This is a genomic window from Streptococcus sp. A22, from assembly GCF_043674215.1.
Lineage (GTDB): Bacteria > Bacillota > Bacilli > Lactobacillales > Streptococcaceae > Streptococcus > Streptococcus suis_V.
In genome coordinates, this window is sequence record NZ_JBIMJQ010000012.1 from 1 (window position 1) to 57671 (window position 57671).

The 57671-nt window shown below is 44.3% G+C and carries 56 protein-coding genes; 11 read left to right on the plus strand and 45 right to left on the minus strand.

The window, feature by feature from the left end; translation table 11 throughout:
• Positions 1-423: 423 nt before the first annotated feature.
• The 10 genes from ACHBHN_RS06235 to parE form a co-directional block, all read right to left on the minus strand.
• Positions 424-1302 carry a glycosyltransferase gene (locus ACHBHN_RS06235; protein ID WP_172062609.1) on the minus strand — a complete coding sequence of 293 codons (879 nt, stop codon included), beginning with the start codon at positions 1300-1302 and terminating at the stop codon, positions 424-426.
• Positions 1303-1309: 7 nt separating this feature from the next.
• A complete protein-coding gene (locus tag ACHBHN_RS06240; RefSeq protein ID WP_394733805.1) occupies positions 1310-3061 on the minus strand; it encodes an SP_1767 family glycosyltransferase in 1752 nt (583 codons plus the stop codon).
• Positions 3058-4062 (minus strand): sugar transferase, encoded by a 1005-nt coding sequence (locus ACHBHN_RS06245; protein WP_193438463.1) that lies wholly within the window; start codon positions 4060-4062, stop codon positions 3058-3060. The genes ACHBHN_RS06240 and ACHBHN_RS06245 overlap by 4 nt, the downstream gene beginning before the upstream one ends.
• A complete protein-coding gene (locus tag ACHBHN_RS06250; protein WP_238140733.1) occupies positions 4063-4932 on the minus strand; it encodes a glycosyltransferase family 2 protein in 870 nt (289 codons plus the stop codon).
• Positions 4933-5052: 120 nt separating this feature from the next.
• Entirely contained in the window at positions 5053-6012 is a 960-nt protein-coding gene (locus ACHBHN_RS06255) for a polysaccharide pyruvyl transferase family protein (protein WP_105122847.1), read from the minus strand.
• 66 nt (positions 6013-6078) lie between these two features.
• A complete protein-coding gene (locus ACHBHN_RS06260) occupies positions 6079-6528 on the minus strand; it encodes a pyridoxamine 5'-phosphate oxidase family protein (protein ID WP_105122846.1) in 450 nt (149 codons plus the stop codon).
• A gap of 147 nt (positions 6529-6675) precedes the next feature.
• Complete coding sequence (locus ACHBHN_RS06265; protein ID WP_105122845.1) at positions 6676-7353, minus strand: XRE family transcriptional regulator; 678 nt, start codon at positions 7351-7353, stop codon at positions 6676-6678.
• 392 nt (positions 7354-7745) lie between these two features.
• Entirely contained in the window at positions 7746-10199 is a 2454-nt protein-coding gene (gene parC / locus ACHBHN_RS06270; RefSeq protein WP_394733806.1) for a DNA topoisomerase IV subunit A, read from the minus strand.
• A gap of 125 nt (positions 10200-10324) precedes the next feature.
• Positions 10325-10747 carry a YkvA family protein gene (locus ACHBHN_RS06275; RefSeq protein WP_394733807.1) on the minus strand — a complete coding sequence of 141 codons (423 nt, stop codon included), beginning with the start codon at positions 10745-10747 and terminating at the stop codon, positions 10325-10327.
• Positions 10748-10790: 43 nt separating this feature from the next.
• Positions 10791-12734: a DNA topoisomerase IV subunit B gene (gene parE, locus ACHBHN_RS06280; protein WP_394732617.1), complete on the minus strand. Its 1944-nt coding sequence runs from the start codon at positions 12732-12734 to the stop codon at positions 10791-10793.
• A 139-nt stretch (positions 12735-12873) separates the two neighbouring features.
• Here parE and plsY point away from each other — a divergent pair, with 139 nt between their 5' ends.
• Positions 12874-13515, plus strand: a complete 642-nt coding sequence (gene plsY / locus ACHBHN_RS06285; protein WP_105122842.1) for a glycerol-3-phosphate 1-O-acyltransferase PlsY — start codon at positions 12874-12876, stop codon at positions 13513-13515.
• A gap of 138 nt (positions 13516-13653) precedes the next feature.
• On the opposite strand, the gene ACHBHN_RS06290 is transcribed toward plsY, so the two are convergent.
• The 20 genes from ACHBHN_RS06290 to ACHBHN_RS06385 all read right to left on the minus strand — a co-directional run bounded on the left by ACHBHN_RS06290 (position 13654) and on the right by ACHBHN_RS06385 (position 34097).
• Positions 13654-14922: a dihydroorotase gene (locus ACHBHN_RS06290; RefSeq protein WP_394732616.1), complete on the minus strand. Its 1269-nt coding sequence runs from the start codon at positions 14920-14922 to the stop codon at positions 13654-13656.
• Positions 14923-14940: 18 nt separating this feature from the next.
• Complete coding sequence (locus ACHBHN_RS06295; RefSeq protein ID WP_172095971.1) at positions 14941-15603, minus strand: hypothetical protein; 663 nt, start codon at positions 15601-15603, stop codon at positions 14941-14943.
• Positions 15600-16253, minus strand: coding sequence for a uracil-DNA glycosylase (locus tag ACHBHN_RS06300; protein WP_172074501.1), 654 nt, complete (start codon positions 16251-16253; stop codon positions 15600-15602). The genes ACHBHN_RS06295 and ACHBHN_RS06300 overlap by 4 nt, the downstream gene beginning before the upstream one ends.
• A 12-nt stretch (positions 16254-16265) precedes the next feature.
• Positions 16266-17186, minus strand: a complete 921-nt coding sequence (locus ACHBHN_RS06305) for a glycosyltransferase (protein ID WP_172022356.1) — start codon at positions 17184-17186, stop codon at positions 16266-16268.
• A gap of 90 nt (positions 17187-17276) precedes the next feature.
• Entirely contained in the window at positions 17277-17909 is a 633-nt protein-coding gene (gene pyrE / locus ACHBHN_RS06310) for an orotate phosphoribosyltransferase (protein ID WP_394733808.1), read from the minus strand.
• A gap of 34 nt (positions 17910-17943) precedes the next feature.
• Positions 17944-18636, minus strand: a complete 693-nt coding sequence (gene pyrF, locus ACHBHN_RS06315) for an orotidine-5'-phosphate decarboxylase (protein ID WP_394717836.1) — start codon at positions 18634-18636, stop codon at positions 17944-17946.
• A gap of 485 nt (positions 18637-19121) precedes the next feature.
• The gene (locus ACHBHN_RS06320; RefSeq protein ID WP_172062627.1) at positions 19122-19832 is read right to left on the minus strand and encodes an ATP-binding cassette domain-containing protein; all 711 of its coding nucleotides are present in this window, start codon (positions 19830-19832) and stop codon (positions 19122-19124) included.
• Positions 19832-20596 carry an ABC transporter ATP-binding protein gene (locus ACHBHN_RS06325; protein WP_257104381.1) on the minus strand — a complete coding sequence of 255 codons (765 nt, stop codon included), beginning with the start codon at positions 20594-20596 and terminating at the stop codon, positions 19832-19834. The genes ACHBHN_RS06320 and ACHBHN_RS06325 overlap by 1 nt, the downstream gene beginning before the upstream one ends.
• Complete coding sequence (locus ACHBHN_RS06330; RefSeq protein WP_394733809.1) at positions 20577-21548, minus strand: branched-chain amino acid ABC transporter permease; 972 nt, start codon at positions 21546-21548, stop codon at positions 20577-20579. The genes ACHBHN_RS06325 and ACHBHN_RS06330 overlap by 20 nt, the downstream gene beginning before the upstream one ends.
• Before the next feature lie 4 nt (positions 21549-21552).
• A complete protein-coding gene (locus tag ACHBHN_RS06335; RefSeq protein ID WP_105137216.1) occupies positions 21553-22422 on the minus strand; it encodes a branched-chain amino acid ABC transporter permease in 870 nt (289 codons plus the stop codon).
• 73 nt (positions 22423-22495) lie between these two features.
• On the minus strand, positions 22496-23671 hold the full coding sequence (locus tag ACHBHN_RS06340; protein ID WP_394732612.1) for an ABC transporter substrate-binding protein: 1176 nt from the start codon (positions 23669-23671) through the stop codon (positions 22496-22498).
• Between the two features lie 152 nt (positions 23672-23823).
• Entirely contained in the window at positions 23824-24096 is a 273-nt protein-coding gene (locus tag ACHBHN_RS06345) for a DUF2129 domain-containing protein (RefSeq protein WP_105110523.1), read from the minus strand.
• An 84-nt stretch (positions 24097-24180) separates the two neighbouring features.
• Positions 24181-24771, minus strand: coding sequence for an ATP-dependent Clp protease proteolytic subunit (locus ACHBHN_RS06350; protein ID WP_105110524.1), 591 nt, complete (start codon positions 24769-24771; stop codon positions 24181-24183).
• Positions 24772-24881: 110 nt separating this feature from the next.
• Positions 24882-25511 carry a uracil phosphoribosyltransferase gene (gene upp / locus ACHBHN_RS06355; RefSeq protein ID WP_394732611.1) on the minus strand — a complete coding sequence of 210 codons (630 nt, stop codon included), beginning with the start codon at positions 25509-25511 and terminating at the stop codon, positions 24882-24884.
• Between the two features lie 112 nt (positions 25512-25623).
• Entirely contained in the window at positions 25624-27231 is a 1608-nt protein-coding gene (locus ACHBHN_RS06360) for an alpha-glucosidase (RefSeq protein ID WP_394733810.1), read from the minus strand.
• Positions 27232-27292: 61 nt separating this feature from the next.
• Positions 27293-28741, minus strand: a complete 1449-nt coding sequence (gene gtfA, locus ACHBHN_RS06365) for a sucrose phosphorylase (protein ID WP_172062635.1) — start codon at positions 28739-28741, stop codon at positions 27293-27295.
• A gap of 72 nt (positions 28742-28813) precedes the next feature.
• Positions 28814-29644 carry an ABC transporter permease subunit gene (locus ACHBHN_RS06370; RefSeq protein WP_172066996.1) on the minus strand — a complete coding sequence of 277 codons (831 nt, stop codon included), beginning with the start codon at positions 29642-29644 and terminating at the stop codon, positions 28814-28816.
• A gap of 12 nt (positions 29645-29656) precedes the next feature.
• A complete protein-coding gene (locus ACHBHN_RS06375; RefSeq protein WP_105110529.1) occupies positions 29657-30529 on the minus strand; it encodes a carbohydrate ABC transporter permease in 873 nt (290 codons plus the stop codon).
• Between the two features lie 154 nt (positions 30530-30683).
• Complete coding sequence (locus ACHBHN_RS06380; protein WP_105110530.1) at positions 30684-31916, minus strand: extracellular solute-binding protein; 1233 nt, start codon at positions 31914-31916, stop codon at positions 30684-30686.
• Between the two features lie 12 nt (positions 31917-31928).
• Complete coding sequence (locus ACHBHN_RS06385; RefSeq protein ID WP_394732608.1) at positions 31929-34097, minus strand: alpha-galactosidase; 2169 nt, start codon at positions 34095-34097, stop codon at positions 31929-31931.
• Positions 34098-34208: 111 nt separating this feature from the next.
• Here ACHBHN_RS06385 and ACHBHN_RS06390 point away from each other — a divergent pair, with 111 nt between their 5' ends.
• Complete coding sequence (locus ACHBHN_RS06390) at positions 34209-35045, plus strand: AraC family transcriptional regulator (protein ID WP_105122826.1); 837 nt, start codon at positions 34209-34211, stop codon at positions 35043-35045.
• Positions 35046-35203: 158 nt separating this feature from the next.
• Here the strand turns inward: ACHBHN_RS06390 and ACHBHN_RS06395 are convergent, their stop codons facing one another.
• From ACHBHN_RS06395 to ACHBHN_RS06410, 4 genes are read right to left on the minus strand one after another with little or no spacing between them, the layout of a single operon-like run.
• Positions 35204-36130: a MalY/PatB family protein gene (locus tag ACHBHN_RS06395; RefSeq protein ID WP_105122825.1), complete on the minus strand. Its 927-nt coding sequence runs from the start codon at positions 36128-36130 to the stop codon at positions 35204-35206.
• Between the two features lie 49 nt (positions 36131-36179).
• Positions 36180-36713 (minus strand): sugar O-acetyltransferase, encoded by a 534-nt coding sequence (locus ACHBHN_RS06400; protein WP_105122824.1) that lies wholly within the window; start codon positions 36711-36713, stop codon positions 36180-36182.
• A 51-nt stretch (positions 36714-36764) separates the two neighbouring features.
• Positions 36765-37928: a MalY/PatB family protein gene (locus tag ACHBHN_RS06405; protein ID WP_105122823.1), complete on the minus strand. Its 1164-nt coding sequence runs from the start codon at positions 37926-37928 to the stop codon at positions 36765-36767.
• Complete coding sequence (locus ACHBHN_RS06410) at positions 37921-39021, minus strand: cystathionine gamma-synthase (protein ID WP_105122822.1); 1101 nt, start codon at positions 39019-39021, stop codon at positions 37921-37923. The genes ACHBHN_RS06405 and ACHBHN_RS06410 overlap by 8 nt, the downstream gene beginning before the upstream one ends.
• 206 nt (positions 39022-39227) lie before the next feature.
• Between ACHBHN_RS06410 and ACHBHN_RS06415 the strand changes: the two genes are divergently transcribed.
• The 3 genes from ACHBHN_RS06415 (at position 39228) to ACHBHN_RS06425 (ending at position 41271) form a co-directional block, all read left to right on the plus strand.
• The gene (locus ACHBHN_RS06415; RefSeq protein WP_105122821.1) at positions 39228-39491 is read left to right on the plus strand and encodes a hypothetical protein; all 264 of its coding nucleotides are present in this window, start codon (positions 39228-39230) and stop codon (positions 39489-39491) included.
• Position 39492: 1 nt separating this feature from the next.
• On the plus strand, positions 39493-39744 hold the full coding sequence (locus tag ACHBHN_RS06420) for a hypothetical protein (RefSeq protein WP_105122820.1): 252 nt from the start codon (positions 39493-39495) through the stop codon (positions 39742-39744).
• Between the two features lie 81 nt (positions 39745-39825).
• On the plus strand, positions 39826-41271 hold the full coding sequence (locus ACHBHN_RS06425) for a UDP-N-acetylmuramoyl-L-alanyl-D-glutamate--L-lysine ligase (RefSeq protein WP_105122819.1): 1446 nt from the start codon (positions 39826-39828) through the stop codon (positions 41269-41271).
• Positions 41272-41293: 22 nt separating this feature from the next.
• Here ACHBHN_RS06425 and ACHBHN_RS06430 read toward each other — a convergent pair whose 3' ends face one another.
• Both ACHBHN_RS06430 and ACHBHN_RS06435 read right to left on the minus strand, forming a co-directional pair.
• On the minus strand, positions 41294-41779 hold the full coding sequence (locus ACHBHN_RS06430) for a glutathione peroxidase (protein ID WP_394733811.1): 486 nt from the start codon (positions 41777-41779) through the stop codon (positions 41294-41296).
• Between the two features lie 10 nt (positions 41780-41789).
• Positions 41790-42506: a pseudouridine synthase gene (locus ACHBHN_RS06435; RefSeq protein WP_105122817.1), complete on the minus strand. Its 717-nt coding sequence runs from the start codon at positions 42504-42506 to the stop codon at positions 41790-41792.
• 138 nt (positions 42507-42644) lie between these two features.
• Between ACHBHN_RS06435 and ACHBHN_RS06440 the strand changes: the two genes are divergently transcribed.
• The 3 genes from ACHBHN_RS06440 to ACHBHN_RS06450 all read left to right on the plus strand — a co-directional run bounded on the left by ACHBHN_RS06440 (position 42645) and on the right by ACHBHN_RS06450 (position 44779).
• On the plus strand, positions 42645-43601 hold the full coding sequence (locus ACHBHN_RS06440) for a glutathione S-transferase family protein (protein ID WP_105122816.1): 957 nt from the start codon (positions 42645-42647) through the stop codon (positions 43599-43601).
• A 72-nt stretch (positions 43602-43673) separates the two neighbouring features.
• The gene (locus tag ACHBHN_RS06445; protein WP_238140732.1) at positions 43674-43820 is read left to right on the plus strand and encodes a hypothetical protein; all 147 of its coding nucleotides are present in this window, start codon (positions 43674-43676) and stop codon (positions 43818-43820) included.
• Between the two features lie 5 nt (positions 43821-43825).
• A complete protein-coding gene (locus ACHBHN_RS06450; protein ID WP_238140731.1) occupies positions 43826-44779 on the plus strand; it encodes a low temperature requirement protein A in 954 nt (317 codons plus the stop codon).
• A 37-nt stretch (positions 44780-44816) separates the two neighbouring features.
• Here the strand turns inward: ACHBHN_RS06450 and ACHBHN_RS06455 are convergent, their stop codons facing one another.
• Positions 44817-45521 (minus strand): glucosamine-6-phosphate deaminase, encoded by a 705-nt coding sequence (locus ACHBHN_RS06455; protein ID WP_105122815.1) that lies wholly within the window; start codon positions 45519-45521, stop codon positions 44817-44819.
• 131 nt (positions 45522-45652) lie between these two features.
• Here ACHBHN_RS06455 and ACHBHN_RS06460 point away from each other — a divergent pair, with 131 nt between their 5' ends.
• From ACHBHN_RS06460 to ACHBHN_RS06470, 3 genes are read left to right on the plus strand one after another with little or no spacing between them, the layout of a single operon-like run.
• Positions 45653-45823: a hypothetical protein gene (locus ACHBHN_RS06460; protein WP_162840655.1), complete on the plus strand. Its 171-nt coding sequence runs from the start codon at positions 45653-45655 to the stop codon at positions 45821-45823.
• Positions 45824-45832: 9 nt separating this feature from the next.
• Positions 45833-46861, plus strand: a complete 1029-nt coding sequence (queA, locus tag ACHBHN_RS06465; protein WP_105122814.1) for a tRNA preQ1(34) S-adenosylmethionine ribosyltransferase-isomerase QueA — start codon at positions 45833-45835, stop codon at positions 46859-46861.
• Between the two features lie 27 nt (positions 46862-46888).
• Positions 46889-47359 carry an arginine repressor gene (locus tag ACHBHN_RS06470; RefSeq protein WP_105122813.1) on the plus strand — a complete coding sequence of 157 codons (471 nt, stop codon included), beginning with the start codon at positions 46889-46891 and terminating at the stop codon, positions 47357-47359.
• Between the two features lie 77 nt (positions 47360-47436).
• Here ACHBHN_RS06470 and ACHBHN_RS06475 read toward each other — a convergent pair whose 3' ends face one another.
• The 8 genes from ACHBHN_RS06475 to arcA form a co-directional block, all read right to left on the minus strand.
• The gene (locus ACHBHN_RS06475; RefSeq protein ID WP_105122812.1) at positions 47437-49053 is read right to left on the minus strand and encodes a C69 family dipeptidase; all 1617 of its coding nucleotides are present in this window, start codon (positions 49051-49053) and stop codon (positions 47437-47439) included.
• A gap of 134 nt (positions 49054-49187) precedes the next feature.
• On the minus strand, positions 49188-50534 hold the full coding sequence (locus ACHBHN_RS06480; protein ID WP_105122811.1) for a dipeptidase: 1347 nt from the start codon (positions 50532-50534) through the stop codon (positions 49188-49190).
• Between the two features lie 65 nt (positions 50535-50599).
• Positions 50600-52102: a YfcC family protein gene (locus ACHBHN_RS06485; RefSeq protein ID WP_105122810.1), complete on the minus strand. Its 1503-nt coding sequence runs from the start codon at positions 52100-52102 to the stop codon at positions 50600-50602.
• 315 nt (positions 52103-52417) lie between these two features.
• Positions 52418-53539, minus strand: a complete 1122-nt coding sequence (locus ACHBHN_RS06490; protein ID WP_105122809.1) for an aminotransferase — start codon at positions 53537-53539, stop codon at positions 52418-52420.
• Between the two features lie 139 nt (positions 53540-53678).
• Positions 53679-54626 (minus strand): carbamate kinase, encoded by a 948-nt coding sequence (gene arcC / locus ACHBHN_RS06495; RefSeq protein WP_105122808.1) that lies wholly within the window; start codon positions 54624-54626, stop codon positions 53679-53681.
• A gap of 171 nt (positions 54627-54797) precedes the next feature.
• Positions 54798-55811, minus strand: a complete 1014-nt coding sequence (argF, locus tag ACHBHN_RS06500; protein ID WP_105122807.1) for an ornithine carbamoyltransferase — start codon at positions 55809-55811, stop codon at positions 54798-54800.
• A 134-nt stretch (positions 55812-55945) separates the two neighbouring features.
• Complete coding sequence (locus tag ACHBHN_RS06505) at positions 55946-56392, minus strand: GNAT family N-acetyltransferase (RefSeq protein ID WP_394732604.1); 447 nt, start codon at positions 56390-56392, stop codon at positions 55946-55948.
• A 1-nt stretch (position 56393) separates the two neighbouring features.
• Complete coding sequence (gene arcA, locus ACHBHN_RS06510) at positions 56394-57623, minus strand: arginine deiminase (RefSeq protein WP_394733812.1); 1230 nt, start codon at positions 57621-57623, stop codon at positions 56394-56396.
• Positions 57624-57671: the final 48 nt, after the last annotated feature.

The following is a 57671-nucleotide window of genomic DNA, read 5'->3' on the forward strand; positions in this document are numbered from 1 at the left end:
CTAGCTCCTAGTAAAGCTTAACAAATGGATAACTTCAAAATCACCTTTTTGGTCTCACATCATTGACAAAGGTACATTTGCTGAAATGAAAACGTATTTTTCGTCTTTTGTTTTCAATCTTAATATATTGTTAAAAAATAGTTTTCAAAATAGATTTCTTTCATATATTTCACTATTTTTCACTTTTATATCAATAAAATAATGAACCCAGTTGATTACAACTGGGTTCATGATTATTCTTGCTCTTCTTTTTGTTTTTTCTTTTTGAGTAGTCCAAATAACAGCATTCCTCCGAGCAAGGAGAGGGATTGCTGGATAGAGTTGGATAGTGACTTGGAGACGGACTCAAAGGAAGATTCCTATACGGAGAGACTCAAACTCTCTGTCATAGGCTGGTAATGAAAAGAAAAGATAAGATTACTCTCACCTTTTCCATTTTTCTAAAATTGAAATCTTTTGCATACATTTTTGATAGTCTTGCATCCTACCAGCTTTCAAATAAAAATCCTTGTGTAGATTCAATCGCCATCTATACGCCATTAATTCCGGCGCAATATCAAAACCAATTAATGACAAAACTGTAATTCGTTCTTCAATACTTTTTAGAGGAAAGACAGAAGAGATTTCGACCGTTTTAGTAACACTTGTTTGTCTTTTTCGATGGTAATATAAACTCGTATTTGAAAAGACAATGCGATCAGCATTCAGATAAATTTTCCAGGTTGTATAGTCGTCCTCAACTTTTTCATCTTCTGGATAAACAATGCCTTCCAATAGGGAGGATTTATAGAGTTTGCACCACGGAACTGTAAAGCATTGACTAATCGCAAATCGGCCTTCATACTCTTTTTTAAACCATTCTTGCGGACTATAAACCTGTCTAAAGTAATCTTGAGCTTGTAAATGGAAAGCAAATGAACTCGTCTCTTCCATAAATTGTGTAAAGTTAACCACAGCAATATCTGCATCCGTCTCGTTCAACGACTGATAGAGATATTCAATGTGATTCGGTTCCAACCAATCATCATTATCAACAAAGAGAATATAGTCTCCACTCACCAATTGTAAGGCTGTGTTTCTGGCTGCACCTACTCCGCCCCCACCCAGAGGCTTATTCACCAGTTTAACTCGACTATCTTTTTGTCGGTACTGCTCACAAACGCTAGCACTTCCATCCGTTGAACCATCATTCACCAATATTATTTCAAGATTTTGATAGGTTTGATTTATAATACTATCCAAACACTGTTTCAAATAAATACCCGCATTAAAAACAGGAACGATAACCGATACTTTTTCCATCCTATCTCTACTTTCTAAATCGATTCATCAAATCTAACTTAGCACTAACAGATCGATAAAGCTCAATCTGACCTGCATAGAGGGCATCTGCTTGACATTTTTTCAAACGAGCTACATAGGAATCTATCTGGGCTGCCGGATTATAGCCTAAGGCTACCAATAGCGCAATCCTTTCTTCCGCGTTACTGATCATGGTCGTGATGTCTTGCAACATGACAGACCGAGACAGCCCTTCCGGCCGTTGTGAGTAGTAATAAGGACCTTCATTGGTGAAATGGATCTGATTAGCTTTCAAATACAACTTGTAAATCGTTGCATCATCTTCTCTAAGACGCCCTACCGGATAGCGAATATCCCCAAACAAGGACCTTTTAAATAGTTTCAAAGGAGAGAAGGTGAAAGCTAAATGCATATTGTTCTTCATATCTCCTTCTAGATCCAACCACTCCTGGACAGAATAGACTGTTTGGAAGTAATTTCCTTCGTTATGGTAAAAAAGGAAAGACTGACGTTCTTCGTTGAAAGAGGTGAAATTTGTGGCAGCAATGTCCGATCCTGACTCTATCGCTCCATCATACAGATGTTTTAGATAGAAATCTTCCACAAAATCATCCGAGTCAACAAAGGTAATATATTCCCCTTTTGCATTATCGATTCCCTTGTTTCGAGCAGCAGATACTCCTGCGTTTTCCTGATGAATAACTCGGATCCGCTCATCTTTTTTGGCATATTCTTCCAAAACGAAGGCACTTCCGTCTGTCGAACCATCATTAATTAAAATCAATTCAAAATGAGGATAGGTTTGTTTCAATAAGGAATCTATACAACGTTTTAAGTATGGCTTCACATTATAAACAGGGACAATAATACTAATCAAAGTAGATTCTGATTGCATTTTATGCTCTTCTTTCACCGAAACCTCCTGTAGAGTTTGCGGCGCAACACCCACCCAAGCCTTTACGGAAAGAAGGTAGTCCGCATCATCTGTAAACTGAATATCTGTATCAAAATTATGCTCAGCAGTGTGCTTGTGGTCAAGTTTCACCTTGGAAGTCGCTTTCATTTGGAACCATTCATACTCAGAATCGATGTGGCCCAAATCAATTGCCTGATGACCTCTCTTCATCAAATCAACTCCCAAGACCTTGGCTGTTGGCCCCAACATCAGAAGGACCAGCTTATCATCTGCATGCTCTAGAATCGCTTCTAAAATGTCATCGTATTTAGCAAAAGCATTCTTTGATGGACAAACGATTCGAGAAACAGATTCTGCTCCAGCAAACAGATCATTACCAACTCCTGATCGACTGGTCTCACCTTCGACAATCAAAATATCTCGACCCCGCCATAAGTCCTTAATGGCTGCAAAATAGGCTGCCGCAGGTTCCTTATCCACCAAGTCAATATAGGGACGTGAAATGAAGGTTGAACCGTACCAATCAGATTGACACTCGTGGGCATAAAATTGACCATAGCGCTCAAAATGACTCTTCCAAAATTGTTGAGCATTTGAATTATACCGTTCCAATCCTTGAAAGACATCTGGCAAACACACCACTAATTCCGGAGAACTTGGAATGGTCAAAATAGCTTTTAAGGCTGCCGCTAATTCTGAATCATATGGCTGATAGGGGATACTAGACCCCTGAATCACATCAATTTCTCCATCTCCAAATCTCACAACAGAGGATTGGTGTTCTTTGATATAAGCAAGGCTATCTAAAATCGGCAAAACACGAATTTCTTCTAATTTTCTCATCCTTCTCCCCCATCACATATGGCACTAAAGACAGCATCGATCAATAATTTTTTCGTAAAATAGCCTTGTCGAACCAAGGGATTAAAGGCCCTTACTCTAGCCACAAATCCCTGATAGTCAGCTGGTGTCATAGCTTGAATTTTTTCAGCCGCTTCATCCAGACTGTCTACAACCAAACCAAGTCCATTCGCCTCGATGATTTCCTGATTGGCAATTCCTCTCTGAACAATCACAGGGATTCCTGCTGCTACAAAAGCACCTAATTTATACGGACAATAGAGGGTTTGATACCCCTTGTCATGATCATCCATCCAGACCAAGCCAAATCCGCCCTGCGACATTTCTAACAAGAGCTGTTCATCTGGGCGATAAGGCAGGCGTTTCACCATGGTTGGCAACTCCACCTCTTGGCGACAATAAAGATGAACCTGAACAGGATAGTTCCAGCTTTTCATGAAACTAAAACGCTCTGGTGAGCCCGGAAAATGAATTAAGGGCTTGTAATAAGCTGGTAATTGCGGAGCATTGGTCGGATGATCCCACATCCCCTGAACTAGTGTCTTTTTCACAGTCAAACCATGTTCACGCAAGACATCAATCATCTTTTGACTCGGAGTCACAATGACATCTGCTAGATTATAATAGGCAATGGTCCGGTCCATCAAGTAGTAATTCCCCGCAAACATTAAAGGAACAACATCGTGGATAAAAATCACAATTTTGATTTGATAGGCCTTCAACTTTGCCATCAAGCGCTCATCAAAATTCGTTGTATTCCAAGTCGGCGTTTGGAAGATGACAACATCTCCATGCCGCAAGCCAGCCACAATCCCATCCAAGCGTTTACTGAGTTCAGACGGACTATCTGCCTCCATATTATAAGCATAAACCCCCAGTTCACGATAGCCAAGCCCAATCGCAATATCTGTCACCATATTTTGTCCAAGCTGCGCCGTTGAAGATGCTGCTTGACCGTTTAAATTTGTAATATAGACTCTCATTTAGTTGTTTCCGTATTTATCTATCATCCGCTTGCGGAATTCCAGGTTCTTATAAGCTACTACATCCCCATTACGCAGTTTGCTATCCCGATTTATCTGCGAACGCCATTTGTAGGCGGCAATTTCCCGTGACAAATCAAAACCAAGCAAACCCAGCACCTCAAGGCGTTCTGCCACTGGCTCCGTTGAAAATATTGTCGCCTGATCGGCTGTCTGGGTCATCGACCCCGCATTGACACGATAAATCAGACTAGAGCGATGCATATAGGCGATTCGATTCGCTGCCAAATATGTTTTCCAAGTTGTCCGATCGTCCTCCCCAAAACCATCTGTCGGATAGAGGATGTATTCAAACAGAGACTTTTTATACATTTTGCTCCAAGGTACTGTGAAACAGAGGGAAATATTGTGGCCAACACCATATTGGAAAGCAAACCACTCTTCTGGGCTATAAACAGCCTCGTAATAATCATCTGTCCCAATGTGTAAATTGAACTGCCCAGTCTCCTCGTAATACTGAGTAAAGTTGGAAATGGCTATATCACTTCCTGTACGAGTAAGTAGTTCATGCAAATCAGAAACATGATTGGGATCTATCCAATCATCTGCATCTACAAAGACGATATACTCTCCTGTCGCCACTTCAAGCGATGTATTACGTGCAGCACCTAGGCCCTCATTCTTCCTCTTGTGAACCACTCGAACCCGTGAATCTTGCTGACGCAACTGCTCGCACAAGAGAGCTGACCCATCTGTCGAACCATCATTGATCAATAAGATCTCTAGATTTTTATAATCCTGTGCAATAATACTTTCGACACACTGACGAAGATGTTTTTCCCCATTGTAAACAGGTACAATTACACTCACTTTTTCCACTTATATGCCTCATTCCCTCTTTATATATTACCATTATCATAGCATGCCTAGACTAGAAATGCAAAAATAGTCTGTTATTTTTCTATAAACAAAAAGGGGATTTTCCCCTTTTTAACGATAGATTCCATAATACTGGTGAGCTGACCATAGCCCCGTCACCATAGCTTGAACCAACTCTGGATCCATCAAAAAATCTGTAACTGCCTGCCCATTGAGGTATCCAGCTTCGCTCTTAAAACCTGTGAAGGCTTGGCAGCGTTCCTCTAGTTCCTTCCGAATGTCCAGATACTTTTGTGGATTTTGCAGAGGCTGGTTCACATCACAAGCTCCTGCCAAAAACTCCTCAATCGTCATGTGATTGGCCAACTCACGCAAACCAGCAAAACGCCCTTCTTCAAATCCTTGTTCCTGAATATTCAAAACAGGTGTTCCAAGCGCCAAACATGGCAAGGTTCCATGCAGACGAGTGGTGACGACAAAACGTGCTGATTGATAGAGATAGAGGTAGTACTGAGCCACTTTCATCCGTTGAGAAGGGCTCATGTACTGGTGGTTGATATCTGCACTCATCCGAATAACAGGATAAATAGATTCTCTTGCCAACTTATCATAAACAGCATTTGGCAAATCAATCGCTAAGACAAAATCCTGCTTTTTCACATTCTTTTCTGGTTGAATGGTTAATGTCAAGCAACCAGACCAGTACGAGTCTACACCGATCGATTCAAGGAAGTCTTTGGTAGCTCCACTCCTCGCACCAACTGGACCATATTTTTTGAAAAATGCTCTATTTTCTTCCGTAGAAAATTGCTCTTGCACCAGATCATCGATAAACATCGATATCAATAAAGGATCGATTTTTTCATTTTTTAATGGAAAATTTTCCGGGCGGTGGGAATACCAGCCATTCATGATAAGCTTGATTGATTCCTCACCATCATACTGGAACTCATTTAAATAATCCCTGTTCACATAGTAATCTATCTGTGGTAAAAAACGACTCGTCGCTACCGACTGAATCTCATCTCCAATATTACCAGTGGTATACGAAAAAAGGGCATATTTGGTCATGACATCTCCTACTTTCTTATTTGGTTCTAGTATAGCACAATATAGTAGGAATGCGAAGCTCGTAGCTTAGATTGTTCGAGCTTGACCTACCCCATTATTGATTTTAAAGACATACTTATGCCCCTGAGTCAGACTATGATAAAAACCATCTCCCTCATAGACTTGGAAAATCTGCATGGTCTTGCGACTTTCCTCATCCTTGTAAACATGTTGGACATAGGGATTATCCGCAAAAACCTTCTCCAAGAGTTCTTGACTAGCCGGATGTGCCTTCCCTTCTATACGAATGACCTGAATCAAGTAGTCTTCTTCTGACAGGGCGGTTAGCGCCACACGCTCATCCCCCATCAGTTGCTGATAGAAATGCGTTTCCGAACCTGTCATAAAGAAAATACCATCTTCATTGGCAGCTGTGATATGGATAGGCCGCGCATGAGGATTGCCATCTGCATCGACCGTTGCAAAAATCCCTAGCTTCATGCCTTCCAAAATTTCCATGACATCTTTGACTTCCATAAGTAGCCTCCTAGACTTACATTCTACCTAAATTATAGCAAATTCCATGGGGAAAGTTAAGGTTAACATACAAAAATACTACCAAATATTTTCCCATCCCTCTAGCCCTGACGCCCTCTCTTTAGCTGAGTTGTCTTTACATAGTCCCTAAACTGCCAAAGGCATAAAATGACCAACAACCTTTCCTACTATCTTAGGCTTGTCTTCATAGAAGGCAAACTTATCCGGATGGTCTGGATTGATGGACACGAGACGAAAACCTTCCTCCTCCCGATACACACGCTTGATATAGGTATGACCAAACCAGACAATAGCATAGATACCGCCATCATAATCAAAACCAGTCTCCTTGATAAGCGCCACCTCGCCTGATTGGAACATGGGCTCCATGGAATTACCCTTAATCCAAGTCGCCACGTCATGGTCCATCTCACTATCAAAATAGACTGTTTCTGTTTCAAACTCATCATCAAAGGCCTCACCAGGCCCTGCGGACAGCAAAATATTGGTCCGAACCTGATAGGCCACAAATTGTACAGACTGCTCTTGTTCCTCCAATAAACGCCGTGAGTAACGTATCACCTTTCCTTGATGAGCACTAGTCAGTTTATGGTAGACCGACAAGAGCTCAAAATCCGACTCAAAATAACCTTTAGCTACCCAAAAAGTCTCCTCCAAAGCCCGCAGATGCTTAGCATTGGGAACTGTCGTCTCCGATTCCCACTTAGAAATCGTCACCTTCCCAACACCAACCAGCTTCCCTAGATTTTCCTGCGTCATCTCATTGACCAAACGAATCGCTCGCAAACGCTCCCCTGAAAACATCCTTCACCTCAATAAGTTTCTTTATAAAGTAACTATATTATACAAAATATTCTGTTTTCTGACAAGTTTTTTTCTATTTCTTTCCACTATTTATAAATAGAATCTCTAGTTCAAACTTATTCATTGCATAAAAACCATATACAAAGCATGATTTACCAAGGTTTCTATTTAATATATAAAAAGAGAAGACCAAAATGGTCTTCTAAGTGGCACGCTTTCTTTTGTTCATTACAGTTTCTGGTGATTCACACTTTCACAGAATTTAGTACCAACCAATCAGCTGATGAAGCCATTCCTCAAAAGCAGGAAAGTTCTTCATGGCAAGCAATGTCAAAACCATAACTGCTATCAGAATTAGGAGTACAAGGTATTTCTTCTTCACTTTTTTACTCCTATTTGACCCAAGCAGTCAACACTTCCTCATCAGAAATGGTTTCTGAGATAAAGCTACCGTTGCTGGTGCGTTCGGACAGGCTGAGCTGGGTCACATCAATCTCATAGAGTTTGCCTGTTTTGGACTGAACGTGAAGGATTTGACTTGTCGTTTCATCTTCATTTGCCGTGCTAAAGAGGTCAAAATCACCCTGATCCGTCAAAACAGGCCCTGCCGCAAAGACACGGTGAGGCTTAGCCTTGAGTTCACGAAGCACCTGTAAACCACGCTTGGCACGGCTGGTCACAGGGATTTCCTCCGTCGCCATCCGCTTAAGGCTACCACGCTGGGTCAGGAGATAGACGGAGCTGGTATTGCTGATAAAAGCCGCAGCCACCACATCCCCATCCTTGAGGTTGACCGCCTTGACACCAGCCGCCTTGGCACCGATGATTGGCACTTCTTCGATGTTAAATCGCAGAGCGTATCCCTTTTCTGTGATGAGCATAATGTCGTCCAAGACCACAGGCGATACGGTAATGACCATATCCTCCGCATCTTTGAGTTTGGCATACTTGGTTGACTTGGACTTATAAGTCCGCCATGGCGTAAACTCCTTCCGCTCCACACGCTTGATTTGACCGTATTTGGTCACCGCGAAATAAGTTCCCTCATCAAAATTCTCCACCAATTCAGCGAAGATAATCTCTTCATTGGTGTCAAAGTTCATCAGGGTCTGACTCAGGTGTTCACCAATGTCCTTCCAACGAATATCTGTCAACTCATGGACAGGTCGGTAGATGATATTTCCAAGATTGGTAAAGAGCAAGAGGTGCTGGGTTGTCTTGGCACTCTGCAAGAAAATCAGCTGATCGTCATCCCGCTTGCCGACTTCTTCCACCGTTGAAGCACCGAAAGAACGCGGACTAGTCCGCTTGATATAGCCTGCTTTTGTTACGCTGACAAAGGTTTCTTCCTCGACAATCAAGCTGGCGGTATCAATTTCAATCGCTTCTGCCTGATTCTGCAATTCACTCAAACGAGGATTGCCAAATTGCTTCTTGACCTCACGCAGTTCCTTCTTCATGAGGTTGAACATGGTCCGCTCATCGCCGATAATGGCTGCCAAGGTCTGAATCTGCTCGCGTAGGGCTGCTTCTTCGTTTTCCAAGGTCACAATATCGGTGTTTGTCAAACGGTAAAGTTGCAAGGTCACGATAGCCTCAGCCTGTTCCTCACTAAAATCATAGCTGATTTTCAAGTTTTCCTTGGCGTCAACCTTGTTTTCAGAAGCACGGATAAGGGCAATAACTTCGTCTAAAATGGAAATGACACGAATCAAGCCTTCTACGATGTGGAGGCGTTTTTCTGCCTTTTCCTTGTCAAACTTAGACCGGGCAATGATAATCTCACGACGGTGGGCGATATAGCTGGACAGAATCTTCTGCAGGCCAACCTGACGCGGTGTGAAATTGTCAATGGCCACCATGTTGAAGTTGTAATTGATTTGCAGGTCGGTGTATTTGTAGAGGTAGTTGAGAATGGTTTGCTCATCGCTGTCTTTTTTCAGCTCAATGGCAATCCGCAGACCTGTCCGGTCTGACTCATCACGCACCTCGGCAATCCCAGGCACCTTGTTGTTGACACGGACATCATCAATCTTCTTGACCAGAACAGCCTTGTTGACCTCGTAAGGAATCTCGGTAATGACAATCTGTTTCTTGCCAGCCTTGAGTTGCTCGATTTCACAACGGCTACGGACAACGACACGACCCTTACCAGTTTCATAGGCTTTCTTGATTTCGTCAGCCCCTTGGATAATGGCACCTGTTGGGAAGTCTGGTCCAGGCAAGAACTCCATTAGCTTTTCTAATTTAGCTGTCGGATGATCAATCATGTAGACAACGGCATCAATGACCTCCGCTAGATTATGCGGCGGGATGTCCGTCGCATAACCTGCAGAAATTCCCGTCGCACCATTGACCAAGAGATTTGGAAAGGCTGCCGGCAAAACAGTCGGTTCTTTTTCCGTATCGTCAAAGTTCCAGGCAAATGGCACAGTCTTTTTCTCGATGTCAGCTAGCAGATAGCCAGCCACCTCAGACAAACGAGCCTCGGTATAACGCATGGCAGCCGGTGGATCACCGTCCATTGAACCATTATTTCCGTGCATCTCGACCAAAATCTCACGATTTTTCCAGTCCTGAGACATACGAACCATGGCATCATAAATAGAGTAATCACCGTGTGGGTGGAAATTCCCCATGATATTCCCGACTGACTTGGCGGACTTGCGGTAACCCTTGTCAAAGGTGTTGCCGTCCTTGTTCATAGAATAAAGAATCCGACGTTGCACGGGCTTGAGACCGTCACGAATGTCCGGCAAAGCCCGCTCCTGAATAATGTATTTGGAGTAGCGACCAAAACGCTCTCCCATGATGTCCTCAAGGGACATGTTTTGAATATTACTCATAATATTCCTTTTTCTTATTTTCTTATTTTTTGTTAAAAAGTTTACTGCTAATTATACTTATAACAGCATATTAATATCTATATCTTCTTTTTTCAAAGCGTTGCTCAATGGGAACATCATCTCGTTTAGGGTTTGTCTATATTTTCTGCCGAGCGCAGCTTCTTCCATACCCGATAATCATCAATGTCTTTATTAACCCAGTTCCAGCAAGTTGCTATAACCAGCGCATCATCCATTTGACCAAAGAATGGAATCCAGTCTGGAACTACATCTACAGGCGAGAGAAAGTAGATTAAAGCCGAAACAATTGCGAGAATAGTCCTCTTAGGAATCTTGGTATAATCTCGTTTCAAATAGCTTCGAACCATACTTATCATGATGGGAATATTTTTAAATTCCTGAGCTAAAAAGGGAATCCATTTAATTTTCTTTTCTATTTTTTCCAAGAAGGGTTCCATTTTGGAATCATCTTTCAATAGTGACTCAGCTTTCTGGTATCTCTTTTGAATTTCCTCGATTGCCTGTTTTTTAGAAAATCTTTTTTTCATCTTGTCTTCCATACTTTCTTTGTCATAAGAGAAAAACTGTTCATCAAAATACTGTGTTTTCTTCTAGCGTAAACCTAACATTATCCTCAATCCATTTCCGGCGTGGCTCGACCTTGTCGCCCATAAGGACAGATACACGGCGTTCAGCACGGGCCAGGTCTTCAATGGTGACACGGATAAGAGTACGGGTTTCAGGGTTCATGGTTGTTTCCCAGAGCTGATCGGCATTCATCTCACCAAGACCCTTGTAGCGTTGGAGGATAAAGCCCTTGCCAAAATCCTTGCGGAGATCTTCTAATTCCCCATCAGACCAAGCATAAGCTATCTTTTCTGTTTTGCCCTTGCCTTTTGACATCTTGTAAAGTGGCGGAAGGGCGATGTAAACCCGACCAGCTTCCACCAAGGGTCGCATATAGCGATAGAAGAAAGTCAGCAAGAGGGTCTGAATGTGGGCACCATCCGTATCTGCATCGGTCATGATAATAATCTTGTCATAGTTGACATCTTCCAGCGTAAAGTCTGAGCCAACACCTGCACCGATGGTATAAATCATGGTGTTGATTTCTTCGTTTTTGAGGATGTCCGCCATTTTTGCCTTGGCGGTATTGATAACCTTACCACGCAAGGGTAGAATGGCTTGGAACTTGCGGTCACGGCCCTGTTTGGCAGAGCCTCCAGCCGAATCTCCCTCGACCAGATAGAGTTCATTTTTTGCTGGATTTTTGGACTGGGCTGGGGTGAGTTTCCCTGATAAAAGGCCCTTGTCCTTCTTGTTTTTCTTGCCATTTCGGCTTTCATCACGGGCTTTACGGGCGGCCTCGCGCGCATCGCGGGCCTTAATAGCCTTGCGAACCAAATTTGAAGCCAGTTCACCATTTTCCAAGAGGAAATACGTCAACTTTTCTGAGACAATTCCGTCTACAATTGGACGAGCCAGCGGGCTCCCCAGCTTATCCTTTGTCTGACCTTCAAACTGCAAATGCTCTTCTGGGACAAGGATAGAAAGGACCGCAGACAGTCCTTCACGGTAGTCAGAGCCTTCCAAGTTCTTGTCCTTTTCCTTGAGCAAGTTGGTCTTACGAGCATAGTCGTTCATGGCCTTGGTAATGGCTAGTTTGAGACCTGTTTCGTGGGTACCGCCGTCCTTGGTCCGAACGTTGTTAACGAAGGAGAGAATGTTATCTGAATAACCATCGTTGTACTGCATGGCAACTTGGACCTGGAAACCTGCATCTTCTCCTTCAAAATAGAGGACTGGTGTCAAAGTTTCCTTGTCTTCGTTAAGGTAGGATACAAAGTCCTGAACGCCATTTTCATAGTGGTACTCCTCTTGCTCACCTGTTCGCTCATCCGTCAGGGTCATGGTGACTTGTTTGAGCAAGAAGGCTGATTCTTTCAGGCGTTCGGCAATGGTGTTGAACTTGAAATCAGTCGTTGAGAAAATGGTATCATCAGGCATAAAGGTCACTTTTGTACCTGTTTTTGATTTTGGAGCGGTACCAATCTTCTCTAGGGTCGTGACTGGCTTTCCGCCCTGCTCAAATCGTTGCTTGTAAACAGCACCGTCACGGGTAATCTCAACTTCCAACCAGCTGGACAGGGCATTGACCACCGAAGAACCAACCCCGTGGAGACCACCTGAGGTCTTGTAGCCACCTTGACCGAACTTACCTCCTGCGTGGAGAACGGTGAAGATGACTTCGACTGTTGGCTTGCCGGTAGCGTGCATACCAACGGGCATACCACGACCACGGTCGGAAACGGACAGACTGCCGTCCTTGTTAATGGTCACGTCAATTCGGTCACCGAAACCAGACAGCGCTTCATCGACAGCGTTATCGACAATCTCCCAGACCATGTGGTGCAGACCGTTCCCATCTGTCGAGCCGATATACATACCAGGGCGCTTGCGAACAGCATCCAACCCTTCCAGTACCTGAATGGCATCGTCATTATAGTTATTTATGTTAATCTCTTTCTTAGCCAAAACTGACCTCCATACATATCGTCTTTACTATCTTACAAGTTTTTAAGCATTTTTGCAAAAAATTTCTGCTATTTCGGCTGGAACAGGGCAAACTTGACTATTTGATGAAAAAGCCGGACAACTATGCTATAATCTAAGTATGTTACAGACAATTTTACTTCTAATATTAGCTTATTTACTGGGCTCGATTCCGTCAGGTCTCTGGATTGGACAAGCCTTTTTCAACATCAACATCCGAGAACATGGTTCGGGCAATACTGGGACGACCAATACCTTCCGTATCCTGGGTAAGAAAGCTGGAATGGCGGTCTTTGCCATCGACTTTCTCAAAGGTACCCTAGCGGCCCTCCTGCCTGTTTTCTTTCATGTAAATAGCCCTTCACCTATCCTATTTGGCTTGATAGCTGTTCTGGGACATACCTTCCCGATTTTTGCCAATTTCAAGGGAGGTAAGGCTGTGGCCACATCGGCTGGCATGTTGCTGGGTGTTGCGCCCCTCTTCTGCCTCTATCTGGTCTTTATTTTCGCGACCTCTCTCTACCTGACCTCCATGGTTTCCTTTTCAAGTGTCTTGGCAGCAGCCCTGGCAATGCTTGGAGCTCTGATTTTCCCAGCCCTTGGTTTCTTGGTCAATAGCTATGACTGGTTGTTCACCGTGATTATCCTATTTCTGGGTAGCTTTGTCATTATCCGACACAAGGACAATATCCAACGCATTTTGAAACAGGAAGAAAATCTCGTTCCCTTTGGATTAAATATTACAAAGCAAAAGAAGAAATAATTTCAAGCGCCGAGAGGCGTTTTTTTATATCATGAAAGAGAAATAAAGCAGCTTTTTTGTAAGATTCAAAACCCTAAAACTGCTAACTTTGATAAAAAGTTCTTAAAAATAAGGAGCCAACCAGCTCCTTCAAAACACTTATTTTTCAAATACAACCTGTCCATCCGCAATGGTATAACGAACTTGGCCCATGAGCCAATCACCGACAAAGGGAGAATTGGCGGATTTAGAGGCAAAGGTTGCTGATACTTGACGATTGACTGTAGGATCAAAAATCACTAGGTCGGCCGGTCCATTTTCAGCCAGATAACCTGCATCCAAGCCATAAAGTTTGGCAGGATTGATGGTCATTTTCTCCAATAATTCTTGGAGTGTCAGATGCCCTTCTTCCACCAAATGCGTCAAACCAAGTGATAGAGAGGTCTCCAGTCCAGTCATGCCAGACGGTGCTTGCGTCAAGTCCTCTACATTTTTTTCATCCGCATGATGAGGTGCATGGTCGGTCGCAATAACTGAAATGACACCTGATTTTAGCCCTTCTATGACTGCCAAACGATCGCTTTCCAAACGAAGAGGCGGGTTCATCTTGGCATTTGCCCCCTTGGTCAACAACAAATCTTCTGTCCGAGAAAAATGCTGAGGGGCTACTTCTGCGGTCACACGCGCACCCATACCTTGTGCAAATTCGACCACCTTGACAGACTCAGCTTTGGACAGATGCTGGATATGAACACGGGCACCCGTTTCATAGGCAATCATGACGTCACGAGCAATCATGCTGTATTCAGCCACACCAGTCGCGCCGCAGACGTGAAAATGCTTGGCAGCGACTTGCTCGTTCAAACCTAGAATACCATTCAAATCTGGATCTTCTTCGTGGAGGCTGAGCAGGCACTCCAATTTCTTAGCCTCCTGCATAGCTTTTCGCACCACTCCAGCATTTGTCAATGGAATGCCGTCATCAGAAAGAGCTACAGCACCCGCAGCTAGGAGCCCTTCAAAATCCGTCAAATCTTGGCCATTAAATTGATTGGTAATGGTTCCCACACTGTAAATATGAATGTTTTCCTTGCTGGCCGATTGCAGCACCTCTTTCAAGGTGTCCACTGTCGAAATGGTCGGATTGGTATTAGCCATCATGACAACCGAGGTAAAACCACCCGCTGCTGCCGCCAGAGCCCCTGTATGAATATCTTCCTTGTGGGTCTGACCAGGCTCACGGAAATGAACATGGACATCCACCAGGCCAGGCGCAACAACCAAGCCACTAGCATCAAGCACCTGCTCCGCATCTACCTCAATCTGCTCAGCAATCTTGATGATTTTCTTGTTCTCTATCAAAATATCAGCGACTGCGTCCAGTCCAGACTCCGGGTCTATGACACGACCATTCTTAATTAACAGCATGATAACTCCTTTTAAATGCTACTGTTTAGCCACAGCTTCAACCAATTGCTCCACTTCTTGAGCACTGATCTGGTCATCTACTTCTAAGTAAAGTTCCTTAGCTCGTTCAAAATAGCTGCGCTCTTTGGTGATTTCTCCCAAGACACGATTGGCACTAGCTTCTATATAGGGAAACTCAATACGAGCTGCCTCCTTGAGTACTTTTCGCATCTCTTGCTCTGCCAACTCCATATCTCCCATTAGAAAATGCAAATAGGCTTGCTCATAAGCATTACCAACAAGTTGAGACTCATTGTATTCAGATAGTAAAGTTGCTTCCTCTTCAAGAAACTCCAAAGCTTGCTGATAATTGCCTGCTTCTCGCTCTACATCTGCCACCTGGCGCAAGGCCACTGGCTGCAATTCTCTCAGAAAAAATTCCTCAGCCTGGCTATGTTCTCGCGCCAAAACAAGATTAGCCTGAGCCAACTCTTTTGCCAAGTCCATTTCCTTCTCGGCAATCGCCAAATAAATCCGTTGATTTCGTAACCAAAAATGGCCTGAAATATGGGCATCATCCAGCCTTGCAACTCCTTCTTCATAAAGCTGGTGAGCTAGGCTAAAGTTCTTTTCATCCAAAGCCTCAAAGAATGATATATCTCTTTCAAAATCGGTCATTTTCATTCCTTCAATTAACTTCATCTTCGCCAATCAATCTCTTCCTTCCCATTCTGTTTCAAAAAGGCATTAGCCTGTGAAAAAGGCTTACTTCCAAAGAAGCCTCGGTAGGCTGAAAGCGGACTTGGATGGGCCGACTCTATAATCAAATGTTTAGGATTGTTAATAAGAACCTTCTTCTTCCGGGCATAAACTCCCCAAAGAATGTAGACAACTGGTTGGTCCAGACTATTGACCACCTTGATTACCGCATCCGTAAAGGGCTCCCAGATTTGTCCAGCATGTCCATTGGCCTGACCGGCCGGCACTGTCAAACAAGCATTGAGTAATAGAACGCCCTGTTCAGCCCAGCTGGTTAAATCATGACCTTGTTTGACACCGACATCTTCAGCCAACTCTTTTAGGATATTTTGGAGAGATGGCGGAGCTGGAATGCTATCTGGGACTGAAAAGGATAGCCCTTGTGCTTGTCCAGGTCCGTGATAGGGATCCTGCCCCAAAATGACCACTTTTACATTTTCTAAAGCCGTCTTTTCCAAGGCTGCAAATACCTTTTCCCTGGGTGGATAAACAGTTCCGTCAGAATAAACCTGGTCCAAAAACTGATTGATGTTGCCAAAATAATGCTCCGGCAACAAGGCCTTTATCCGATCATGCCAAGCAGAATGCTCCATGCTGACTACCTCTTACTTCTTCTCTTTGATGATATAAACCGGTCGATGCTTGGTTTCCAAGAAAACCTTGGCCAAATACTTACCTAAAATACCAATGGTCATCAACTGCAAGCCACCTAAAAAGAGGATGATACAGATAGTTGACGGCCAACCGATTGTCGGATCCCCGAAGACCAGAGTCTTAAAGACAACGACAACCATCAAAACCAAGGACAGGAGGAAAGTGAAGAAACCAGTATAGGATGCAATATTCAGCGGCGTATCTGAAAAATTGATAATCCCTTCAATCGAGTAGGAAAGCAACTTCCAGAAGGACCAGCTGGTTTCACCAGCCACCCGCTCAACATTTTCATAAGGCAGGTATTCTGTCTCAAAACCAACCCAGGCAAAAATTCCTTTTGAAAAACGATTGTACTCTGAAACAGACAGGATAGCATCTACCATGTGTCGGCGCATGAGACGGAAATCGCGGGCCCCGTCCACCACTTCTACCTGGCTAATCTTGTTCATCAGCTTGTAGAAAAGCTTTGCAAAGAAGCTCCGAATAGGCGGCTCGCCATTACGGCTGACACGACGGGTACCAACACAGTCCAGTTCTGGATTAGCATCCAAGATGGCCTTCATCTGGGTAAGCATTTCTGGTGGATCCTGCAAATCCACATCCATGACGGTCACCAATTCACCCTGCGCAGCCTGCAGGCCGGCATAAAGAGCGGCCTCCTTGCCAAAATTTCGGGAAAAGGAAATGTAGCGGACACCATTGCCCTCAGCAGCCAACTGCCGAAGAACCTTGAGCGTCCCATCCTTGGACCCATCATTGACAAAAATATACTCAAATTGCTCCCTCATCTTCCGACGGACCACTTCCATGGCGTCGTAAAAATAGGGAATCGCCTCTTCCTCATTGAAACAAGGAACGATTACTGAAATCATACACTTCTCCTCATACGGTCAATTGTTTTCCCAACATTATACCATTTTCGGGGCCATGTTCCCAGAAATCAGGCGATTTTGCTGTGAAAACTAGTCCTCCAACCAAGTTTCAGGATTCTGGCGGAATTTTTTCAAGAGAGTCAAGCCATCCGCATTGATGTAGCCCTGCACTTTTGCGACTTTTATAAGTTCAGAATAATTGCTGAGCGTCACCAGTTTGACACCAGTGTTGTCAAAATTCCGGTCTGCCACAGGCAATTGGTAGGTGAAAATGGCTGCCACACCAAGTACCTCTGCTCCTTCACGTTGAGCCGCTGCAACTGCATCCAAGACAGAACCACCTGTCGAAATCAGATCCTCGATGATAACCATTTTCTGCCCCTTGACAATGCGACCTTCCAGTTGATTACCAGCCCCGTGCTCTTTTGGTTTGCTACGGATGTAAGCAAATGGCAGATTCATGCGGTCTGCAATAATGGCTCCGTGCGGAATGCCAGCCGTCGCCGTACCTGCAATCACTTCTACTTCTGGAAACTCCTCTTCAATTCGTTGAACAAAACCATCCTCAATCAGGTTGCGGGTATCCAGATAAGAAAGCGTGATACGATTATCCGTATAAATAGGTGACTTGATGCCAGACGCCCAAGTAAAAGGCTTTTCTGGTCGCAAATGAACCGCCTTGATGTCCAACAAATGTGATGCAATTTCTGTTGCTAGTGTCATGATAATTCTCCTTTAGATTAGTAATATTGTTTATTTAGATATTCCATTCTTCTTTGATAGCCAGGTATGCTTCATAAGGATTGGCCGCATGTGTGATAGGACGCCCGACCACGATATAGTCACTGCCAATGCTTGCCGCCTGTGCTGGAGTGACAACCCGTTTTTGATCACCTACTTCGCTACCAGCTGGTCGAATTCCTGGTGTCAGACAGGAAAAGGCTGCACCAGTGGCCTGCTTAATCAAATCGACCTCCTGAGCCGAGCAAACGACACCGTCCAGTTCTGCTTCCTGAGCCTTTTTGGCGTAATGGACCACTGCATCCACCAGGCTAGTCTGGATATTCTGATCCGCCTGCATCTGCTCTTCCGAAGTCGAGGTCAGCTGGGTCACAGCGATCAAGATTGGTCCAGGTCCCAGTCCCTTTCTAGCCGATTGCATCATCTCTACTCCCCCGGCTGCATGAACATTGGTCATATCAACTCCCAGCTTTGCCAACACCGACATAGCCGATTGGACCGTATTGGGAATATCATGAAGTTTCAGGTCTAGGAAAATGCTGTGCCCGCGGTCTTTCAGGTCTTTGATAATAGCCGGACCTTCCGCATAGTAGAGCTCCATTCCAACCTTGAGATAGAGTTTTTCCTGACTTGGGAAATGAGTCAAAAAATCAACGACTTCTTGACTACTTGCGAAATCCAAGGCAATAATGGGGCGTTTTTCTTTCATAGTATCCTTTCTGTACACAGAAAAACCCTGCCTACTCTGGACAGGGTTCACGAAATGAGCTTAGAAATTCGACTTCTAAGATGCTTACCATGATACCTTTCCAGCCTCTCTGGACTCAGTTAAAGGTTCTATTTGACTCTATACTACTATTTTATTTGATTTCTGTCAATAGTTTTGAGAATTTCTGCTACAAATAAGGGCAAAAGATGAACTTAAGGATAGGAAGCGAGCTTGTTTTGGGGAGCGAAATTTGATTGTGAGGCACAAACTGGATCACAAAAATGAAAACACTCATGAAACAATCACAAGTCAACAATAGACTGCCATATTTTTGATTTACAGCTTGAAAGCAAGAAAAGCAACCAGATTTACTGATTGCTCGCTAAGTATTAAATTAGAGTGCTACGCTCCTTTCGTATTGGATTTCAGAAGTAGCAACTCCGTGATACAGCTGAATGAAAGCCTTGTAGCATTATTATGGCATATCAACCACCCAGATACGCTTTTCTGACTTCATCTGATGCAAGTAGTTCTTTTCCTGTTCCAGAGAGGACAACTTTTCCTGTTTCTAGGACGTAGCCACGGTCTGCGATTGCGAGGGCCTTGTTGGCGTTTTGTTCAATCAAGAGGACTGTTGTCCCTTGTTTTTGGATATCTTGGATAATGTCAAAGATTTCTTGGATAAAGATTGGCGCTAATCCCATTGAAGGTTCGTCAAGAAGCAAGAGTTTTGGCTGGCTCATGAGGGCACGCCCCATTGCCAACATCTGCTGCTCACCACCTGAAAGAGTGGCTGCATCTTGGTTCTTACGTTCTTCTAAGCGTGGGAAACGGTCAAAAATCTTTTTCAGATTTGCCTGATTTTCCTCACGGTTGTTACGAAGGAAGGCACCCATTTCTAAGTTTTCCATAACCGTCAAGCCTGCAAAAACGTGACGACCTTCTGGTACTTGAGACAAACCATCTGCCACGATTTTACGAGCTGGAACTTTTTGGATCTCATTTCCGAGGAAAGAAATGCTTCCAGCAGACGGACGAACCAAGCCTGAGATGGTGCGGAGAATAGAGGTCTTGCCTGCACCATTGGCGCCTATAAGGGTCACAACTTCGCCCTCATTGACTTCAAAGCTCACATCCTTGACGGCTTCAATCGCACCGTAGTTGACGGAAAGATTTTTTACTTCTAACATGGTCATTATGCTTCACCTCCAAGGTATGCTTCAATTACACGTTTGTTGGTCCGGATTTCTTCAGGCGTTCCGTGGGCAATCAAACGGCCGTACTCCAGTACATAAATCCGCTCAGTCACTTTCATAACCAGGCTCATATCGTGCTCAATCAGGATAATGGTAATGCCAAATTCCTTTTGAATACGGCGGATGAGTTCGGTCAATTCTGCCGTTTCCTGCGGGTTCATACCAGCCGCTGGCTCATCCAAGAACAAAATTTTCGGTTCTGTCGCAAGGGCACGAACGATTTCCAGACGACGTTGCTGACCATAAGGCAAGTTTTTCGCCAGCGAGTCTGCATCCTTGTCTAAATCGAAAATTGCCAAGAGTTCCATAGCCTTAGCCTTCAAATCCGCCTCGCTCTGGTAATACTTAGGCAAGCGCAGAAAGGAAGCCAAGAGATGCGGTTTGTGATGATTGGCAAATCCAACCAATACATTTTCCAAAACCGTCATATCCTTGAACAGACGAATATTTTGGAAGGTACGTGAGAGACCAAGAGATGCAATCTTGTAAGGTGCCTTACCATTAAGCAAGTGACCGCCAAGCGTCACAGTTCCCTCGCTCGGCTCGTAAACACCGGTCAAAAGATTGAAGAGGGTTGTCTTACCAGCACCGTTAGGACCAATCAAGCCGACCAACTCACCTTCATTGAGCTCCATGGTAACGTCGCCAACAGCAGTCAAACCACCGAAGTGCTTGGTCAAATTTCTAATTTCCAGAAGTGCCATCTTTGCCCTCCTTCGCTTTTTTCTTAAAGAATGATGAGAAGGTTAATTCCCATGTACCGAGCAGACCACCTGGACGGAAAACCATGACCAAAATAAGAGCCAATGAGTAAATAATCATCCGAAGGTCTGAGAAATTTTGCAGGAACATATTGAGGAAACCAAGAACAAGGGCCGCCAAAATCGTACCTGTCATAGAACCCAAACCACCAAGCACCGCGATAATCAAGTAATCAATCGAACGCATGATAGTAAAGTCTTTAGGAACAACTGTACCTATATAACCAACGTAGAGAGAACCTGCGATACTTGATAGGATAGCCGCGATAACAAAGACTGTTACCTTGACTTTGGTTGTATTAACACCCATGGACTCCGCAGCGATTTCATTTTCACGCACAGCGATAACCTGACGGCCAAATGAGCTCCGTAAGAAGTTGAGAATCAGAACCGTCAACACTACCACAAATAGAAAGACAACTGTCCAAGTTGTATACGGCAAGATGCCTGTCAAACCAGCAGCACCGTTGGTCAAGTCACCACCATTGATAATGGCAATACGGATAATCTCAGCCACACCAAGGGTTGCAATAGCTAAGTAGTCACCCTTTAGACGAAGAGTGGGGATACCGACCACCAGGGCTACCAGGGCAGCTACAAGACAGCCCACAAGAATAGACAGATAAAAGCCTGCATAGGTAGGATTAGACTTGGTCAAAATAGCTGTCGCATAGGCACCAATTGCCATAAAACCAGCCTGACCCAGCGAAAACTGACCTGAAAAACCGAGAACAAGGTTGGTTCCCAAAGCCATGATGATAGAAATTCCAATCCCCATCAAAATCTGTATATAGTAAAGCCCCAGGGCACCAGAGCCAATCAAGGCAGAAAGAACTGCAAAGATAACAAGGACAAGAGCAAGCCAGGTTAAAATTGGTTTGATATTTTGTTTCATAAACTTACACCTTCTCCTTCACATTTTTACCTAAAATACCTGCTGGACGCACCAAGAGGATGACAATCAAGATACCATATACAACTGCATCACGGTAGCTGGAGAGACCGACAGTTACCGCCAGGGTTTCCAAGAGACCGATGATAAAGCCACCGAGAGCCGCACCTGGAATAATACCAATACCACCGAGAACGGCCGCTACAAAGGCCTTAAGACCTGGCGCCATCCCCATCAGAGGTTCCACAGAGTTATAGTAAAGACCAATCAAGACCCCTGCCGCACCTGCAAGAGCAGACCCAAGAGCAAAGGTAAAACTAATGGTCGAGTTGACGTTAATTCCCATGAGCTGAGCCGCGTCACTGTCTACAGAAACAGCACGCATGGCCTTACCCATTTTGGTTTTTTGGACGATAAATTGCAGAGCCAACATGAGGAAAACAGAGACACCCAAAATCGTCAACTGAACATTGGTCACAGTAATCGGACCAAGGTTGAATTTAACCGTCTCAAGAGCTTGAGGGAAGGCACGTGTATTGGCACCAAAGAGATAAACCATACCGTATTCAAGGAAGAAGGACACACCGATAGCCGTAATCAAGGCCGCAATCTTAGTTGAGTTGCGCAATGGACGGTAGGCCAAGAATTCAATCAGCACACCCAAGGCTGCTGTTAATACCATGGTCAAAACAAGCGCAACAAAGAAATTTAGCTGGAAGGCATTAATCAGATAATAACCAATAAAGGCCCCCATCATATAAAGGTCACCGTGGGCAAAGTTAATCAACTTGATAATGCCGTAAACCATGGTATAACCCAAGGCAATCAAGGCATAGACACTTCCCAAGATAAGACCATTCACCAATTGCTGGAGCATATAGTCACCAAACTTTCTATAACATAAATAATATCTGGAGAGGTCCAAGCCTCCCCAGATTGCATTTTTTAGCTTATTCAGCGCTTACTGCTTCTGCTGAAGCTTCTGCACCGTTTTCCAATTTAACCATGATAGCAGATTTGATAGGGTTGTGGTTTTCATCGATTGAGATTGGACCAGTTACACCTTCAAAGTCTTTCAAGCCAGCAAGGTTTGTTGCTACATCTTTTGAAGTTTTTGCGCCTTCTGCTGCATCAGCTGCCATGTAGACTGCATCGTAAGCAAGGGCTGCAAACATATTTGGCTCTTCACCGAACTTCTTCTTATAAGCATCAACGAAGCTTGTTGCCTTGTCAGAAAGTGCTACTTTAGTAGAGTAACCAGATACGTAGTAAACATTTGTCGCATTCTTGCTGCCAGCACCTTCGATGAATTTAGCATCCGCAAATCCGTCAGGACCAAGGATTGGCTTGTCGATACCCATTTCACGCGCTTGTTTTGTAATCAAACCAGCTTCAGTGTAGTAACCTGGGATGATGATTGCATCAAAATCTTGATCTTTCAATTTTGTCAAAGCAGCCTGGAAGTCCTTATCGCCTGATTGGTAAGTTTCTTCAACAACGATTTCACCCTTGTAAGCTTCTTTGAAGGCTTTAGCGATACCTTTTGCGTAGTCACTTGAGTTGTCTGAGTAAAGAACAACTTTCTTAGCATCAAGTGTCTTTGTCGCAAATGTAGCCAAGACTTGACCCTGGAAGCTATCTTGGAAAGTTGAACGGAAGACATATTCTTCAACCTTACCATCTTTAGCTGTCAAATCGTCCTGTGTACCAGAAGGTGTAATCAATGGAACGCCTGCTTGTGTCGCACCTGGAGTTGCCGCAGCTACAGCACCTGATGTTGCAGGACCAATCATCGCAAGAACTTTTTCTTCTGTTGCAAGGTTGGTTGTAACAGTCGCTGCTTCAGCGTTGTCAGATTTGTTGTCTTTTGAAACAACTTCGATTTGTTTACCGTCGACACCGCCAGCTGCATTGATTTCCTCAACAGCAAGGTCAGCACCGTTTTTCTCAGCTTGTCCGTATGCTGCTACAGCACCTGATAATTCCAAGTTGTAACCCAATTTAATCGTGTCACCAGCTTCGTTACCAGCTGCTGATGAAGTGCTTGTTGGAGCTGCGCCACAGGCAGCAAGGAGAGCCGCTGAAGCAAATGTAGCGATTGCTACTGCAAATTTTCTTTTTTTCATGAAAATACCTTAAAACTTTCTTAAATTTTTACGATGTATCTAATATACAGAATTATCAGAAAATTGTCAACAAAAATGATAAAAATTTTTTAAAATTTTTACAGCTCCAACAAAAAGAAAAGCAGGCTCATTTAAACCTACTCCTTCTCTAATTACAAAGTAACGGGATTTTGCTCGTCCCGCCATAGATTGCCAACAAAATTCTGATCCAGTTCCTTGATGTAGGAAGGAACTACTTTTTTGACAAACTTCTCTTTTTTGAGCTTGCTCATGACTTCCTCAGCTTTTTCTGCATTAACATATAATATAACATAACGCAGGCGCTTTGAATGGTAAATCATGTCACCGTAGTGGTTGAGTTTTCTGGAATCCCGATTATAATGCAAATAAACAGTTAGGCTGGTGCGTTCTTTTTTCTCAAACATGGACTTCTCCTCAGACATTTCTATCTATAATTATACCCTTTTCCAGGGAAAATGAAAAGGACCAAATCCAGCCCTTTCCTTATTTTATTTAGTTTTGCTGTTATCCATGATTTGGTCAATGAAGCCGTATGCCAAGGTTTCTTCAGCGGTCATCCAGTAATCACGCTCCGCATCCTTGTGGATTTGCTTGACTGTTTTACCTGAATTGTCAGCCAAGATTTTTTCTAATTTATTACGGGTTTTAAGCAAGTGTTCTGCAGCAATTGCCATGTCGGTTTGTTGTGTACCGCCGCCAGTTCCACCCATTGGTTGGTGGATCATGTACTCGGCATTTGGCAACATGAAACGTTTGCCCTTGGCACCACTAGATGCAATGATGGTTCCCATAGATGCTGCTGTTCCCATAACAATTGTCTGGACGTCTGCCTTGATAAAGTTCATGGTATCCACGATAGCAAGACCTGCTGACACAGATCCACCTGGGGTATTGACATAGAGATAAATGTCTTTAGTCGGATCTTGCGCATCAAGGAAGAGCAATTGGGCAATGATAGAATTAGCCATATTGTCCTCCACCGGTCCTGTCAACATGACGATACGGTCCTTGAGCAAACGGGAATAAATATCATAAGAACGCTCACCACGACTGGTTTGTTCAATAACTACTGGAATCATAAGAATACTCCTTTTCGAGATAGATATGTGCCTATTATATACCAATAGTCAAAATTGGTCAAATATTTAACACAGAAAAAGAAACCAGCCGAGCTGATTTCTTTTTCTACTTATTTTGTACCGAAGAGGCGGTCACCTGCATCTCCCAGACCAGGGACGATATAGCCTTTTTCGTTGAGTTTTTCATCCAGGGCAGCTGTGTAGATGTCGATATCTGCATGAGCTTCTTGAAGAGCCTTTACACCTTCTGGAGCTGATACGAGGGCCACAAATTTGATATTGGATGCACCACGTTTTTTCAACGAATCAACAGCAAGAATAGCTGAACCACCTGTTGCAAGCATTGGGTCCACAACAAGGATGTGGCGTTGGTCGATATCCTCTGGTAATTTCACCAAATATTCAACGGGTTGGAGTGTCTCTTCATCACGGTACATACCGATGTGACCAACTTTGGCTGCTGGTACTAGGCTGAGCAAGCCGTCCACCATACCAATACCGGCACGCAGGATTGGAACGATTGCCAATTTTTTACCTGCAATCTGCTTTTGAACCGTCTTTGTAATCGGTGTTTCGATTTCTACATCTTCCAATGGCAAGTCACGCAAGACTTCGTAGCCCATTAGCATGGCAATTTCATTAACCAGCTCACGGAAATCTTTTGTAGAAGTTGTCGTCCGACGAAGGATAGACAATTTGTGCTGGATAAGTGGGTGTGAAATAACTTGGAATTTCCCCATGATGATAAAACCTCTCTTTGATGTTTATTGCGGACATTAGAGACTGTGAAGTTTCATGTCACTATATTCTACCAAAATTTCAGGAAAAATGCTTGGAAATATAATAGGAATTTTACTTTTTATAGACTAGAGCTTCATAAGGTCGCAGTTGAGAGGTATCTTCTGATTCCGTTGAATAGTTGTGAAAAAGGATAGTTTCTCCTAATTGTTCTTCAAGACGGTATTCCTGAGCTTGATTGCTAAAGTTGACCAAGACCACAAACTCATCTACATCATCAAATTTACGATAAGCTAATACCAAGGGATTACCTGTATCTAAAGTCTCATAGTTCCCTTCTGCCATGCAGGGATAAAGCTTTCTCAAGGCAATCAATCGTTGGTAGGTATAGAAGAGAGAATTTTTATTTTCCAGGGCTTCTTCCACATTGATAGCTGTATAAGTTGGGCTAAAAGACAACCAGGGCTCGCCCTCGGTAAAACCTGCCCCAGCTTTGCCAGACCACTGCATCGGTCTGCGGGCATTGTCCCGTCCCTTAGCATTTATGGAAGCCAATAGTTCCTCTTCCGAATACCCCTGTTCTAAACGCTCTGCATACATTCGACGTGTTTCAATATCATCCGCTTCTTCAATCCTAGCAATCGGTGTGTTGACCATGCCGATTTCTTCCCCTTGGTAAATATAAGGCGTACCCGACATGAAATGCAGATAAATAGCTAGCATTTTTCCGCTTAGTTCCCTGAATTCAGGACTGTCATCACCAAAACGGGAAATGGCTCGTGGCAAATCATGGTTGTTCCAAAAGAGCGAATTCCAACCTTTTCCTACTAATTCTGTCTGCCATTTTGACAAAACCTGGTGTAGCTTGGCTGGTTCAAGTGGTGCCAAATCCCATTTTTCTTTACCTGCTAGCTGGTCCAGACAAACGTGCTCAAATTGGAAAATCATGGAAAATTCGTTTCGATCAGGATGTGAATATAACTGAGCATTTTCTGGATTGGCACTCCAGGTTTCTCCAACGGTTACAAGGTCATAGGTACCAAATGTTTGTTGGTTTAATTCTTGAATCAAGGGATGAAGATTTGGTCCGTCCGCGGTAATCAAGTTCTCAGGTTCTTTCCCAATCAAATCAATTACATCAAGACGGAAACCACCGACTCCCTTGTCAATCCAAAAGTTAATCATCTTCCAAATTTCTTCCTTGACAGCAGGATTCTTCCAGTTCAAGTCTGGTTGTTTGACCGAAAATTGATGTAAATAGTACTTGTCCAAATGTGGAACATATTCCCAAGCAGAGCCTGAGAAGGTAGATTTTAATTCATTGGGTTTGTCCGCCCACACATAGTAATCATAGTAGGGATTTTCTGGACCTTTCAAGGCTTCTTGAAACCAAAAATGTTCGTCAGAGGTATGGTTGAGGACCAAGTCCATCACAATCTTAATATTTCGCTTCTGCCCTTCTGCTATCAGTTCCTCCATATCTTCCATAGTCCCAAATTCCGCCGCAATGGCTTGATAATCACTGATGTCATAGCCGTTATCATCCATAGGAGACTGATAGACTGGACTGAGCCAGATAGCGTCTATCCCCAATGTTTGCAAATAATCCAAACGATTGGTAATCCCTTTAAGGTCTCCAATGCCATCTCCATTCGAATCCTGAAAACTCCTCGGATATACCTGATAAATAACCGATTTTTTCCACCAATTTGATTTTTCCATGTTTCTTCCTTTCCGAAGGAAACAAAGGCTAGGAAAGCTATCCTAACCTTTATTCCAAACTTTATAAGTTAATTTCTTGACTCTGACCATCAACCGTTTCAATAATTTCAAATATTTTATCTTTCAGATTAGCTCTTAATTCTGCCACTGTATTGGCATCGTCATTGGTCCAGCTGATATGAATTGTATTGGCATCTGCCATCTCCACAGCAAACTCTCCATCGAATGCTGCACTGGTATTGCGGAACTTGAGCAAGTTGAACAGGGACTGAACAACCGGACGTTGAACTTCTCGCTCAATTTCTTCCAAATCATAATAGTGACGGTTGATGTTGCGGCCTTCTTTGGTTGATTCGAGCAATTCGATATCATTTTCTCCTGCCAACAAGCCAACGTAGTAAATCTGCGGAATACCTGGTGCAAAACATTGGAGCACACGTGCCAAGAGATAGGCTTTATCATCATTGCCTAGAGCTGAATAGTAGGTACAATTGATCTGGTAAATGTCCAGATTATTGTAAGCCTCTGTGCTATAAATCTTCTTGACATTTGCTCCTTGGGCATAGAGGGCTTCTCTTGTGGCCTCTGTTTCCTCATCTGTCAGCAAGTCCTTGACATCGACCACTCCGATACCATCGTGCGTGTCCAAGGTTGTAAATTGCTTGCGAGGGCAGATTTCCATCCAGTGAACAAGACGGTTGACATTGCCTGAATAAAGAGCATGAAGGACCAACATCGGTAGGGCAAAGTCATAGACATAGTAGTCTTGCTCGGCGATTTTTTGCTGAATGGTGTAATGCTCATGGATTTCTGGTAGAATTTCCACTCCTTTTGGTGCCAATAGCTGACGCGGAAAATGAAGCATGTCCCAAATATCTGGCTCAACGAAGAAACAGTTGGTTCCAATTTTCTTATTAGCGTAGGCAAAGGCATCCAAGCGAATAATGGAAGCTCCGTGGTCCGCCAGCTGTTCCAGATTTTCTTTGATAAAGCGACGAGTTGTTTCCGTTGTCACATCGAGGTCAATCTGTTGCTCATCAAAGGTACACCAAACTTTTTCCTCACTACCATCAGCAAACTTGGCAAGGCGATAGGGAGCACGTGGCTTCCGTTTATAAATCAGGTCTACATCTTCCTGAGTCGGCTCACCGTTTGGCCAAAAGTTCTTGTAGCGGATAAATAAATCTGCATAGACAGACTCATCTTTCTTTTCTAGGAAGTCAAGGAAATAAGGCGACTTGGCTGAAATATGGTTGATCATGAAATCAAACATGAGGTAGTAATCCTTACTGAGTGCCTCAATGTCGCTCCAATCTCCAAAAGCTTCATCAACCTTGGTATAGTCCATGGGTGCAAACCCGCGGTCACCCGATGATGGAAAGAAGGGAAGAATGTGGACACCACCGACCACATCTTTCAAGGGACCTTCCAAGACCTGCTTCAAGTCTTTCAGATTTTTTCCAAGACTGTCTGAATAGGTGATTAACATTGCTTGATTTTTTACTTTCATTTTCTTCTCCTTTTGAAAGCCTTTTCTTATTGATTTTTGGCAAAAGGTTGAGTTGCCTCAACCTTTCGAGCTTTATTTAACAGATCCGCTTGTCATACCTGAAATGATATGCTTTTGGAAAACGAGATAAACCAGTAGAATTGGGATAATCCCTACTACATAGGACGCAAATGACGGTCCATAATCACTGAAATACATTCCTTGATAGTTATACTGGAAGAGGGGCAAAGTCCACATTTCTTGGTCACGGTTGAGGACCAAGAGCGGCAAGAGAAAGTCATTCCAGATCCAGAGGGCATTGATGATTAAAATCGTAGCGTGCATGGGCTTCATCAGCGGAAAAATAATTCTCCAATACATTGTAAACTTATCACAGCCATCAATTGCTGCTGCCTCGTCCATCTCTTCAGGAACAATTGTCTTGATATAGCCAACATAGAGGAAGAGGGCCTGCGGCACTGCATAGGTCAGATAAAGAATAATCAACCCCAAAATATTGTTCAAACCGAGACTAGACATCAACTTGGTCATAGGAAGCATAATCACTTGGAAGGGAACAAAAATTCCGATAATCAAGAAAAAGTAGATAAAGTTGAAAGCTGTTTGCCGCTTCATTTGACGGGCTACTGCAAAGGCTGCCATTGGAATAACCAGAATAATCAAACCTACTGCAGCAATGGTAATTAGAGCAGAATTCCCAAAATATTGAACAACTCCATCTTCAAACAAGCGACTATAGTTGTCTAGTGTGAAATTTTCAGGTAAGCCAAAGAAGTTACCTGTAATTTCTTTAGTTGGCTTGAAGGAACTAATCACCGTCACCAGTAGCGGAATAAACATAAAGAGAATGCCGCTAAATAGAACGAGATATACCCACCAATTGCTTTGTTTGGTCTTATTCATAAACATACCTCCTTATACTTCAAATTTCTTAGAAATCCGCATCTGAATCAAGGAAATCACAATGATAAAGATGAAGAGAACAACTGCCAGAGCATTGGCATACGAGAACTTATTGTCAACAAAAGCGTAGTTATAAACCAGCAAACCCAGTGACTCTGTCTTACCATCTGGACCACCGCTAGTTAAAGCGAAAATGAGGTCAAAGGCTGTCAAGCCAGATTTCATCGCTAGGATAAAGACCATACTGATAGATGGTAAGAGGAAAGGCAATTCAATGTTGAAGAACTGCTGGGAGCGTGTCGCACCGTCGATAGCTGCTGCTTCCTTCACATCATCTGGAATACTTTGCAGACCAGATAGGAAAATGATAACCGGCATCGCCAGACCCTGCCAAAGAGCGACAAAGAGGACGGACGGAATAACAGTATTCTCTTGTACCAATAGGTTTTCCATTAACCAGTCGATTTGGAGAATTTCGCCAATCTGTGTAAAACCGTAGTTAAAAAGTTGAACAAAGATGAGACCCAAGGTTACCGTTGACAAAACTGCTGGGAAGAAATACCAGGTCCGGAAAAAGCCAACTGCTTTGATTTTCCGATTGAGCAGAGTTGCCAACCAAATACCAATCACAATCTCCCCAATGACTAGACCGATGGTAAAGATGATGGTAAAGGTGATACTGGTATAGAAGTCAGGGTCCTTCAAAATATCAATGTAGTTTTGAATCCCAATCACATCGTAACTACTGGATAAACCATTCCAGTCTGTTAAACTGTAGAACACCCCTGTTATCAAGGGATAGAAGAAAAAGATTAACTGAAGAGCTATTGGCAAAGCTACAAATAAATATGGCCAATATTTTGCAACAAATCCTTTTTGATTCATAAAGAACTCCTTTACTAAATTCATCAAGTATAGTTGTTTAATATCAGTTCGAAAAAAAGTTAGGGGCCTCTCTTTCAAACTGAGGTTAAACAACTATAGGGGGGACAGGTTTGGGAAACCCAGACCCTAATCCCTTAGTTGTTTATCATGCTGATTATTTCATCGGATCAAAGAAGGCATTAAGTTTCTTAACAAGTTCTGCTGAATCTGGTTTTTTCACCATTTCAACAGTGATATTCCAAAACTCATCTTCTGAATCCCACTCACTTTGCAACCATACGACATGCTTGTCTGTGAAGGCATATTGTGTAACTCCAGCAGTTTCTTCAAACTTGCCTTCAGTGTCGACTCCTTCAACTGAGGTTGGTGATCCGTCCACGTCATAGTATTTCTGAATGACTGTTGGACGTGAGAGGTATTCTAAGAACTTCTTAGACTCTTCTGGATGCTCTGATTCAGCTGATACAGATAGGGCTAGGTCTGCCGCACCGATCGTGTAATCACCACCTTTTTCATCTCCTGGGAAGGTAAACATGCCGTATTCAAATTCAGGCTCTTGCTGATTGATTGCTGTAGCAGCCCAAGTTCCTTGTGGCATCATGAGGGCTTCTCCTGCTGCAAATGAAGCAACCGCGTCGGCGTAAAGTGCTCCTGTGAAACCTTTTTGACCATTGTCAGTCAAGAGTTCTAAACGCTCCAAGACTTCCTTAGTTGTTGCATCATCTTGGATAGCACCCTTGGCACTGCGAATCAAAATATCCTCTGCACCGTCAAACCCACCTGCAACTGTTACCCAAGCTAATTGGTGGTAACCATTGAGCGACCAGGCATCATTTAGAGAAAGGGCAAATGGTGCCACACTGCCATCAGCCTTAACTTTGTCTACCAAAGCAACAAATTCTGCATAGGTAGTTGGTACTTCCAAACCAAGTTCTTCAAATTTATCTTTGTTGTAGTAGATACCATAGGCATTGGCAGTCAATGGAAGAGTGTAGTTTGTATCATTTACAAGATAAGGTGTTACTGCCCCATCTTTCAAATGACTAAGACCTGCATCATCACCAATTTCAAGGAAACGGCCATCTGCTGCATACTCTTTGAAATCTGCATTTTGAGGGTAGATATTGATAACATCTGGTGCTTCATCATTGGCCATCCGTGTTTTCAAAACAGTTCCTGCGTCTGGCACATTTGAAAACTTAACTTCAATATCTGGATTCTCTTTCTCAAAGTCATCAATAATTTCCTGCAAGGTTGCTTGCATTTCAGGCTTTTGCGAGAAAAATTCAATTTCTACCTTGTCGCTGCTGCTAGAATTTCCGCAGGCTACAAGGAAGCTTGCAAAAGCACAAACCGACGCACATTTGAGAAATCTTCTCATTTTCATAATAAAATCCTCCTAGATTTTGTTAAAAATATATTGTATACTAAAATAATCTTCTTGAACATGGGGCATGGTTAAGCCGATGTTCATGAGCTCATCTCCATAGAAACTCGCTTCCAACTGTGGACAGTGATAGCAGGCTTCTGGGTCCAGCCCCTTCAATCTCACCTGCAACAGAGGAGCTTCTGGTTGAGCTAGTATTTTTACGAAGGTGAAAACAGCTTGGCTCTTATCTGCATCAACATAGTTGGCTGCCCAGGTATTTGCCGTTTTTTTCAAACGATAGAGGTCACCAAACTGGACTGTTGAGCGAATCTGCTTAAAGGTTTCAACCTGTTCAGAAAGAGTTGCTAATTCTTCCGGTGACAGTTGGGTAACATCTAACTCGTAACCAAAGGCTCCGCCCATCATAGCCACATTTCCTCGGGTTTTCAAGGATGTAATTCGACCGACTTGGTGATTTGGAACTGCGGACACATGGGCACCCATTGAAGAGGTTGGGTAGAGCAAGGTCGTTCCTTCCTGAATTGAGAGGCGTCCAATCGCGTCTGTATTGTCACTCGCCCAAGCCTGTGGCATATAATAGAGAAGACCCAAATCATTTCGACCGCCACCTCCTGAACAGGATTCAAAGAGAATATCTGGGAAGCGACTGGTCAGAGTTTCTAATACTCGGTACAGCCCCAACATATAGCGATGATGGAATTCGTAAGAATCAGCGTTAGCGAATTCTTGAGACATACTGGTGATATTACGATTCATATCCCACTTGACATAATCGATTTTGGCAGATTTCAGTACATCGGATACAGCTTGGATAATGTAGTCACAAACTTCTGGTTTGGACAAATCCATTACCAACTGCTCTCGACTGTAAATTGGCTCACGTCCGTCAATATGAATAGCCCAATCTGGATGTTGGCGATAGAGGTCACTGTCTATAGAAATCATCTCTGGCTCAAACCAAAGACCAAATTTCATACCCAAGGCCCGAATCGAATCTGCTAGACCTGCTAAACCGTTCGGAAGCTTGTCTTTATTGACAATCCAATCTCCCAAGGAAGACTCGTCATTGTTCCGTTTTCCAAACCAGCCATCATCAAGTACAAATAATTCAATGCCTGACTGACTGGCCAATCTAGCCATGGAAAGAATCTTCTCTTCTGTAAAATCAAAGTAGGTTCCTTCCCAGTTATTGATGAGAATTGGCCGTTCTCGATTGACAAATTGAGAACGAATCAAGTGCTTTTTGATGAAGCCATGACTATCCTGAGTCATACCTGTAAAACCTTTATCCGTAAAGGACAGGAGGACTTCAGGTGTCTGAAAACTTTCTCCGGAAGCCAAATTCCAGCTAAAGCTAGTATCATTGATTCCCATGCCCCAACGGACTGTTTCCAAAGCAGTTGTCTCCACAAAACCAGTGAAGTTTCCACTATAGACTAGTTGGGCGGTATAAACTTCGCCACTATCTTCTGTAGCAGATGGAGCCGCCAAGGCTAAGAAAGGAGTCCGCGAGTGACTTGAAGCCCCTCGAATGCTTCCAATAGAGTAGGTACCACTCGTAATCGGCGTTTTCGTCCACTCTTTTTCATAAGCATAGCGACCTGTCAAACTATGGATGACAAAGTCCTTATGGGGCATATCCAAGGTGAAGGACAAGGCTTTTTCCAACTTAGAGGGATAGCGACCTGCTTGGATACGAGCCGAGCGTGCAAGATAGTTACTTTCTTCGAAAACCGCATACTGCAAGGTCACTGTCACATCTGCTACAGCATCATAGAGGTCAATTTCTAAACTCTCCACTTCCTCTTCAGAAGCAAAGCTAGCTGGTAAACCATCTAGCAAGGGCTTGCCTTGATAAATCCGGTGTTGCTTGTACTTCAAATCCAAGGCAATGCCGATTTCATTTCGCACATCAATAGAGGCTGTCCGAAAGTCTCCTAGCCCATTGCTGGAATATTCCAAGGACAAGGTGTCCAGTGAGTAGGTCCGATTTCCAGTAATTGGACTAGGCGAGAAGGCTCGGTCCAAATATGTTATTTTGTTTCCATCGCTAAATTTTTCGATTTTTTTCCCAAAATAACGATGAACTAGATCGCCTGTTTCTAGCACCTCTATCACGTAGGAAAATTCTCTTGTTTTCATGTGAAATAGGCCATGTTCTTCTATGTATTGAATCATACTGTCAGCTCCTATCTGTATTACATGAATTATTCTAACAAATGTAAGCGTTTTACAAAATAGGGTTTTGTTGTTAGAATATGGTATAATGTTTCCTAAGGAGAAGAGCTTATGAATATTCTAAATAGCTACAATGAACTAGACAGCCATAACTTTGACCTAAATATCGACCATTACGGTGCGGAACAATGTGATAAAAACTATTCTTTTGGGCCAACTATACGAGATAATTATGTCCTCCATTTTATCACAGAGGGCAAGGGGAAAATTAGCATTCTCGGAGAAACGACTGAATTGGCTGCGGGCGACTTGTTTATCCTCCCTAAAAACAAGGCCATCTTCTACCAAGCAGATGGACAAGACCCCTGGACTTATATTTGGGTTGGTTTTAGCGGGTCAAAAGCTGAGTCAATTCTTGAACATAGTCGCTTATTGGAAAAATTTTATCTGCATTCCAGCCTCCAGTCTCCCATTTTACAAAAAATGACGGACATTACCCAGACGGACAAACACCCCTTACCAATGGTGACAGAGCACATCCTGGTCGGCTATCTTCATCAATTACTTGCCTACCTTGTTGCAGAATTTCCCAATCAACAACTGAAAGAGGCCGGTACTCTTGCCAAAAGCTATGTTCACCATGCTATTAAGCTGATTCACAGTCACTACGCTCTACCGATTAAGGTGGCAGAAATTGCAGATCAGCTCGCTCTAAGTCGAAGTTATCTCTATAAAATCTTCAAACAGGAAACTGGCTATGCTATCAAAGACTACATTCTTCAGGTAAAAATGAATCGAAGCTGTCAACTCTTAGAAGATCCCGAACGAACGATTACAGAGGTTGCAAACTCCGTCGGCTACTATGACCCCCTGACCTTCAGCACAGCCTTTAAGAATTACTTTCATATGAGTCCTACTGACTATCGAAAACAACAAAAAAAGGAATAGCCTAGCTCTTCCTTTTTCTATTTTTATTGCAATCTGGAAAATTGAAAAACAAATTTTCATTCATGGACTAGACTAACATTCACACCAAAAATATTTCTGTTATTATTTGTTTGGCCAGAAAATGCTTGGTCTACATTGAATTTTTCAATATTTCTTAGTTACCCAAACACGTCCACCAGTCTCCGGCAAGCTTCCTTGATGACAAATGGTGGTGTTGCTGCGTTCAATCGGAAATGCTTTTCCCCTTCTTTTCCAAAGGTCAATCCATCATTCAAATGCAGTTGTGCTTCTTCCAACAATTTCTCTGCTAGCTCGTGGTGGCTGAATTCATAGGCTGAAAAATCCAGCCAAATCAGGTAGGTTCCTTGTGGCTTAAGGACATTTATGAGTGTATTTTTACTCAATTCTTCTAGGACCAACAAGATATTTTCTTCCAAAACTGGTTTTAAGGCGGCCAACCAAGGTTTTCCGTGTCGGTAGGCAACTTCCGTGGTAATCAAGCCTAGGCTAGGGATTTCATGTTGGTTATTGGCCAATTGTCTCTTGGTAAAAGCTTTACGCAACTGAGGATTTTCAATAATGGCAGAGCTGTTCTTCGTACCTGCAATGTTAAAGGTCTTAGTTGCTGATGAGAGAATCAGAGAAAATTCCTTGAAGGCTGGATTGACTGTATTGAAGGAATGGTGCTCATGTCCAAAAAGGGTTAGGTCCTGATGGATTTCATCAGAGACTAAGATGACTCCATACTTCTGACAGATAGCACCGAGCTCTTGTAGTTCCTGATGACTCCAAACTCTGCCACCTGGATTGTGGGGATTGCAGAAGATGTAGAGTTTGACACCCTCTTCAACAATCTTTTGCTCCAAAGCCTGAAAATCAAGAGTAAATTGGTCATTTTCTACACGAAGAGGCTGACTAATCAACCGTCGATGATTGAGTCGAACAGTACGGGCAAAAGGGGGATATACTGGAGTATTGATCATAATTGCATCCCCCTCAGCTGTAAAAGCTTGAACTGCGATGGATAGAGCCGGAACTACACCTTCTACCAAAACAAGGGCTTGCCAAAACCAGATAGAAATCATTTTTTCATTTTAGAAGAAGGTCATCACTGTAGTTGAGAATACTTTTTATCTAGTCAATGGTCTTAATAACACGGGCCGGATTGCCAGCCAGTACAACATTGTCTCCGAAAGATTTGGTCACGACAGAACCCGCTCCGACCACGACGTTGTCACCCAAGGTCACGCCAGCCAGGATAATAGCACCCCCACCAATCCAGACATTATCGCCAATCTCAATCGGCGCTCCATATTCAGGTCCAGCAATGCGTTCCTCTGCCTTGAGCGGATGAAGGGCTGTGTAAAACTGAACATTTGGTCCCAACATAGCATTCTTTCCGATGGTCACAGGGCAAGTATCCAAAACAGTCCAGTTGAAATTGGCATAAAAATCTTCTCCGACGTGGATATTGCAACCATAGTCCAAGGTCAGGGGTGATTCGATGTAAATCCGCTCTCCCGTTGTTCCCAGCCATTGCTTGGCAATTTCTGTTCGTTTGGAGCTGTCCAACTCTGCAGCATTAAAGGCCTGGCGGTAAACTCTGGCCTGCTGCCGCAAGGCTACCAATTCACTATCTGCTGCATTGTACATCTGCCCCGCCAGCATCTTTTCTTTTTCTGTTTTTTCTTCTCTTTTATCGTTCAAGCTAAACTAGCCTCACTTCCCAAAAACCCTTGCAATCCGCTCACTGGCTTCTTTGATAGTATCAAAAGGTGCTGCGACATTTAATCGTGCATGCTGCTTACCGTCGCTGCCGAAGACCAGACCGTCATTTAGGAGGACTTTAGCCTCTTTTTCTAATTTTGCCATAAGGTCAGCCTGACTCAGGCCGTAAGCTGAAAAATCTAGCCAGATTAAATAAGTCCCCTGTGGTTTCATGACCTGAATCTTGGTATGGGTTTCCAGATAATCCACTGTAAAATCAACATTTGTTTCGATGACTTTTTTCAATTCTGCCAACCAATCGGCTCCGTAACGGAAGGCTGTTTCGGTGGTAATCAAGCCGATAGCAGGAATTTCATGCTGGTTATTGGCCAATTGATGTTTGGCAAAAATCTTCCGCAGTTCTGGATTTTCAATAATGGCAAAGCTATTTTTGGTGCCTGCAATATTGAAAGTCTTAGTCGCAGACGATAGGACAATCGAAAATTCCTTGAATCGGTCATCAACTGTATTGAAGGACTGGTGCTGATTGCCAAAGAGGGCTAAATCCTGGTGGATTTCATCTGAAACCAAAAGGACGCCATGTTTCTGGCATAGCTGGCCAACAGCAGCCACTTCTTCCTTGGTCCACACACGGCCACCGGGGTTGTGTGGATTACAAAAAATATAAATCTTGACCTCATTTTCGAGGATGTCTTTTTCTAATTTTTTCAAGTCAATGGTAAAAATTCCGTCTGACTTGACAAGAGAATTAGTCACCAAGTGGCGGTTGTTGAGCTTGATAGTCCGCGCAAAGGGAGGATAGGCAGGTGTATTGATGAGGACTGCGTCCCCTTCCTTGGTAAAGGCCTGAACGGCAATGGTCAAAGCTGGTACAACTCCTTCGACCAAGAGAATGCTATCGCGCTCAATCTCGTAGCCATGCTGGTTTCTTTCCCAATCAATAATGGACTGATAAAGCCCCTCGCTGGCATAGGGATAGCCAAAAATGTGCTGGTCAGCATAGTCACGGATAGCTTGGCGGATTTCTGGTAAAGGCTCAAAATCCATGTCCGCAATCCACAGTGGCAAGAGGTCTGCATCCTCTTCCACCTTACGCCATTTTTCTGCATGTTGGCCCAATCGGTTGGGCCGGCTGGTAAAATCATAGCTAGTCATCTGATCCCTCCAAGGCCTGTTTCAAATCAGCAATCAAATCATCCGCATCCTCAATTCCAATAGATAGACGGAGTAAATCGTCTGTCAGACCATAGGAATGACGGGTTTCTGCTGGAATATCAGCATGGGTCTGGGTCGCTGGATAGGTAATCAAACTTTCCACCCCACCCAAACTTTCCGCAAAGGTAAAAATCTCAAGGCTGTTGAGAATGTGGGGAATGGTCGCCTCATCTGCAACCTTAACAGAAATCATGCCACCCTTGCCGGTATAGTAAACCTGCTTAACTGCTGGGCTATTCTCCAAATAAGCCACAATCTTCTGAGCATTCTGAGTCGCACGTTCCATGCGGATCGACAGGGTTTTGAGACCACGCATGAGCAGGTAGGCATCCAGCGGCGACAGGGTTGGACCAGTCGTATTTTGGTCATAGAAGAGCTTGTCGTAAATAGCCTGGTCATTGGTCATGAGAACTCCAGCCAAGACATCATTGTGACCAGACAGATACTTGGTCGCAGAATGCAGGACCACGTCAGCACCCAGCGTCAGAGGATTTTGATAAATCGGACTGTAAAAGGTATTATCGACAATGACCTTGGCACCTTTGGCATGGGCGACAGCCGAAACCTTAGCAATGTCAAACTCCACCATGAGCGGGTTGGTCGGTGTCTCAAGGAAAACGTAGTCGGTCTGGTCGTCAATGGCCTCTAGTAGATCCTCCTCGCTATTGGCATAGGTAAAGCTGAAACGCCCCAGGCTCTCCTGCTCGTTAAACCAGCGGAAAGAACCGCCGTAGAGATCACGCGCTGCCACAATTCGACTGCCGACTGGAAAGCCGTTGAAAAGCAAGACCAGAGCCGCCATTCCTGAGCTGGTCACCAGGGCATAGTCCGCCTTCTCAATCGCTGCCAGAGTTTTTTCCAAACTAGCACGGGTCGGATTTTTGGTGCGGGTATAATCAAAACCTGTGGACTGGCCGAACTCCGGATGCTGGTAGGTAGTCGAAAGGTGGATAGGCGATATGAGGGCTCCCGACTTCTCGTCACTATTTATGCCCGTCCGGGCCAAAATCGTATCTATTTTTAATTCTGTCATCTTCTCTACCTCGTTTCTATATCTACTAGTCTAGCAGAAATTGGCTTATTTTTGAGAAAGAAACCGAAGATTTCCTATAGGAAAAACTAGAGCTTTCTTATAGTTTTTAGCTATAACACCCTGTGAACATTTACATAAAAATCCTGGACAACATCCTTAAGAATTGATATACTATACTTGTGAAAGAGCTTTCAAAGGAGGTTCCTATGACATTCCAAAAAGATTTTTATCGCTATTCGGAGTTTTACTGGTTGATTTTCTGGATGATTCAGATTGGACATATCTGGCTTAGTTACCCGGAAAGTCAGTACCTGCCTTTAAATCTGTTTTTATCTCTGACTCTGCTCATTCATGCTTATCGGGCCTTTTTCAAGCCCAAGCATCGCTTTTCGAAAACCAGAACCATTTGGCTTGTCATTGCCTTGCTACTTCTGTGGCTTGGTGCTATCGTGATATATAGGGGCTACTAGGATGTTCAAACAGTTTAACAAACAGTTTTACCGCAGCCTGGATTTTTACATGGCCATTTGCTTGATACTATATAGTTTGGGAGCTATTTTGGACAATGAATATAACTGGTGGATATACTTACAACCGATTTTGATTCCTTTCACTCTCTACCAATCCTTCTTTTCCAAGAAGGGCAATCTGAAAAAGGATTGGTTGATTTATCTTTGTGTCGGAATCGTCTTCTTGGGATTCTGGTTAGAATTCATTGCCTAGTTACTTGCCCTCTCGTGCATTTCCGAGAGGGTTTTCTTGTCCTGACTTGTCAAATATCCTCGATAGGTTTACAATAGAAACATGATAAAAATTGAACGTGTAGTAGACATCTTAAAAGCGGATAACAACTTCCGCCAGATCAAACAAAATAATCAGATTGATAGCACTTGGACGGATGTCCAGTTTGACTCTCTCAGCTATGACAGCCGGACTGTTAGCCCAACGACCCTCTTTTTTGCCAAGGGTTTGGCCTTTAAGAAGGAATTTCTGGAAAAGGCTATCGAGGCTGGACTTGCTTTTTACGTGTCTGAAATCGACTACGAAGTCGACATTCCTGCCATCATCGTCCAGGACATCAAGCAGGCTATGAGCCTGATTGCTATGGAGTTTCATGGTCATCCCCAGAAAAATCTCAAACTCCTGGCCTTCACCGGCACCAAGGGCAAGACAACGGCGGCTTATTTTGCTTTTAACATTCTTAAAATCAACCACAAGCCTGCCATGCTTTCGACCATGAACACCACGCTGGACGGAAAAACCTTCTTCAAGTCCACCCTGACCACGCCTGAAAGCCTGGACCTCTTTGCCATGATGGCGGAGGCGGTCAAGAACGGCATGACTCACTTGATTATGGAGGTGTCTAGCCAGGCCTACTTGGTCAAGCGGGTTTACGGGCTGACCTTTGATGTCGGCGTTTTTCTCAACATCAGCCCCGACCACATCGGCCCCATTGAACATCCGACTTTTGAGGACTATTTCTATCACAAGCGGCTTTTGATGGACAATAGCAGAGCTGTCATTGTCAATGCTGGAATGGACCATTTTGAAGTCGTGAAAGAGCAAGTCAGCTCCAAAGATCATGACTTTTATGGACCAACTTCTGAAAACCAAATTAGCCAGTCAGCAGGTTTTGACTTCACAGTGACCGGCAAATTAGCTGGCAATTACGACATCCAGCTGATCGGTGGCTTCAACCAAGAAAATGCCATCGCAGCCGGTCTAGCCTGTCTCCGCTTGGGTGCAAGTCTGGAAGATATTCACACAGGGATTGCCCAAACCAATGTCCCTGGCCGCATGGAAGTCCTGACCCAGCAAAACGGTGCCAAGGTCTTCGTGGACTACGCCCATAACGGCGATAGCGTGAAAAAGTTAATCGATGTCGTCTTGGAACACCAGACTGGCAAGGTTATCTTAATTTTAGGAGCTCCTGGTAACAAGGGAGAAAGCCGCCGCAAGGACTTCGGTCTCCTCCTCAACAACTATCCGCAGATTGAAGTCATCTTGACAGCAGACGACCCTAACCGAGAAGATCCTGCTGCCATTGCCGCAGAAATTCGTTCCTACATGACTAGACCCAGCGACTTTATCTTGGACCGTGAAGAAGCCATTGCAAAAGCCATGAGCCAAACGACTGGTGGTCAAGATGCGGTCATTATCGCAGGGAAAGGCGCCGATGCCTACCAGATTGTCAATGGAGAGCATGCTCCTTACGACGGCGACTTGGAAGTTGCACGGAAATATCTATAAATAATAAGAGCCCGGGAAAGACCTAGGCTCTTATTTTCAGCAATTTTTCGATGTCCTTTTTCAACTTGCTAGGTGGAGTTATCGGCAGATAGCGCTTAACAACCCGCCCCTGTCTGTCAATCAAAAATTTGGTAAAATTCCATTCAATGCTCTTGCCCAAAAGGCTGGATTTTTCTTTTTTCAGCCATTGATAGAGCGGATCCGCCTCGGGACCATTAACCTTGATTTTTGCGAAACGAGGGAAGGTCGTACCAAAATTTAGACTACAAGCTTGGTGAATTTCTCGGTCCGTTCCACTAGCTTGATTAGCAAACTGATTGCAGGGAAAATCCAGAACCACAAATCCTTCATCTTGGTAGCTTTCGTACAATTCCTGCAATTCCTTATACTGGGGTGCCAGACCACATCCCGGTGCCGTATTGACTACCAGCAAGACTTGACCAGCAAAATCAGACAGGTCTTGCTGGCTGCCGTCCATTTTCTTCACTGAAAAATCGTATAGATTCATACTTTTCTCCTCAATCAAAATAGGTTAGCAAATGTTGGATTTCTGTTTGGGTTAAGGTTCTGTATTGACCCAGAGGTAAATCTCCTAAAGCGAAGCCGCCAAAACTGATCCGTCGCAGATAAGTCACCTTGACTCCATAGGATAAAAACATTTTCTTGACCTGATGAAACTTGCCCTCGGACAGCTTGATGGTCACTCTGCTCTGTTCCATAGAAGTCTCTAAAATGGTCAAGTCTGCAGGTTGACAGCGGGTGCCATCCAAAAAGCGAACACCTTGGGCAAAAAAGGCTGGAGCATCTGGTTCCAAGGGACCGTTGACCTCCACGTAATAGACCTTATCCACATGGTGCTTGGGATGAAGCATCCGAAAGCCTAGAGGTCCATTGTTGGTGATGAGGACCAGGCCTTCCGTGTCCCTATCCAAACGCCCCACTGGATATAGCCCAGTCGCCCGATCCTCTGGCTGAATGCAGTCGATGACCGTCTGATGCTGGCTATCCGTCACAGCTGATACTACTCCGGCCGGCTTGTGAAGAAGAAAATAGCTAGCGCCTGCCAATGCTATCTGTTTTCCTTGGATAACAATTTCCTGCAGAGCTGGGTCCACAATCTGGCTGAGAGAATGAGCAGGTTGATCGTCAATCCATATCTGCTGGGCCTTGAATAATTTCTTTACTTGCTTGCGGGAACCAATCTTGGCCACCTCCATACACTTGTCTAATCTCATGGGACTATTGTATCACAAATCATATAGCTTGACTCTTTTTGAAAAAGGTTTATAATACTAGTTAGTGATATATTTTTTTACAAAGGGAATCCAATCATCCTATTGGATTTCCCATTTTTTCAGTAAGGGAGAAAATTCATGGGACTTTTACAAGATGGAAAATGGGTAGATCAGTGGTATGATACCAAGTCTACAGGTGGCAAGTTTGTTCGTACAGTCACACAATTTCGCAACTGGATTACACCTGATGGTCAGGCTGGTCCGACAGGAAAAGCTGGTTTCAAGGCTGAGTCTGGTCGCTACCACCTCTATATTTCTCTGGCTTGTCCTTGGGCTAGTCGGACCTTGATTATGCGTAAATTGAAGGGCTTGGAAGACCATATTTCCCTGTCTGTCGTTCATCCACTCATGTTAGAAAATGGCTGGACCTTTGAAGATGGACCTGGCGTTATCAAGGATCCCCTCTTTAACAGCGACTATCTCTATCAGGTCTATTTGAAGGCTGATCTGCATTACACTGGCCGTGTGACAGTGCCTGTTCTTTGGGATAAAATATCCAACACCATCGTCAGCAATGAGTCTGCTGAGATTATGCGGATGTTCAATACTGCCTTCAATGACATTACGGGCAATCATGATGATTATTATCCAGCAGACTTGCAGGCTGAGATTGATGCCATGAATGACTTTGTCTATCCAAACATCAACAACGGCGTTTACAAGGCAGGCTTTTCAACCAATCAAGCAGTCTATGAAAAAGAAGTCAAAAATCTCTTTGCTGCCTTGGAGAAATTGGAAGAACATTTAGTAGATAAGGACTATCTAGTTGGCAATCAATTAACCGAGGCTGACCTGCGTCTCTTTACCACCTTGGTGCGATTTGACCCTGTATACTTTGGACATTTCAAATGCAATATCAAGGCCTTGGTGGACTATCCAAACTTGTGGGATTATACCAAGCGGATTTACAACCATGCTGGTATCGCAGAAACGGTTGACTTTAACCATATCAAACAGCACTATTACGGTAGCCACAAGACCATCAATCCAACAGGCATTGTCCCTGTCGGACCTGATTTGGACTGGACACTATAAGATATAAAGGGAGATGATATCCTCCCTTTTCGTATGGTATAATAGTTCAGATTCTTTTAAAAGGAGATTGACATGTCTGAAATTATCGCAAAACGCGTATCCAACTATGAATTATTTTATGATTTGGTCTTTGTCCTGGCCACTTCTTCACTGACTGGACTCTTGCACGGTGACCATATCGGTCTCAGGGAAATTCTACTTTTATCACTGCCAACCTGATTATTATGACCTTGTGGATTAATGAGACGATTTACCTCAACAAATATGGTGAACGGGATTTGTTGGATATTAACACGATTATTGCGTCCATGTTTGTGGTGGGACAACTGTCTCTAACCTTTAGCCATGATTTTGAAGCGACCGCCCTACCATTTACCATCTTTTTGACCCTGTCATATTCGATACTTTGCTTGCAGTACTACCTTCGTGGTCGGAAAATCGGTTTTACGGCAGATATAAAAAATAGTCTCTATATATTTGGGATTTATGTGCTGGTATTTTTCTTGACTTCGGTAGCTATTTACTTTAATTTCTGGACCTATGATGAAAAGAGCCTCTTGCTTTTATATCTCCCGTATATTATTTCCTATTTCTTCAAGGACAAACTCAGTCACGATGCTATGAACTTTCCTCACATCGTTGAACGGTGTCAGTTGATTACCATTATTACCTTTGGTGAAACGGTCATTGCGATTTTGAAGAATTATCCGATTCAGACGCATCTGCTCACTAGTGTTCTCTTCTTCTTGGCAATGGCGTTCTCCTTTATGTTTTACATTTCGCAAACCTATCTCAATATCAATCACCATCAAAAGACAAATGTAGCCACCTTACTCTATGCCCATATGGTACTGGTTTTAGGCCTCAACTTTTTTACAGTTGCTGTGGAGGTTTTACCGGGTGAGCACGCTAGTTTGGGTTTGCCTTTCCTACTCATTGGTTACTTCCTCTACTATCTAGGAATCCTAATGACCAGTCGCTACAACCAAGACCTTTATCGACTGAATAAAATGGTTTGGCTTCAATATGCCATTCTGGTATTCAGCACCATCATTCTTCTGATAGCCTTCCACCACTATCTAACCTTGATTGCCGCTATACTGGTTGCTAGTTCATTTATGATGCTCGTCATCTCTTTCCGCCACCGCAATCGTGTAGAAGCTGACCTTGAATCCTAAAAAACCGACTGCCAAAAATGGTAGTCGGTTTTGTCTGTTATGCTAATTTACTGGCTGCTGCCTGGTCCACGATGAGGACTACATCCTCGTGGTTCTGAAGGACGCTGGCAGGGACATCTGTGGTCACTGGCCCTTCCACTGTTGCCTTGATGGCGTCGGCTTTTTCAGGTCCATAGGCCATGAGGACAATGGTTTTTGCCGCCATGATGTTAGCAATCCCCATGGAAATAGCCTGTTTTGGCACTTCCTCAATGGTCTCAAAGAAGCGACTGTTGGCCTCGATGGTCGAAGGAGCCAAATCAACCAAGTGAGTCTGACCGTCAAAGGGCGCCCCTGGTTCATTGAAGCCGATGTGGCCGTTGCGACCGATACCCAGGATTTGAAAATCGATGGGTTTGTCTGCCAAAATTTGATTGTAGCGGGCTGTTTCAGCTGCCGCATCCTCAGCCAATCCATTTGGCAGGTAGGACTGCTTGAAGGGTTTGCTATTGAAGAGTTGTTCCTTCATAAAATAGATATAGGACTGATTACTTTCCTCGCCTAGCCCGACATATTCGTCCAGATTGACCGAGATCAGGTCAGAAAAGTCCAGGTCGCTCTCGCGGATGAGTTTGTAAAATTCCAGAGGACTGGAACCTGTTGCCAAACCGAGGACCTTGGCACCGCCGGCTAATTTTTCTTTTAATAAATTGAAGGCCAAAGCTGCGCCTTCTGCTTGATTTTGGACTACATGAACTTTCATGGTAACCTCCTTTTTGGTATAGACCGTTTTCCTAATTTTATTATATGGTATATACCAATTTTTGTCAAGTCATCTTGCTTACAATTCCCATCCTGCTAGCCTATTCCCCCTAAAAATGCTATAATGAAGGTATGTTAAAAGATTTACTCATTCTATTTTTTCTGGGAAATATCCTCTGTCTGATTGGGTATTTTGTGAAAAATCAAGTCCTGCTCAAGCGTATTCTCTATGGGATTGGTGGACTATTGATTGCATCACCATTTTTAGTTCTAGCCTACTTTTTATACGCTATTTTTTTGTAAGGAGTTGATATGAAAACAACAGATTTTGATTTTGAATTACCCGAAGAGCTAATTGCTCAAGTCCCTCTTGAAAAACGGGACAGCTCCCGCCTGCTCATCCTGGATAGGGAAAAACAGACCATGGTGGACAGCCATTTTGACCACATCATCGACCAGCTCAATCCCGGCGATGCCCTGGTTATGAACAATACCCGTGTCCTACCGGCCCGTCTCCACGGCTTTAAGCCTGAGACTGGTGGTCATGTGGAATTTTTGCTCCTGAAAAATACCCAGGGTGACCAGTGGGAAGTTCTTGCTAAGCCAGCTAAGCGGCTCAAGGTCGGTGCTACTGTCGCCTTTGGAGACGGCAGATTGACCGCAACAGTGACCCAGGAATTGGAACACGGTGGTCGCATCGTCGAATTTGCCTACGAGGGCATTTTCCTAGAAGTCTTAGAAAGCCTGGGAGAAATGCCACTTCCGCCCTATATCCATGAGACCCTAGAAGACCGCGACCGCTACCAGACCGTCTATGCCAAGGAAAATGGCTCCGCGGCGGCACCGACAGCTGGTCTCCATTTCACAGAAGAATTGCTCCAAAAAATCGAGGCCAAGGGTGTCAAGCTAGTCTATCTGACCCTCCATGTGGGATTGGGAACCTTTAGACCAGTATCAGCTGATAATCTGGATGAGCATGAGATGCACTCAGAATTCTATACCTTGACGGCCGAGGCTGCAACGATACTCAACCAGGTCAAGGCTGCTGGCGGACGCATTGTCGCTGTCGGCACCACCTCGATTCGCACCCTTGAAACCATCGGCAATAAATTTGACGGCCGACTGGAAGCTGACTCTGGCTGGACCAATATTTTCATCAAGCCCGGCTACCAGTTCCGCATTGTCGATGCCTTTTCTACCAACTTCCACCTACCCAAATCAACCCTGGTCATGCTGGTATCTGCCTTTGCCGGCCGGGAATTTGTCTTGGAAGCTTATAAACACGCCGTAGACCACCAATACCGCTTCTTCAGTTTTGGCGATGCCATGTTTATCCAATAAGGATTGCACTGTATAAAGGAGTTTGCAATGAATAAGATTGAAAGTCGGCACCAACTCATCCTCTCCCTGGTCCTGGAAAAGAAAATCCACACCCAACAGGAGTTACAAGATTTGCTAGAGACCAACGGTGTGACGGTCACCCAGTCCACCCTGTCGCGCGATATCAAACAGCTCAATCTTGTTAAGGTCAATGAAGCAAACTCCGCCCACTATATCATCAATCCGATAGCGCCATCTCGGTGGGAAAAGCGGCTCCGCCTCTATATGGAGGACGCTCTGGTCGTTTTGAAACCCGTGCAACACCAGGTGGTTCTGAAGACCCTACCTGGTCTGGCCGGAACCTTTGGCTCTATCCTAGATGCCATGGAAATTCCTGAAATCATTGCAACCGTCTGCGGAGACGATGTTTGCCTGATTATCTGTCAGGACGAGGAAGCAGCGCTGGCCTGCTTTGAAGAGCTCAAGCACTACACGCCACCCTTCTTCTTTTCCAAGTAAGTGACAAAAACTCCTAGTTCCAAGTGAGCTAGGAGTTTCTTTTATAAGATACCTATTTCAGACTAGTTCAAAATAGATTATTTTGTATTTTTCTTTTTGAACAAATAAACTGCGCTGGCAACTGCAGCAAGGCCCAGTAGGGCGTAAGGAAGGACATTCATAGAAGATGATTTTTCCTCACTGGTCTCTTCTTTTTTCTCAGGCGCTGCTTCTGCTTCTAGAGTAGCGACACGCGCCTCCAAGTCCTTCTCAATCTCTTTCAGACGGGCAAAGGTTGTTTCCGCCCGCTTGATACTGGTTTCAGTGGCGTGCTTGCTTGCCTCTTCAGGATTTTCAGCTACTAGGGAAATGATTTCCTGGTTCAATACATCCTGTTCCTTGATCCAGTCCGCTTCCAGACTCTTGACTTGGTCAATGACTTCCGTACCAAATTCATCTGGATATTGAGCCACCATATCGTTGATATGAGAAATTACCCAGTACCAAGAATCCGCACTGTATTCTGTGCTGGTGTCCTGATAGGCCTTATAGGTGTCTGTGATATTACCAAAATACGGTAGATAAGGTGCATTGCGCGGACTTCCCATGGCTAACCACATCACTCCACCACCGACTTCTACAGGCAATTCATCCTTGAGCTGGAAGATATGGGCCTCCATGACATTTTCATTAGAAATCGGATAGGCATAGCCATCGATAGCATTCTTATTCTCAGGCTTGCCCTTACCGTCCAATTCCATTTGGTCCAGAGGTTTCAAATCCAAGCCTTCAAAACGGTTTCGCTGCAAGGCCATAGCATCTTCCAAGCCCAATTTTTTATCCGTCGTGTGCAATAATTCATAGTAATCATCTTCGTAGGTCACCTTGGAATCCGGGTCCAATGACTTGATGCCTGAAAATGACCGCGAACGGTTGGCATCTGATAGCGGTGGATTGTAGGATTGGGCAATATGAAACTGACCGTCCACTTCCTTGTAGGTACCTGCTTCTTCCGCCAAACCTTTGACATTGTCAGAAGTAATCACGCCCTCCTTATCCGAAAAATCAATATGACCTAGATAGAAGGTATTTGGAAAGACAGCAAACTTATCTGCTGGGAATTTGATTGCTACATACTGGTGACCAGACAAGATTTCCATATACCAGATGCCTTCCTTGTCCGCAAAGAGGACAATATTCCCTTCTGCTGAGCCCTTTTCAGTCACAATTTTTGCGACCAGGTCTACAGCTTCACGGGCCGTTTTAGCATATTGGAGAACAATACTGGTCATGGAAGATTCTGCCAATCCATCTTCTACATAGGGATCCAATTTTAGAATATCATCATTTGCCGTTGCAGAAACGGTCGCTGAAATGGACAGGCCATGTTCATTAAAACCAGCCTCGTCGTAGACACCGTACTCCGGAGTAACATCGGGTACCGCTGTGTATTTGTGAGATACTGCTGGCAAAGGATAGGTAAAACCATTAGACTGGTCTTCCCACTTGGCCCCTTGCTCATTTTCCGTCCGTGGATAAACGCGGAAGGTCTTATTGTGATTTGGTTCCAGGTCTTCTGTCCGTCCATAAAGCCAGGAACCATCTGTGGTCAGGTCCTTACCGATGACAAAACCCGTGCAGGCTGACACGATTGGCTGACCAATCCATAGACTACTGCACAAAAGCAACAGTATAGCCGATAACTTTTTCTTCATGATTTCCTCCATTCTGAAATCAGTGCAAAAAATAACCTGTATCCACATAGAGCCAGCAGACACAGGTTTTGATAAGAACACAATTTGGAAGTGGAATTCCAATCAGCTACTAGAAGCTGATACCTTTCCAACTTCTATTGATCAGAACCTGCTAGGCGATAGACCGCCTCAGCATAGATGTCCATGGTCTTATACAAGTCTCCCAGGGGCATTCGTTCATTTTCTTGATGCTCAGTTTGTGGCGTTGATGGGAAGCAAGCCCCAAAGGCCACACAATTTGGCATGGTCCGAGCGAAGGTTGCTCCTCCAGATGAGATGGGCTGACTGTCTAAATCACCTGTTTTTTCCTGATAAACAGCCATCAGCGTAGTCACTAGCTGGCTGTCCAGAGGGACATAAAGGGATGGGAGATAGTCAAATTCCTCATAGGTCAAACCCAAAGCTGCTGCCTTAACAGACAGAGTCTCCACCAGCTGGTCCTTATCTGCCAGGACTGGAATGCGAATATCCAGACGAATTTCAGACCGGTGGGAATCGATGGTCAGACCCGCAATATTGAAACTCAGAGCACCAGACGGCTCATCACTTACATCTCCAAATAAGCCCTGAGCCGTCGCGTCCTCTCCAATCGTATTGGCAATGAAGTCCAAAGCTGGGTGCTGCTCAAACTTATCCAGAGCCTTGGCCAAGCGCACAATGGCATTGACACCCTGGGCCGCATCCTTGGCGTGTTTGGACAGACCGAGTACGACAACCCTGTCGTCATCCATTTCATAATCAAAGCCCAATTGCTTCAACTCAGCAATAACGCTGTCCAGGAGATGGCCAGAATAGCAAGCCTTAGCCGGTACGACATTGTAGGCCGTCCCAGCCTCCAGGTGCAAATCTCCCTGACCTGGACCATGGAGTTTGGCCTGCAAGAGCCCCTTTTCAGCATAGGTTAGCGGGAAGGATGAATCCGGTGCAAAGCCCATTGTGGCCTCTTCTTCCAGCTGATTGTAGCGATGGAGACAACGCCAGAGCGTTTCCTCATCCGTTCCGAAGATAAAACGCACACGTTTGGTAAAGGTCACACCAGCATCCATCAGGGCCTTGACCGCAAAGAGCGCAGCCATGGATGGTCCCTTGTCATCCTGCACCCCCCGCCCAATCATGAGACCGTCCTTTATCACAGCCTCAAAAGGGGGCGTCTTCCACTTGGTCAGGTCACCAGCCGGCACCACATCCAAATGACAGAGAATGGCTAAAAGTTCCTGACCCTGCCCCACCTCAGCATAGCCGTAATAACCTGCCGGGTCCAGATAGGTTGAAAAGCCTAGCTGACGACAGAAGTCCAGGGTAAATTCTAAGGCATCCTGAATCGGTTGACCAAATGGTGTCTTGGTTTGATGTTCTTGTAAAATAGAGGGGAAGGCGACCAAATCTTGAATGGCCGCTAGACAAGCCTGCTTGTCTTCCTCTCTGATAAAATTCCTTGTCACCTCAATACCTCCATTCTATCCGATAGTCGGAAAACATTCATGGGTAGTTGGCTATATTGCCTAGTCTAAAAGAAGGTTGCTACTGCCAGAATGAGGATGGAAGCCACAATGATAGCGGCAATCAATTTACCAACGTATTTGTACCAGATACCAATTTCGATACGTCCTAGAGCCAGGGCACCCATTACAATACCAGATGTCGGTGCTACCAGGTTAAGGACACCAGACGCTGCCTGGAAGGCTGTGATAATCAAGCTAGCAGGCACATTGACAAATTCGCCCAAAGGAGCCATGATACCCATAGAAGCTCCTGCCAAACCTGAAGTTGATGGAATCAAGAAGGACATTGGCAGATAGAAGAGATAGGTCAGGATGATAAAGACTTGAGGAGATAGGCCTTGCAGACCAACTTCACCCCAGTTGAGGATGGTAGCTGTAATCATACCATCGTTCATAATGACCTGGATACCACGCGCCACCGCACAAATCAAGGCAACGCTGAGCAGGTCGGCTGCACCATTCAAGAAGGATTTGACCAGGCGTTCTTCTTCCATTCCGTAGACAACACCAATCATAACACCGGCTACACCAAAGAGCATAGCACCTTCTGGGAAGTACCACCATCCAAATGGATAGGTCGTAATCCCCACAATTTGACCAAGAACTGGAATGGAAATCAGCCATTCTTTGATATCTGTAAAGAAATTCACGCCCAAGTCTTCCCAAGGAATGAAACTCAAAATCATGAAGACAAAGGTTAGGAAGAAGAGGATCAGCACGCGTTTTTGGGCAGGTGTCAAGGTATTATTGACCTCACGGTCGGCATTAACATTGAAATGCTCCATGTCTGCTTCACGCTGGTTGTAGACCAGTGATTTGGTAGGATCCTTTTTCACTTTTTCCGCATAAGATGCCACAAAGAACATGCCTAAACCGAGGATAACGATGAAAAATACAATCCGCCAGATCATACCATCTGCGATGGAAACCCCTGCTGCCGCTGATGCCACACCAGTCGCAAATGGGTTGACCGTTGAAGCCAAACAGCCAATCTGTGAACCCAAGAGGATAATGGCAACACCAGTCAGACTATCATAGCCAACCGCCATCATAACCGGAATTAACAGAGGGAAGAAGGCCATGGTTTCCTCACCCATACCATAGGTCGAACCACCCAGGGCAAAGAGGAACATAAGGATGTAAATCAACCATTTTTCACGGCCCTTGAAGTGCTTCACGATAGAGGCAATCCCTACGTCCAGCGCTCCAGTTTCATTCACAACTCCCAGGAAAGCCCCCACCATCAAGATGAAGAAGGAGACATTAATGGCAGCTGATGTTGCTCCGTGGCCCAGCATAGCCCGAACCGGAGCCATAAAGACATCCCAAATACCCTGCGGATTTGAGTCCACAGCTTCATAGGTGCCTGTGATAAAGTTTCCCGCATCATCAACCTGATATTGACCCGCAGGAATAATCCAGGTCATCACTGCCATCGCGGCAATAATGAGCATGAGTATAGTGTAAGATGAAGGCATTTTAAAGCCTTTTTTTACTTTTTCGCTCATGGCAAAAAACCTCCTAATATATTTTTACATGATTGTTTTTCACAGGAAAAACACTTAGAAGCTCTATTCACAAGCAAGGAACATTTAGACCAGAAAGTTTTTCTTATCAAGATAATTTCTTCAAGAATACAAGATATTCTGAAAAAACTAGGATGATTGACAGAAAACCAGTCATAGCCAAATGCACTGCTCTGTGAATACAGATTCCTACATACAAATACACAGGCTGGAACAATCTTAGACTTAGAAAATAGATTTCTAAGCTAATCGCCAAGCCTTTTATCAAAAGAGGTTTGAGCAAGTAAATGAATAAAGTTAATCCAGGTCGTCAAACTGACGCAGGAAGGCAGACAGGCGCTTTAAGCCTTCTTGGAGAATCGACCGATGGGTACAATAGCCCAGTCGCGCATAGCCCGGCATATCAAAGCGATTGCCCGGTACCAGCAAGACCCCCTCCTCCTGCAAGATACGGAGGCAGAAACTCTCCGTATCTTCTGGAATATCCAATCGAATAAAGGAAGTTGATACCTGTTTTGGAAAGACCAGTTGCACATGGGGCTCATGTTCTACCCAATCCTGGAGAATCCGCAGATTGCCTTCTACCAGACGGCGATTGCGCTCCAGGATGGCTGCCTTATTTTTCAATACATGAGTCGCCAAGGCATCATCAATCACACCAGCACAAATCATGGTGTAATCTCGATATTTGCGAAACAAATCCGACAATTCCTTGTTGGCTGCCACCCAACCGACCCGAATCCCAGGAATGGAATAGGTCTTAGACAGGCTATTGGTCGAAATGCCCTTTTCGTACAAATCAACGATGGCAGGCACATCCATCCCTTCTTCCAAGGGTTGATAGACCTCATCTGACAAGATATAGGCACCCACACTCCGAGCCAGTTCAACCACTTTCTCCAAAAATTCCCTAGTCATAACAGATCCCGTCGGATTGTTGGCATTATTGATACAAATCATCTTGGTATTTGGCCGAAGGAGGGACTTCAAGTCCTCCAAGTCAGGCAACCAATCACGCTTCTCATCAATCCGCCACAAGTCTACCTCCGCCCCAAAAGAACGAGGAATATCATACAACTGTTGGTAGGACGGATAGAGAGAAATCACATGATCTCCTGGCTGGATCAAGGCGTAGATGGCCAAGTGGTTGGCCCCTGTCGCACCATTGGTTTGAAGAATCGAGTCGACACTGACTGTCTCGTATAACTTGGCAACTTCTTCCTTAAAGGCAGGTGAACCTTCTATCCAGCCGTAGTTCATCTTGGCTTGCAATAAATCCCCCATTACCGCCTGGCCATCTCCCAAAGCCAAGACCTCTTCCAAGGTCATTGAAGCAATCGAACTACCTGCAATATCATATTTGGCTTGAGTTTCCCACTCATTGAGCCATTCTTCTACACCAAAGGCTTGAATGTCCATCTTTCTTCCCCTTTTCTCTATCCAGAAGCTCGGACAAGCAGGTCCGATTTCCAGAATCAATCCTTGTTATTATAACATAGTCCGAAATCAAGTCCTCACAATTACCCTTGGCTAGGCTCTCTTCCTTTTCATTTACTGCTTAACTTTTGACAATGATGGTGCCACTTTCTGATTCAATCAAGGCACCGAGATTTTCAAGAGAGGTGATAACTGCTTGGGAGCTTGGCTTATGATTGACAAAGGCAATCGTCGCCTCTACCTTAGGCAGCATAGAACCTGGTGCAAATTGGCCTTGTTTGATGTATTCTTCCAATTCTGCCACCGTCACGCGCTCCAACTTCTCTTGATTTGGTTTGTTAAAGTTGACATAGACATAGTCCACACCTGTCAGGACGATAAAGAGATCTGCATCGACCAGTTCAGCCAGACATTGAGAGGCAAAATCCTTATCAATAACAGCCTCTACCCCTGTCAAGGTGCCATCAGCCTCCTCAATGACCGGAATACCACCGCCACCTGCAGCAATAATCACTTCCCCTGCATCCAAGAGGGTACGGATGGTGCCGATTTCCTTGATACCAATTGGTTTTGGTGAGGCAACGACCTTGCGCCAACCACGACCAGCATCTTCCTTAAAGGTTGCTCCTGTTTTTTCCGCTTCAGCCTTGGCTTCCTCTTCTGTATAGAAGGGACCGATTGGCTTGGTCAGATTCTCAAAAGCAGGGTCTGCCTTGTCAACAATGACCTGGGTCACTACTGAAGCGACATCCTTCTTAATGCCTTCCTTGACCAACTCATTTTCCAGGGCATTTTGCAACCAAAAGCCGATAGAGCCTTCGGTCATGGCCACCAGGCTATCCAGTGGAAAGGCAGGGTTTTTCTCAGAATCAGCCGCCAAATTTTGCAACAGCAGATTGCCTACCTGCGGACCATTTCCGTGTGTGATGATTAAGTCATCACCATTTTTTATCAACTTAACCAGGTGCTTGGCTGTGTCAACCAAGGCCTGCTTCTGTGCTTGGGCTGATGGATCGGATGATAGAATGGCATTTCCACCCAAAGCCACGACAATTTTACGATTTGCCATAGAGCAAGATCACTCCTCTCTTTTATTCAGGAAACCGTTTCCACGATTCTCTTAAAGGGAGGACTGACTCGTCAAAAGCCAGCCCACCCACTGCTGCTGTCATTTCATCAACCTACTTCTCAACCTCCAATATCTCGGAGATTGGCAAGCAAGCAATTTTATACTTCTATATTACACTCTTGGCACAAATGGATCACCCAAGGTCGCAGCCATGACTGCTTTGATTGTGTGCATGCGGTTTTCAGCCTGGTCAAAATGACGAGCGTATTTGCTGCGGAAAACTTCGTCTGTCACTTCCATTTCTTCTACGCCAAATTTCTCAGCCACATCCTTGCCATAAACGGTATTGGTATCGTGGAAGGCAGGCAAGCAATGCAAGAAGATGAGATTTTCGTTGCCAGCTCTTTTCACCAAATCCATATTAACTTGGTAAGGTTTGAGCATTTTCACCCGTTCTTCAAACTTAGCTTCTTCACCCATAGACACCCAAACGTCCGTATAAAGGACATCTGCGCCCTTAACTGCTTCGTCCGCATCATCCGTAATCAGGATACGCGCGCCACTTTCCTTGGCAAATCCTTGCGCCAATTCCACGACTGTTTCATCTGGGAAAAGTTCTTTTGGTGAGAAAATATGCACATTAACACCCAGAATAGCACCAGTCACCAAGAGAGAATTAGCAACGTTATTGCGGCCATCGCCACAGTAAACCAAAGTCACGCCTTCCAACTTACCGAAGTTTTCCTTGACGGTCAAATAATCGGCCAACATCTGTGTTGGATGCCAAGCATCGGTCAAGCCATTCCAGACAGGTACGCCAGAGAATTCTGCCAATTCTTCGACCATTTTTTGGCTAAAGCCACGGAATTCAATCCCGTCAAACATCCGGCCCAAAACTTTTGCGGTGTCCTCAGTTGACTCTTTCTTGCCCAATTGAATGTCGTTGGCACCCAGATATTCTGGATGAGCACCCAGGTCAATGGAAGCTACTGTAAAGGCCGCACGGGTACGAGTGGACGTTTTTTCAAACAAGAGAGCAATATTTTTCCCTTCCAAATAACGATGCGGAATATTGCGCTGTTTCAAATCCTTCAAGTGTGCCGCAAAATCAATCAACCATTCCAATTCTGCACGTGTAAAATCTTTTTCTGCTAGGAAATGTCTTCCTTTGAAAATATTTGTCATTTATCTTTCCTCTTCTAAAAAGCTGTATTCACAAGTGAGGTAAATGTAGATAAGAGATAGTTTTTTGCTGGAATACTGGCTGTATTTCGTAAAAAACTAGCCTTAGCTCAGGTGCCGAGCTGTGAATATAGATTCTAATCATTGTCTAATCGTTTTGACAGGGTCTGGCACCATTCCCCATCTTCCTGGTAAAGCTCTGAACTGGCCACATATCCCAAAGACTCATAAAAGGTCTTAGCCATCAGCTCCGAATGGATATCCAAGTGGTGAATACCTGCCTCTCTGGCATAGTCTTCCAGGGCCATGATGATACTTCTAGCATAGCCCTTACCCCAATGACTGGCCAAGGTAGCAATCCGTGTCAACCGTGCTCTCCCTGAACCTATTGGAAGAAAGCGACCAGTTGAGACAGGTTCTTCACCAATCAAGAGATTCGCATAGACACGTCCTTCTTGATCATGGCCATCAAATTCATCTTCGAGATGAATCGAGCGCTCCAGGACAAAAACTTGGAATCGTACATAGATGGAACATGCCCGTTCCCAGGCCTGCGAGCCGACCACAAGTTTTTCATTCTTCATCTTAAATATCTTCCCGCTCAAACGGCATTGACATACAACGTGGACCACCACGACCACGAACCAATTCACTACCGCTGACCTTAATCAAGCGAAGTCCCTTGGATTCCAAAATCGCATTGGTGATGGTATTACGCTTGTAAACAACAACCACACCAGGTGCCACAGTCAAGGTATTGGAACCATCATTCCATTGCTCACGACCAGCAGCAACCAGGTCACCGCCACCGCAACGAATCAAATCAACCTTCTCAAGACCCAGATTGCTTGCCAATACTTCCGCTAAATCACCATGCTCTTCTTCGATGTGCAGGGTTTCATTTTCATAAGTCACAGAAAAGACACGCAGGGTTCCTTCAATCTCAGGGTGAATGGTAAATTTATCATAGTCCACCATGGTGAAGACCGTATCCAGGTGCATGAACTTACGGCTATTGGCAAATTCAAAGGCAATCACTTTCTTGAAGCCAACGCCACGTTCAAAGATATTGATGAGCAGTTTTTCAATCGAAGCCGCATCTGTCCGCTGAGAAATACCAACCGCCAACAAGTCTTTAGACAAGACAAGCTCGTCACCACCCTCGATACGAGTGGTTTCATCACGATTGTAAACCAATGGCACCTTACCTGCATAGTCAGGATGGTAGGTGAAAATATATTTTCCATAAAGCGTTTCACGGTTACGAGTCTCCGCATACATGTGATTAAGAGACACTGCATTACCAATAGTCGCAAATGGGTCACGAGTGAAATAAAGGTTTGGCATTGGGTCAATGGCAAATGGATAGCTGGATTCTACCAAGTCTGTCAAACCAGTTTCTTCCTCAGGCATCGCTGGCACTTCACACTTCTGCACACCTGCCATGGTCTTTTCAATCAACTCACGATTGTCCTCAATCGCCAAGAGCATCTTGCGAATGGCTTTTTTGGTTGCACGTCCGCGGATATTTGCTTCATTCAGGTATTCATCAATGAATTGTTCCTTAACTTCTTGGCTAATCAAGGATTCCGCTGCCAATTGCTCCAGATAGAGAACCTCTACTCCTTCATCGCGCAGGGCTTGAGCAAAAGCATCGTGCTCCTTCTGAGCTTCCTCTAAGAATGGAATATCATCGAAGAGGAAGCGCTCCAAATAGTCCGGCATCAAGTTTTCAAGTTCCTTACCTGGCCGGTGCAACATAACTTTTTTCAGTTTACCAATCTCTGAAAAAACGTGAATTGGATGTGTAGACATCTCAGTACCTCCTATTGTATATTTTTTTCTTTGTGGCAAGGTTGAGTA

Excerpts from the sequence above, each read along its gene's own strand:
- ACHBHN_RS06235 (WP_172062609.1), bottom strand. The coding sequence starts at position 1,302 with ATGGAAAAAGTATCGGTTATCGTTCCTGTTTTTAATGCGGGTATTTAT.
- ACHBHN_RS06240 (WP_394733805.1), bottom strand. The coding sequence starts at position 3,061 with ATGAGAAAATTAGAAGAAATTCGTGTTTTGCCGATTTTAGATAGCCTT.
- ACHBHN_RS06245 (WP_193438463.1), bottom strand. The coding sequence starts at position 4,062 with ATGAGAGTCTATATTACAAATTTAAACGGTCAAGCAGCATCTTCAACG.
- ACHBHN_RS06255 (WP_105122847.1), bottom strand. The coding sequence starts at position 6,012 with ATGACCAAATATGCCCTTTTTTCGTATACCACTGGTAATATTGGAGAT.
- ACHBHN_RS06260 (WP_105122846.1), bottom strand. The coding sequence starts at position 6,528 with ATGGAAGTCAAAGATGTCATGGAAATTTTGGAAGGCATGAAGCTAGGG.
- ACHBHN_RS06265 (WP_105122845.1), bottom strand. The coding sequence starts at position 7,353 with ATGTTTTCAGGGGAGCGTTTGCGAGCGATTCGTTTGGTCAATGAGATG.
- parC (WP_394733806.1), bottom strand. The coding sequence starts at position 10,199 with ATGAGTAATATTCAAAACATGTCCCTTGAGGACATCATGGGAGAGCGT.
- ACHBHN_RS06275 (WP_394733807.1), bottom strand. The coding sequence starts at position 10,747 with ATGAAAAAAAGATTTTCTAAAAAACAGGCAATCGAGGAAATTCAAAAG.
- plsY (WP_105122842.1), top strand. The coding sequence starts at position 12,874 with ATGTTACAGACAATTTTACTTCTAATATTAGCTTATTTACTGGGCTCG.
- ACHBHN_RS06290 (WP_394732616.1), bottom strand. The coding sequence starts at position 14,922 with ATGCTGTTAATTAAGAATGGTCGTGTCATAGACCCGGAGTCTGGACTG.
- ACHBHN_RS06295 (WP_172095971.1), bottom strand. The coding sequence starts at position 15,603 with ATGAAGTTAATTGAAGGAATGAAAATGACCGATTTTGAAAGAGATATA.
- ACHBHN_RS06300 (WP_172074501.1), bottom strand. The coding sequence starts at position 16,253 with ATGGAGCATTCTGCTTGGCATGATCGGATAAAGGCCTTGTTGCCGGAG.
- ACHBHN_RS06305 (WP_172022356.1), bottom strand. The coding sequence starts at position 17,186 with ATGATTTCAGTAATCGTTCCTTGTTTCAATGAGGAAGAGGCGATTCCC.
- pyrE (WP_394733808.1), bottom strand. The coding sequence starts at position 17,909 with ATGACACTAGCAACAGAAATTGCATCACATTTGTTGGACATCAAGGCG.
- pyrF (WP_394717836.1), bottom strand. The coding sequence starts at position 18,636 with ATGAAAGAAAAACGCCCCATTATTGCCTTGGATTTCGCAAGTAGTCAA.
- ACHBHN_RS06320 (WP_172062627.1), bottom strand. The coding sequence starts at position 19,832 with ATGACCATGTTAGAAGTAAAAAATCTTTCCGTCAACTACGGTGCGATT.
- ACHBHN_RS06325 (WP_257104381.1), bottom strand. The coding sequence starts at position 20,596 with ATGGCACTTCTGGAAATTAGAAATTTGACCAAGCACTTCGGTGGTTTG.
- ACHBHN_RS06330 (WP_394733809.1), bottom strand. The coding sequence starts at position 21,548 with ATGAAACAAAATATCAAACCAATTTTAACCTGGCTTGCTCTTGTCCTT.
- ACHBHN_RS06335 (WP_105137216.1), bottom strand. The coding sequence starts at position 22,422 with ATGCTCCAGCAATTGGTGAATGGTCTTATCTTGGGAAGTGTCTATGCC.
- ACHBHN_RS06340 (WP_394732612.1), bottom strand. The coding sequence starts at position 23,671 with ATGAAAAAAAGAAAATTTGCAGTAGCAATCGCTACATTTGCTTCAGCG.
- ACHBHN_RS06345 (WP_105110523.1), bottom strand. The coding sequence starts at position 24,096 with ATGTTTGAGAAAAAAGAACGCACCAGCCTAACTGTTTATTTGCATTAT.
- ACHBHN_RS06350 (WP_105110524.1), bottom strand. The coding sequence starts at position 24,771 with ATGATTCCAGTAGTTATTGAACAAACCAGTCGTGGTGAGCGTTCTTAT.
- upp (WP_394732611.1), bottom strand. The coding sequence starts at position 25,511 with ATGGGGAAATTCCAAGTTATTTCACACCCACTTATCCAGCACAAATTG.
- ACHBHN_RS06360 (WP_394733810.1), bottom strand. The coding sequence starts at position 27,231 with ATGGAAAAATCAAATTGGTGGAAAAAATCGGTTATTTATCAGGTATAT.
- gtfA (WP_172062635.1), bottom strand. The coding sequence starts at position 28,741 with ATGAAAGTAAAAAATCAAGCAATGTTAATCACCTATTCAGACAGTCTT.
- ACHBHN_RS06370 (WP_172066996.1), bottom strand. The coding sequence starts at position 29,644 with ATGAATAAGACCAAACAAAGCAATTGGTGGGTATATCTCGTTCTATTT.
- ACHBHN_RS06375 (WP_105110529.1), bottom strand. The coding sequence starts at position 30,529 with ATGAATCAAAAAGGATTTGTTGCAAAATATTGGCCATATTTATTTGTA.
- ACHBHN_RS06380 (WP_105110530.1), bottom strand. The coding sequence starts at position 31,916 with ATGAAAATGAGAAGATTTCTCAAATGTGCGTCGGTTTGTGCTTTTGCA.
- ACHBHN_RS06385 (WP_394732608.1), bottom strand. The coding sequence starts at position 34,097 with ATGATTCAATACATAGAAGAACATGGCCTATTTCACATGAAAACAAGA.
- ACHBHN_RS06390 (WP_105122826.1), top strand. The coding sequence starts at position 34,209 with ATGAATATTCTAAATAGCTACAATGAACTAGACAGCCATAACTTTGAC.
- ACHBHN_RS06395 (WP_105122825.1), bottom strand. The coding sequence starts at position 36,130 with ATGATTTCTATCTGGTTTTGGCAAGCCCTTGTTTTGGTAGAAGGTGTA.
- ACHBHN_RS06400 (WP_105122824.1), bottom strand. The coding sequence starts at position 36,713 with ATGCTGGCGGGGCAGATGTACAATGCAGCAGATAGTGAATTGGTAGCC.
- ACHBHN_RS06405 (WP_105122823.1), bottom strand. The coding sequence starts at position 37,928 with ATGACTAGCTATGATTTTACCAGCCGGCCCAACCGATTGGGCCAACAT.
- ACHBHN_RS06410 (WP_105122822.1), bottom strand. The coding sequence starts at position 39,021 with ATGACAGAATTAAAAATAGATACGATTTTGGCCCGGACGGGCATAAAT.
- ACHBHN_RS06415 (WP_105122821.1), top strand. The coding sequence starts at position 39,228 with ATGACATTCCAAAAAGATTTTTATCGCTATTCGGAGTTTTACTGGTTG.
- ACHBHN_RS06420 (WP_105122820.1), top strand. The coding sequence starts at position 39,493 with ATGTTCAAACAGTTTAACAAACAGTTTTACCGCAGCCTGGATTTTTAC.
- ACHBHN_RS06425 (WP_105122819.1), top strand. The coding sequence starts at position 39,826 with ATGATAAAAATTGAACGTGTAGTAGACATCTTAAAAGCGGATAACAAC.
- ACHBHN_RS06430 (WP_394733811.1), bottom strand. The coding sequence starts at position 41,779 with ATGAATCTATACGATTTTTCAGTGAAGAAAATGGACGGCAGCCAGCAA.
- ACHBHN_RS06435 (WP_105122817.1), bottom strand. The coding sequence starts at position 42,506 with ATGAGATTAGACAAGTGTATGGAGGTGGCCAAGATTGGTTCCCGCAAG.
- ACHBHN_RS06440 (WP_105122816.1), top strand. The coding sequence starts at position 42,645 with ATGGGACTTTTACAAGATGGAAAATGGGTAGATCAGTGGTATGATACC.
- ACHBHN_RS06445 (WP_238140732.1), top strand. The coding sequence starts at position 43,674 with ATGTCTGAAATTATCGCAAAACGCGTATCCAACTATGAATTATTTTAT.
- ACHBHN_RS06450 (WP_238140731.1), top strand. The coding sequence starts at position 43,826 with ATGACCTTGTGGATTAATGAGACGATTTACCTCAACAAATATGGTGAA.
- ACHBHN_RS06455 (WP_105122815.1), bottom strand. The coding sequence starts at position 45,521 with ATGAAAGTTCATGTAGTCCAAAATCAAGCAGAAGGCGCAGCTTTGGCC.
- ACHBHN_RS06460 (WP_162840655.1), top strand. The coding sequence starts at position 45,653 with ATGTTAAAAGATTTACTCATTCTATTTTTTCTGGGAAATATCCTCTGT.
- queA (WP_105122814.1), top strand. The coding sequence starts at position 45,833 with ATGAAAACAACAGATTTTGATTTTGAATTACCCGAAGAGCTAATTGCT.
- ACHBHN_RS06470 (WP_105122813.1), top strand. The coding sequence starts at position 46,889 with ATGAATAAGATTGAAAGTCGGCACCAACTCATCCTCTCCCTGGTCCTG.
- ACHBHN_RS06475 (WP_105122812.1), bottom strand. The coding sequence starts at position 49,053 with ATGAAGAAAAAGTTATCGGCTATACTGTTGCTTTTGTGCAGTAGTCTA.
- ACHBHN_RS06485 (WP_105122810.1), bottom strand. The coding sequence starts at position 52,102 with ATGAGCGAAAAAGTAAAAAAAGGCTTTAAAATGCCTTCATCTTACACT.
- ACHBHN_RS06490 (WP_105122809.1), bottom strand. The coding sequence starts at position 53,539 with ATGGACATTCAAGCCTTTGGTGTAGAAGAATGGCTCAATGAGTGGGAA.
- arcC (WP_105122808.1), bottom strand. The coding sequence starts at position 54,626 with ATGGCAAATCGTAAAATTGTCGTGGCTTTGGGTGGAAATGCCATTCTA.
- argF (WP_105122807.1), bottom strand. The coding sequence starts at position 55,811 with ATGACAAATATTTTCAAAGGAAGACATTTCCTAGCAGAAAAAGATTTT.
- ACHBHN_RS06505 (WP_394732604.1), bottom strand. The coding sequence starts at position 56,392 with ATGAAGAATGAAAAACTTGTGGTCGGCTCGCAGGCCTGGGAACGGGCA.
- arcA (WP_394733812.1), bottom strand. The coding sequence starts at position 57,623 with ATGTCTACACATCCAATTCACGTTTTTTCAGAGATTGGTAAACTGAAA.